We start from the raw sequence: 56,174 nt of genomic DNA on the forward strand, positions 1-56,174 counted from the left end.
CGTGATCGATGCCCTGAACAAGGAACCGCTGGTCAAAAGTCAGGTGACGGCCCTGATCCGCGTGGGCAACCGCCGATGGAACGCCACCCTCAGGGACGGGACGACAGTTCTTCTGCCTGAAGGCGAGGAAGCCGCGGCGTTTACACGTCTGGCCCGCTATCAGCAGAGCATGCGCCTGCTGGAACGACCGGTTCAGTCGATCGACCTGCGCCTTCCCGACCGGATGGTGGTTCACCAGCCGCCGCAGCCCCCGGCACCAACGCCGGACAAGGCAAAAGCCGATCCGTCCTCACCTCCACCACCAGCAGACGGCACGAAGCAGCCATGAATGACCTTACCTCCATGTCAGATCTTCCGGCATTCCGTCGCCGGGGCGGTCTGAGGGGCCGGTCCCTCATTCCCGTCGGTGGCGAACGTGACGTTGGCGTCAACCGGGTTCCACGCGACATCCTGCCCCTCCCCCCGGAGGAAACCCAGCGGAACATCTCCTGGCGTCCGGGGATTTTCGGCGCACTGGATATCGGCACGACCAAAATGACCTGCCTCATCGGAAAGGGTGAGGCCGATGGCTCCATTCAGGTTCTGGGTTATGGATGGCGCCGCTCCCATGGCATCCGTTCCGGGTCCATCGTCGATATCCGGGAAGCCGAAGCCGCAATCCGCGCCACAGTCGGACAGGCGGAGGAAGCCGCCGAGCGCCGTATGGATTCGCTCGTCGTCAACCTGTCCTGCGGCCGCCCTCTGAGCCGTCTGGTAGACGCCCAGATCCCGATCGGGGGCCGGGAGGTCACGGCTGGAGACGTACAGCGCCTGATCGCGGAAGGACAGGCCCGCGCCTGGATGGAAGGCCGCGAAGTCATCCATACGCTCCCTATCGGATATGTCGTTGATTCCATCCCCGGAATCGCCGACCCGATCGGGCATCAGTGCGAAGAACTGGCCACGCGGATGCATGTCGTGGACATGAACTCCAGCGCGCTCCGCACCCTGGACGCCGTCCTGCAACATGCAGAACTGAAGCTGGATGGGCTGGTTGCAAGCCCGTTCGCGTCCGGCGTTTCTGTCCTTGCCGCCGAAGAACGCGAACTCGGGGTGACGGTCGTGGAAATGGGCGGCGGCACGACATCTCTTGCGGTTTTCTGCGAAGGCAAGCTGCTCCACACGGCCCAGATCCGGGTTGGGGGCCTGCATGTGACGCGCGATATCGCGGGCGTACTTTCGACCTCGCTGGAAACAGCCGAACGCCTGAAGACGATGTATGGCGCAGCGCAGATGGGTTCGGACGACCAGCGGGAAATCCTCTCGGTTCCCCTCATCGGCGAAAACAGCGACCGGCTGGTCCGGCTTCAGCGTTCCAAGGTCATTTCCGTCATCCAGCCCCGGATCGAGGAGACGCTCGAACTCGTCCGGCAGTCGCTCGACAACGCAGGGCTGGGCCGACTGGCAAATGGTCGGGTCGTCCTGACAGGCGGCGCGTCGCTGCTCGAAGGAATCGTGCCCGTTGCCACCCGTATTCTGGGCCGGCCTGTCCGGATGGGGAAACCCCAGAACATTTATGGCCTGCCAGAGACGGCCGCGGCTTCGGCAGGCTTTTCAACCGCTGCGGGGCTTCTGGCCTGGGCAGCGGGTGCGGATCGGGATTTCGGAGATATTTCCGCTCCTGAACCAAGACCTCGCGGACTTGTTAAACGTCTCGTAGGCTTCATACGCAACAATGTATAAGCTACTACAGATCATAACGCCCTCACCTGTCGCTTTCATGCAGTTCCGGACCAGATCATGACGCTGAATCTTACTCCTACTCCCAATTCCCACGTTGAACTGGCGCCACGGATTACCGTGATCGGCGTTGGTGGTGGCGGTACGAATGCCGTCGACAACATGATCGCGTCTGAACTCAAGGGCGTGGAGTTCGTCGTTGCCAACACCGATGCCCAGCAGCTTGCCCATTCAAAAGCCGAACGCCGCGTCCAGCTTGGCCCACATCTGACGCGTGGTCTGGGTGCAGGTGCAAAACCGGAAATCGGTCGCGAAGCCGCCGAAGAAGCTGCGCAGGAAATCGACCGGCAGCTTGAAGGTGCAAATCTGGTCTTCATCACGGCTGGCATGGGTGGCGGCACGGGGACGGGCGCCGCTCCGGTCATTGCACGCATGGCCCGTGAGCGGGGCGTTCTGACAGTTGGCGTTGTCTCCAAGCCTTTCAATTTCGAAGGCCGCCGCCGTACGACGGCCGCAGAAAACGGCATTGCCGAACTGCAGAAGCATGTCGATACGCTGATCGTCATCCCGAACCAGAACCTGTTCAATTCGGCGACGCAGAACACGACCTTCCGTGAAGCCTTCCGCATGGCCGACAACGTCCTGAACATGGGCGTGCGCGGCATTACGGATCTCATGGTCTCCCCGGGCCTCATCAATCTCGACTTCGCGGACGTCAAGGCCGTGATGGAAGAGATGGGCAAGGCCATGATGGGGACGGGCGAGGCATCCAGTGAGGAAGACGCGGAAGACCGTGCCGTGCTGGCCGCCGAGCGCGCGATTTCCAACCCGCTGCTGGAAGATGCGTCGATGGCTGGCGCACGTGGCCTCCTCATCAACATCACCGGCGGCGAGGACCTGACACTTTATGAAGTCAATGCCGCCGCAGACCGTATCCGTGAGGAAGTGGCCGACGACGCCAACATCATTTTCGGTGCACTGATCGACGAAAAGCTGAATGGCCGCGTCCGTGTCTCGGTCGTCGCAACCGGCATTGATACACAGCCCCGGCAGGATCCGTCCGCTCCGAGCGAACCCCGGCAGGCAGCGGCACCCCAGACGAACTCTGCCGCCACACCGGCTCCGCGCGACAATCCGGCATCCCGGGCCGCAGCACAGTCTTTCCAGCCCGGTTCCACCTATGCAGGAGGGCCGCCACGCCCGAATTTTGCGATCGACTCCCATCAGGCACCGGCACAGAACACCGCACCCCAGGTCCCGCAGGAAGCTCCGGTTGCCCAGCCTGCCAGCCCTGAAGCACAGCCTTCACGTCAGGAGAACGCACATCAGCCTTCGCCGCGTGCCGGACTGTTCTCTGATCCGTCGCGCCATGCGCCGCAGCCTCAGGCCGAACCACCGCGCAGCCTGTTCGGTCTGGTCACAGGCGCCTTCCGCAGCCGCCCTCCCCAGCAGCCACAGCAGTCCACGCAGCAGCAACCCCAGCAGCGCATGGAACCCGGCACCCGTGACGGGTATCAGCAGCAGCCTCCCCAGCATCCGGAGCAGCCATCCGGTAATGGGGATGATTCCAACCTGGATATTCCCACCTATCTGCGCCGCTGACCTGCTTTCCCCTCACCCTCACGGTGAGGGGGTAATATCCGGCAACAATCGTTGACTGGAACTGAGCCTCGGTATCTGTTTTCTAGTCTTCGGGATCAGATTTTTCGGAGGCTTTATGCAGGTTACGCTCACGCATGGTGGCAACACGGCGAAAGGCGTTGATGCGGGACTGGAGACGCTGTCCGGCATTGACAGTTCGCCCGCCCGCCCGGAGCGCAGCGGTTCGAAAAACCTGCAAACGACCCTTGCCAACCCCATTCACTGTCAGGGGATCGCCCTGCATAGTGGCGTGACCGTCAATCTGGTTCTTTCCCCTGCGCCCGCGAATACGGGTGTCAGGTTCCAGCGTTCCGACATCGAGGGATCTCCCTCCTTCCCTGCCCTCTACGACCATATCGTGGACACCCGTCTTTCGACCGTAGTGGCGTGTAAAACCGATCCCTCCCGGCGCGTTGCAACGATCGAACATCTGATGGCGGCCCTCAACGCCTGTGAAATCGACAATATCCTGATTTCCGTCAGTGGCCCCGAACTGCCGGTTCTGGATGGAGCATCGGACGCCTTTGCCTTCCTGATCCACTGCGCGGGCCGCAGGATGCTGGACACGCCCCGACAGGTCATTGAAATCCTGCGTGACGTCCGGGTCGAAGGCGAGAACGGTGCTTTCGCCGAACTGCGCCCGGCCCAGCGCGGGCTTTCCCTGGCCATTTCGCTGAGCTTCGCGGCTCAGGCCATCGGGAACCAGCGTTACGCCATGCAGCTTGACGAACATCGTTTCATGGAAGAAGTCGCGTTCTGCCGCACCTTCGTCAACCGGCAGGATATCGAGTATCTTCAGAGTATTGGTCTGGCGCGCGGCGGGTCTCTGGACAATGCCGTCGTCGTGGATGGCGAAAATATCCTTAATCCCGCCGGCCTGAAAATCGAGCGCGAATTTGCCCGCCACAAATTACTCGACGCCATTGGAGATCTCTATTGCACCGGCCACAGGATGCAGGCTGGTTTTATTGGTCACAAATCCGGACATGCCCTCAATAACAGACTTCTGCGTGCCGTCTTTGCCGATGCTGCCAACTGGCGTTTCGTACCCACCGGCTCATCCCGAGCCGTTCCCAAGGCCCTGCGCACGCGCGTTGCTGCCTGAGACGCATGGCAGGTCTTTCGTCGGCGCATTCCCGTGATATAAGACGGGCTTCCACGGGAAGAGCAGGTATGACAAGCAGCACTCAGCGTCATTTTGAAGCATCGGTCACGAATGGTGGTTTCATTCTGAGAGCTGCGGCTGTCAGCGGATTTCTGCTGCTTTCCGGCTGTTCAATATTTTCGCATCAGCATGAAAAGCCTGCGATTCCCAAAACCGCTGATGCCGAGACCCTGTACAATTACGGAATCGATGCCCTTCATACGGGGCATTATGAGCTGGCAGGTGGCGAGTTCGAACTGCTTCAGCAGAACTACCCCTATTCCGGCTTCACGGGGAACGCGGAACTCATGGAGGGGTATTCCTACTACCTTCAGGGTGAATACGCGCTTTCGGTCCAGCAGCTCGAACGCTACCTGCAGTTGCACCCGACCAGCCCCGACGCTGCCTATGCATGGTATCTCCGCGCGCTCTGCTATTACGAGCAGATCGCAAATGTCGAGCGTGACCAGCAGGGTACGGTCGAAGCACTGGACGCGCTGGAAGAGGTCATCACCCGCTTCCCGCAGACATCCTATGCCCGTGATGCCCAGTTGAAGATCGATCTGTGCCGCGACCATCTCGCAGGTAAGGAAATGCTGGTCGGGCGCTGGTATCAGCAGCAGCGCAACTATGAAGCGGCCATGACCCGCTACCAGCGCGTCGTTCAGGACTATCAGACGACCAATCACGTCGCCGAAGCCCTGGAACGTCTGGTCGAGGTCTATCTGGCCCTCGGCCTGAAGGATCAGGCGCATCAGACCGCCGCCGTTCTCGGCTACAACTATCCCGACAGCCAGTGGTATCGTTATGCCTATAATGATCTTCGGGAAAACAAGCTGCTCAAGGGCGATCTCAAGAAACCGGTCGTTCACCACACCGAGCAGAGCCATCGCGGATTTTTCTCCCGGATGTGGCACAGCGTCTTCTGATACTGGCCCTTTGAAACAGGCCGTCACACTCCCAACATTGCTGTCATGCTGACACATCTCTCGATCCGCGATGTCGTTCTGATCGAAAAGCTCGATCTTGGTCTCGCCCCTGGTCTGACGGTCCTGACTGGCGAGACCGGCGCCGGCAAGTCCATCCTGCTCGACAGTCTGGGCCTCGCCCTCGGAGAGCGCGCAAGCGGCGGCCTCGTGCGCTCGGGAGCCACGCAGGCCAGCGTATCGGCCATTTTCGAAATCTCCGCCGACCATCCCGTTTTCGCCCTGCTCGATGAACACGGCATCGTTCGCGAAGACCCGACGGACCCGGTTGTCCTGCGGCGCATCGTGACCCCGGACGCCCGCTCGCGCGCCTATATCTGCGATCAGCCGGTCGGCGTCGGCCTGTTGCGACGTGTGGGCGCACATCTCGTGGAAATCCAGGGCCAGCATGAACAGATGGGGCTTGCCGACCAGAGCACCCATCTCGATCTGCTGGATGCCTTCGGGACAGCCCCCGCCCTCAGGGACAAAACAGCCCGCAGCTTCCGGCAATGGGCGGCGGCACGCAGCGCCCTCAAAGCCGCCCGCAATGATATGGAAACCGCGGCCCGCGAAGAAGAATGGTTGCGCCAGACAGTCGATGATCTGGAGCGGCTGGCCCCACAGGAAGGGGAAGAAGATGCCCTGGCCGCAATACGCGTCAGCCTGCAGCGCGATGAGCGCCGCGGGGAGGCCGTTGCCGCAGCGTTATCGGAGCTGACCCCGCGTGATCGCCGCTCCTCCGCGCCCGCCGCCGCCCTGCGCTCGGCAAGCCGTGCCCTGGCCAGACTTCTGCCTGCGCCAACGGAAACCGAAACCCTCTCGGACAGTCATCAGACGCAGGCTCAGGATGCGCTCGATGCACTTGGAAAAGCCGAAGAGGCCCTTGCCGAAGCCGAAATGCTGCTCAGCCGCCTTGCAGCCGATACGGAAGGCGATCCCCGGTTGCTGGAAGAGACGGAAGAGCGTCTTTTTGCCCTCCGTGCCGAAGCCCGCAAACACAACGTGTCGGTCGCGGAACTTCCCGGCTTTCTCGCAGACCTGAAGAAACGGCTGGCGGCCCTCGATTCCGGGAATGCCGAACTGGCACGGCTGGAAACGGCCCTGACCGAAGCCCGTCTCGAATATGAGGACGCCGCACGCACGCTCTCTGCCGCACGCCGGAAAGCCGCCGAAAAACTTGAAAAGGCCGTCAGTGCAGAACTGCGTCCCGTCAAGCTGGAACGCGCCCGCTTCATCGTCTCGCTCCTCCCGCTCGAGCCTGACCACTGGAACAGTCAGGGCATGGAGCAGGCCTCCTTCCTGATCGCCGCCAATCCCGGACAGTCCCCTGGCCCTCTCGCCAAGGTGGCGTCCGGCGGTGAACTCTCGCGCCTCATGCTGGCGCTGAAAGTGGTTCTGGCCGAACGCTCCGACGTGGGCACCCTCGTGTTCGATGAGGTCGATTCCGGCGTCGGGGGGGCAACCGCCTCCTCCATCGGCGACCGGCTGCACAAAGTCGCGCAGGACGTGCAGGTTCTGGTCGTCACCCACAGCCCACAGGTTGCGGCACGCGGCGACCATCACCTGCGGATCGCCAAGCGTGTCCGCAACGAACGCACCGAAACCCTGGCCGAGCCTCTGCCCCATGACGCCCGGCGTGAGGAAATCGCCCGGATGCTCGCGGGCGATACCATTACCGACGCAGCCCGCGGGGCTGCCGACAGCCTTCTGGGACATCAGATTTCATGACCATTGCCCCTGTATCTGCCGCCGAGCGTCACGCTGAACTCGAAGCGGACCTCGCGCGGTGGGACGAGGCTTATCATGGCCATGACGCGCCCGAGGTTTCCGATGCCGTTTATGACGCGGCCCGGCGGGAGCTTCTGGCCCTTGAAGAAGCCCATCCGGAGCTGCGGACCGAAGGCGGCGCCAGCCAGCGCGTTGGTGCCGCACCTGATTCCGCGTTCGGGAAATACCGCCATCTCGTGCCGATGCTGTCACTCGATAACGTGTTCGACCCCGAAGGTTTCGACGGCTTCGTCTCGAAAGTCGGGCGTTTTCTGGGGCTGGACGAGGAGAAGTTGCAGGCCCTCCAGTTCGTGGCCGAACCCAAGATCGACGGCCTGTCCATCAGCCTGACTTACGAGCACGGCCGCTTCGTACGCGGGACCACGCGCGGTGATGGCATCGAAGGCGAGGATGTTACAGCCAACCTGCTGACCCTGAATGATATTCCGCACGAACTTCCCTCAGATGCCCCCGAGCGTCTCGAAATCCGTGGCGAAGTCTTCCTCTCCAAAAGCAGCTTTCTGACGCTCAACGAACAGCAGATTGCCCGCGGTGCCCGGCCTTTCGCCAATCCCCGCAACGCCGCCGCCGGCTCCCTCCGCCAGCTCGATGCGGAAATCACCCGCAGCCGTCCCCTGTCGATGTTTGCCTATGCGCAGGGCTACACCTCCTCGCCCGTCGCCCCGACGCACTGGGACTATCTGGAAAAGCTGCGATGCTGGGGCTTCAGGGTCAATCCGCTCTCGCAGATGATCGCCCATGCCCGGGATATCCCCGCCTATGTCGAGAAGCTTGCCCGCGAACGTTCGGGGCTGGATTACGATATCGACGGCATCGTCTTCAAACTGGACGATATCACTCTTCAGGACCGGCTCGGTTTCGTGGGCCGCGCGCCACGCTGGGCCATCGCATGGAAGTTTCCCGCCGAACAGGCCATCACGCGCCTGCGGGAGATCGAGATCCAGGTCGGCCGGACAGGAGCCCTGACTCCGGTCGCCCATCTGGAGCCTGTCAATGTCGGCGGCGTCATCGTCTCGCGCGCCACCCTGCACAACGAGGACGAAATCGCCCGCAAGGATGTTCGTGTCGGTGATCTGGTCCGTCTTCAGCGCGCAGGCGACGTCATCCCGCAGATCCTTGGACCTGTCCCGAGCGAGGCGCCTCGTTCGGAGCCGTTCGTCTATCCCGACCACTGCCCCGTCTGCGGATCGCTCGCCGAGCGCATACATGGCGAAGCCGTCCGCCGCTGCACAGGCGGCCTGACCTGCGAAGCGCAGGTCGTGGAACGCCTGATCCACATGGTCTCGCGCAACGCCTTCGACATTGACGGTCTCGGCGAACGCAGTATCCGCGAGTTCCATGATGCCGGCTATATCCGCACGCCCGGCGACATTTTCCGCCTGCGCGCCCATGAAGATACCCTCCTCCAGCGTGACGGCTGGGGCCGACTGTCCGTGGACAATCTCCTTCGCGCCATCGACGAACGCCGGACCATACCGCTGTCCCGCCTGATTTTCGGCCTTGGCATCCGGCGGATCGGAGAGCGCAACGCCCAACTCCTTGCCCGCCATTACCAGACCTTCGGGAACTGGCGCGCCGCCATGCTGGCCGCCCGCCCGGACTCCGAGGAGCGTGCCGCCCTTGGTGCAATCATGGGCGTGGGTGACGCAATCGCCGATGAACTCTCCGCCTTCTTCTCAGAAAGCCACAATGTCGAAACGCTCGACGATCTGGCTTCGGAGCTCACGGACATCATCCCCGAAGAAACCCCATCGGAAGGGCATCTTTCCGGAAAGGTCATTGTCTTCACCGGCACGATGACCACCATGAGCCGCCCTGAAGCCAAGGCCATCGCCGAGCGACTGGGGGCACAGGTCACCGACAGCGTCTCGAAAAAGACATCCCTGGTTGTGCTGGGAGAAAAAGCTGGCTCAAAAGCGAAAAAAGCGGCCGAACTCGGGATCAAGACCGTCGATGAGAGTGGCTGGCGCACGCTCGCGGGACTGTAAGAAAGCCGTAGAAACACACCCGCGAGAAAGTTGGTAACAGGGCGCCTTTTCAGGGTATAACGCCTCCCGCATGTCAGTTTCCCCCTCTTCCCAGCACCAGATTGTCCTTCTCCTGCTGGGCCTTGCCGCCACGGTCGCGCTGATTGGCGTCTCCGTGCTGATCTCGCTGTCCGAAATCTCCTTTGCCGCCGCACGTGATGTGCGGCTGCGCTCCAAAGCGGAAGCAGGGGATCCAAGAGCCGTCGCATTCCTCAAACTGCGCCGCAACAGCGGTCAGGTCATCACGGTCCTTCAGATCTGCCTGAACGCGGTCGGGGTTCTGGGCGGCATCATCAGCGAATCCATGCTGAGCGACCCGATTGCGGAAGGCTTCCGTGTTCTCGGGACGGGCCCGGCGCTGGCCAACAAGCTGGGCTCGGCCTGCTCCTTCATCCTGATCACCGGCCTGTTCGTCCTGTTCGCCGATCTTCTGCCCAAGCGGATCGCCATGAACGCCCCGGACCGGATCGCGCTCAAGGTCGGCTGGTTCCCGGCTGTTGCCCTCAAGGTTCTCTATCCGGCCGTTCTGGTTTTCTCGAAGATTTCCGACTGGCTGCTCAGACTTCTCAAGATCCCGGCCGCGGCCACCGTCGAGCCCGTAACGCCGGAAGACCTGCGGGCCATTCTCGCAGCCGGAACAGCCTCGGGTGTGCTTCTGGAAGAAGAACACCAGATGATCCAGAACGTCCTCGGCCTTCAGGACCGCGCCGTCACCTCAGCCATGACCCCGCGCGACGAGATCGTGTTCCTCGACGTGCAGGAAAGCCCGGAAAGCCAGCGCGACAAGGTCCGGGTGCGCCCGTATTCGCGCTATCCGCTGTGCGATGGCGGCCTCGACAAGGTCATAGGCTCCATCCGCGCAGAAGACGTTCTGGTGGCGGTAGTGGACGAACCGCAGCCCAAGAGCACAGGTCTTGCACCCGTCGCCAGCCAGATCTTCAAAATGCGGCGCGACGTGCTTTCCCTCCCCGACACGCTGAACCTGTGGGAGACACTGGCCCAGTTCGAAGCCCATTCCGCTGGATTCGCCCTGATCGTCAACGAGTATGGCCTGGTTGTGGGCCTCATCACCTACAAGGACATCATGGGCGCCCTGATGGACGGTCTGGTCAGCCCGTTCGAAGAACAGGCCATCGTCCGCCGCGACGAAAAATCCTGGCTGATCGATGGCGCAGCACCCATTGGCGATGTCATTCGTGAACTGGACATCCCCATGTTTGACGATGCCCAGAACTTCGACACCGTTGGCGGCTTCGTCATGAACCGCCTCCGTCGCATGGCGCGCAAGGCGGACAGTGTGCAGTCATCCGGATTCCGGTTTGAAGTCGTGGATGTGGAAGGTTTCAGAATCAACCAGTTGCTGGTGACACGTCTGAACTGACTTCCGTCGGCTGACGGAGCCTGCTTAGATCATGGGTATGACCGATCTCAGCCGCTCCGCTCTCATTCTTGTCGATATCCAGAATGATTTCCTGCCCGGTGGCGCTCTTGCCGTCCCGGACGGGGATAGCATTCTCAGGGCCGTCAATGCGCTCGCCAGACTCCCGTTCAGGGCTGTTATCGCAACACAGGACTGGCATCCCCTTCATCATTGCTCATTCCGCACAGAGGGTGGTCCCTGGCCGTCTCACTGCGTCGCCGGAACTCATGGGGCGGATTTTCCAGACACACTCTTCCCCGAGCCTGTGACGCATATCGTGCGCAAGGGTGTCCTTAAGGACAGGGACAGCTATTCGGGATTTCTGGACAACGACCGTGCAACTTCCACCGGTCTGGACGGGTTGTTACAAGGTCTCGGCATCAACCATGTGGTCGTCTGCGGACTGGCTCTTGATTACTGCGTTATGGCCACAGCGCTGGATGCCGTGGGTTGCGGCTATCAGACTGACGTCATTCCCGAGGCCTGTCGGGGGATTGCAGCTGATCCAAAAGCCACTCTGGAAAAACTTGAAAAACAGGGCGTTCTGTTGAAAAGCGTGAATGCCTTCTAAAGGTCACGATAATGCACATAACCAGACTGCTACCCGCCATGCTCGCATGTGCGGCGCTTCAGACCGCCTCGGCAGCCAGCCCTCCGATAACTGCCGATCTGGCCAAGACACAGGGGTTCCGGCAGGCCTATCAGGCTATGGTGACGTTGCCCTCATGGGTCACGACGGCGCATGCGACATCGGGGCCCGTCAGCGATTTCACCCTTGGAGGCAAATCCTATTTTCTGGGATATATGTGTCGACCTCATGACTGTGCAGCAGAACAGCTTGAGGTTGTGTTTGCGAAAGACCATTCAGCCGCATGGGGGCTGTTGAGCATCAAACAGGACGGGCCGTTGAAACAGGATTTTCTCGGAGCGCCCGATGCAGAAATGCAGAAGGTTCTTCTCAAAGCCTATAAGGCTAATAATCCAGCAGACTGAATTTAAAGGACAATGGAGCGCCAGCTGATTTCTCTTGAATGGCTGGTGCGCCCTGATGGATTCGAACCATCGACCCACAGCTTAGAAGGCTGTTGCTCTATCCATCTGAGCTAAGGGCGCATCAATGAGGCCATTAACTGGTCGGGGCGCCCGGACTCGAACCGGGGGCCTCTTGTACCCAAAACAAGCGCGCTACCAGGCTGCGCCACGCCCCGAACCGGCCGGAACCTAGGATGTCTGACCGGTTGAGGCAAGAGGGTTTTTTTATTCGCCTTCGCTTCGTACGAGCGGGGGCACGAAAAGCGGTGCGGTATCCCACGGGAACAGGACCCAGGTGTCCTGGGCGACTTCGGTTACATAATGATCGGTGAAGGGCTTGCCGTCAGGCTTGGCATAAAGGCACGCAAACACGGCCTTGGGCAGCAGTTCACGGACAATGCGGGCAGTTACACCCGAATCCACCAGATCATCCACGATCAGGAAGCCTTCGCCATCACCTGCGGCAACAGGGGGCTTGACCACCTTGGGCTCGTGCTGGGTGCCTTCTTCGCCGGCATAGCTGATGACCGAAACGCTTTCGATCAGGCGGCAACCCATTTCGCGGCCAAGAATGGCGGCCGGGATCAGGCCGCCACGGGTAATGGCAACGATTCCACGGAAAGGACCATGCTTCTGCATGAGAGTTGCGGCCAGAAGGCGGGCGTCACGATGGAGCTGGTCCCAGGTGACGGTCGCATAATGAACGGTTTTGGGAGTTTGATTGGCTGTCATGCTCTTCCTCTGCCTTCCGTCTCGCAATTTTGCAATAAACTTGAGAGACGGAAATGCCTAAAGTGCCGCAATGATTGATCCGGCCCTGCGCTCCCTCCCCGGCCTTCCGTCCCTGATTGTCGGAAGAATTTTCTCACAGCTTTCCGCCACGACCATGACGATCGCCATTGGGTGGCAGATCTATGCCCTCACCCATGACGTGGCGTCCCTGGGGTATCTGGGACTGGCCCAGTTCCTCCCCATGCTCCCCTTGACCTTCGTCGCCGGCCATGTCGCGGACCGTTTCAACCGGCGCACCATCGTCCTGATCTGTCAGGCCTGCGAAATCCTGGCCACGGCGGCACTCGCGATCGCAGCGGCATTTCATGTCCTGACAACAGGTGCCATCTATACGTTCGCGGCATTCTACGGCGTTCTGAGAAGTTTCGAGATGCCCTGTCAGCAGGCATTTCTTCCTGCGATTGCACCGCCCTCCCTTCTTCCCCGCGCACAGGCCCTGCTCTCTTCCCTGTTCATGACAGCATCCATCGTCGGCCCCAGTCTAGGCGGCCTGCTCTACGGGATTGGCCCGGTCGTCTGTTACGGGCTTTCAACTGCCGGGTTCGCAGCAGCTTTCGCAGGAACCCTGTCACTCAGGCTGCTTCATACCGTTCCAGCGAAGGAACCCGTCACCTTCGCATCGGTTTTCGCCGGCCTATCCTTTCTCAATCGGCGACGGGATCTTCTCGGCGCCATTACGCTCGATCTGTTCGCGGTGCTGCTCGGGGGCGCAACAGCGATGCTTCCCGTCTATGCGGACGGGATTCTGCATGTGGGCCCTGTCGGTCTGGGCCTATTGCGCGCTGCTCCGGCCATCGGGGCGCTTCTGATGTCCTGTGGGCTGTCACGATATCCGCTGAAGGGTCGGGCGGGCCTCATCATGTTTGTGGCAGTCGTGGTCTTCGGTGTTGCGACGATTGCCTTTGGTGCCTCCCATACGGTCTGGCTCTCGATCGTTGCCCTGATGGTGCTCGGAGCATCCGACGTCATCAGCGTGGTGATCCGCTCTTCACTGATCCAGCTCGCGACACCGGATTCGATGCGCGGGCGCGTCTCGGCCGTGAACACGCTGTTTATCGGCTCCAGCAACCAGCTTGGTGAATTTGAAAGCGGCATGCTCGGAACCGCAATCGGGCCGGAAGCGGCTGTCATCGCCGGTGGCGTCGGCACCATTCTGGTGGCGGCCGTCTGGGCCCGCCTTTTCCCGCGCCTGTGGGCGCTTGATCGACTGGAAGACGTCTTTCCGGAAGAACAGTAGGGCCAGAAATGCAAAAAGCTCCCGAAAGGGAGCTTTGTTTGCGGCCGGAGCAGCTTTCCGAAGAAAGGCTGGCTCCCGAAGTAGGACTCGAACCTACGACCCAGCGATTAACAGTCGCTTGCTCTACCAACTGAGCTATTCGGGACCGGCGAGGTGGTATGTAGCCAAATGGTCGGGGTCGGTAAAGCCCCTAAATGAACTTTTTTTGTCGATTTTTTCGTTTCTCTTCAAAGACCTGAGAAAAACCGTCATTTTTCAGAGCTCTTCCCGTCCCCGGGTTGCGAGCTGGTCCACCCGCTCATTGTTTTCGTCACCTGAATGACCCTTCACCCAGAGCCAGTCGATCTCATGCGGCTTCGCGGCTTCAAGGATTCGCTGCCACAGATCCATGTTCGCAACGGGATCGCCCGCTGCATTGCGCCATTTCCGCCGGACCCAGCCTGTATGCCAGCGGGTAATGCCGTTGCGCAGATATTCGCTGTCCGTATGCAATGTCACGACACAGGGCCGTTTCAGGGCTTCCAGCGCCTCGGCCGCCGCTGTCAGTTCCATACGGTTATTGGTGGTCTCCGGGTCGCCGCCCAGAAGTTCCTTTTCCTGACCGCGACAGACGAGAAGCGCGCCCCATCCGCCGGGACCGGGGTTGGGTTTGCATCCCCCATCCGTCCAGATTTCAACCTGAGGCCGTTCCGGAGATGCCTCAGACATGGTTTACACTCGCGAAATGACGCAGACGCACCAGATAGGCCAGCGGGTCCTTGCGGGTCACCAGTGCATTCGCAGGCGTGTTGATCCAATCGTACAGCCGCGTCAGCAGGAAGCGGATCGCAGCGCCCTGACACAGGATCGGCAGCGCAGTTTTTTCTGCGTGACTGAGCGGACGGATGCTTTCATAACCCTGCAGAATGGCAGCCGCGAAAGACGGTTCGAACGTTTTTTCGTCGCGAAAACACCAGGCATTCAGGCAGATCGCCAGATCGTAGGCCAGAAAATCCGTGCAGGCAAAATAGAAGTCGATCAGCCCCGAGACCTGCCCGTTCTGGAAAAAGACATTATCTGGAAACAGGTCCGCATGAATCTGCCCGCGCGGGAGAGCGTCCGGTGCAGGCCATGCGGCCTCGACGTTCTGAAGCGCCTTCCGGACTTCAGCCGTCAGACCGGGGGAAAGAGCGTCCCCGCTTTCGCCGCAGCTTTCGAGCAGCGCTCCCCATGCCGCCGGAGACAGGGCATTGGGCCGGACCGCATCATATCCTTCACCGGCAAGATGCAGCCGGGCCAGCGCCTTGCCGAGTTCCAGACACAGGCCCGCATCAAGCTGGGTCGCAGAAATACCGGGAAGAAAGGTCGTGATGGCGGCGGGACGGTCTGCAAGACTTCGAAGAGCCTTGCCGTCCCGATCCGATACGGGAAGCGGGCAGTTCAGCCCCCTGCCCGCCAGATGCTGCATGAGCCCCAGAAACCACGGAAGTTCAGCGGCATTTACACGCCGCTCGAACAGCGTGAGAATGTAATCCCCCTCCGTGGTGCGGAGAAGGAAATTACTGTTTTCGACACCCTCGGCGATGCCATGAAACGAGACCAGCGTCCCGATCTCGTAAGTGCCAAGAAACGCTTCGAGCGTCTCGGCCGCCAGTTCCGTATAGACGGCCATGAGAAATCAGTCGTCCTCGCCAGCCAGGGGGCCAGGCAGACGGAAGTTGATGTTCTCTTCCTTGACGATCCGCTCTTCGATCTTGAGCGTGTACTTCTCGGCCAGAGCCGTCACCATTTCCTGCACGAGGCTCTCGGGAGCGGACGCGCCGGCACTGATACCCAGCGTTTCCACGCCTTCGAGGACGCTCCAGTCAAGGTTTTCGAGCTTCGGCACCAGCAGCGCACGGCGCGCGCCCGAACGCTCGGCCACTTCCCGCAGACGCTGCGAGTTGGACGAGTTGGGCGAGCCGATCACGATCACCAGATCGCTCTCGGGCGCGATGGCCTTCACGGCTTCCTGACGGTTGGTCGTGGCATAGCAGATGTCCTCACGCTTCGGCCCTTCGATGAGCGGGAAACGCGAACGCAGGATGTCCACGATCTCTGCCGTGTCATCGACAGAGAGAGTCGTCTGCGTGATGAAGGCGAGCTTGGTCGGGTCTTCCGGCTGGATCGTGCGGGCTTCTTCCGCATCGTTGATGAGCGTGACGGCGCCCGGCGGGAGCTGGCCCATCGTACCCACCACTTCCGGATGACCGGCATGGCCGATCATCAGGATGTGGCGCTGGTCCGGGCCACCGCCTGCGAAGTGACGCTCGGCTTCGCGATGAACCTTCGACACCAGCGGGCAGGTCGCATCCAGATACAGCAGATTGCGGCGCTGCGCCTCTGCCGGCACGGCCTTGGGAACGCCATGCGCCGAGAAAACGACATGTCCGTCTTCAGGAACCTCATCCAGTTCCTCGACGAAAATGGCGCCCTTGGCTTCCAGTCCTTCAACGACAGTCCGGTTGTGGACGATCTCGTGACGGACATAGACCGGAGCGCCGTAACGGCGCAGGGCCTCTTCCACGACACGGATGGCACGGTCCACACCGGCGCAGAATCCACGCGGACCGGCGAGCAGGACGCGAAGGGTTTTATGGGCTTCCACACCGTCGGTGCGGGAAGGAGCGAAAGTCATCTGTTCTGACATGGTGTTCCCCAAGCGGGCGGAGTTCGATATGTAGGACCAGTATCGACCGGATTGCCTCTCGTCGCAACGTCCGGGCCGCTTTGTTGGGAGTTTCTTCAGCTGATGCCAGCCATCCGGCGCTTCGCCTCGCCCCTGTTTGCTCCGGCTTTTGCCCTTGTGGCACTTTCGAGTCTGGCCGGCTGCGACGAATCCAACCCGAGTTTCTTCGCACCCGCCTGCCCGGCGCTCGACATTCCGGGTTCGGCAGCGGACCAGTTCGTCTATGACGGCAAGAGCGCGGATATCGGCAGTCTCGTCAGCCACGCCCAGATCGCCTCCCTCTCCGGGGACTGCGAACGTGGTCCGGATGGTCCGCATGGCCACCAGACGGTCCGCACGCGTCTGAGCCTTGCGATGAACCTGACCCGTGGTCCGGCTGCAACCAGCAGCACGATCGATGTGCCGTATTTCATCGTCATCATGCGGGACGGCAAGATCGTGGACAAGAAGGTCTTCACCGACAGCTTCCGCTTTCCGGCCAATGTCAGCACGCAGTCGGTCCGCACGAATCTGCGTCTGATCGACCTGCCGGCGACCGAGAACATGACGCAGGAAAACCCGTACACACTGGAAATTGGCTATCAGTTGACGCACGGTGAACTGGGCTACAATCGCGAGCATCTCGCTCCGGTCGCCTTCCATTCCCACACCCAGTAAAAAGCGCCCGGCCCGACAGTTTTCAGACAAAAGCGGCAATCAGCTCCACTAATGGCGATTGTCGCATGAACGGCCCGACGCGCGGACGGAGCGCAACACTTCGTACCCGCTATCATTTCGGAACTGAAACACATGGACAGTCGCGAACTGACCCTCCGCGGAATTATTCTCGGAGCCCTCATCACGGTCGTCTTTACGGCAGCGAACGTCTATCTGGGTCTGAAGATCGGCCTGACTTTCGGCTCGTCCATTCCCGCCACGATCATCTCGATGGCCGTCCTGCGCTTCATGGGCAGGGGGACCATGCTGGAAAACAACATGGTCCAGACGCAGGCTTCGGCCGCCGGAACCCTGTCCTGTGTGTTTGCAGCCCTCCCGGCCCTCATCATGGTCGGATACTGGCATGAATTTCCCTATGTCATCACGCTCCTGCTGACGATGGCGGGCGGCATGACGGGTGTTGTCTTCACCATCCCGCTGCGACGGGCGCTCGTCAGCAACTCCGACCTCCCCTATCCCGAAGGCACAGCGTGCGCGGAAATCCTGCGCGCCTCCTCGCCAGAAGGAGATGCCCGCAGCCTGAGATCGCTGACCCTCGGCACAGTCGTCTCCGGTGTCATCGCTTTTGCCACTTCGGGACTGCGTCTTCTGTCGGACGGGTTTTCCGCCGCCACCGTCATCGGATCATCGGCTTTCCGCCTGAACGGGAGTTTTTCGCTTGCCCTGCTGGGGACCGGTTATCTGGTCGGCATCGGAGGCGGGATTGCCATGCTTCTGGGCGTGTTTCTGGCCTGGGGCGTGATGGTCCCGGTTCTGGGTCACCTCGCCCCCTCCGCCACTCCGCTCGCAGAAGCCTCGGGTCTGTGGCTGCACAAGGTCCGCTTCATCGGCGCCGGAACCATTGCGGTCGCGGCGATCTGGACCCTGCTGGCTCTCGCAAAGCCCGTGGCGCAGGGGCTGAAAGAGGCCCTCTCGGTCAGTCATCAGACGACTGGTGACGAGAGTGACCGCGATCTGGCGCCCCGGACGCTGATCGGACTGTGTGCAGGGCTTGCGGTCCTTCTGGCCGGACTGTTCAGCTATTTCCTGTGGCCTGTCATGCCGCATGGGGGAGCCCTTGGCACACTGGTCGTTCTGGGCCTGATCGCCTGTTTCGGGCTGGGTTTTCTGGTCGCCAGCGCCTGTGGCTATATGGCTGGCATCATCGGTTCGTCGTCCTCGCCCATTTCCGGCGTCGGGATCATCGCCATCATCGCCATTTCTGTCGCTCTCTGGGGACTGGAAAGCAGTGGGCTGCTCACGGTTGAACAGCGCCCGATCGCCATTGCCTTCGGACTGTTCGTGCTCTCTGCCATTACGGCATCAGCCGCTGTATCCAATGACAATCTTCAGGATCTCAAGACCGGTCAGCTTGTCGGTGCGGCTCCCTGGAGACAGGAGGTCGCCCTGCTGATCGGCTGTGCCGTCGGCGCGGTCGTCATCCCATGGGTGCTTCAGGTCCTGTATCAGGCTTACGGCTTTGCAGGGGCGATGCCGAGTGCAGGAATGGACCTGTCACGCGCACTGGCCGCCCCCCAGCCTGCCCTGATGGCCGCGATCGCCACCGGCATTCTGACCCATCAACTCGATTGGCTGATGCTCGAAATCGGGGCTGCCATCGGCGTAGTTCTGGTCTTGCTGGATATCGCGCTGCACCGTCGCAATCTGGCGCTTCCGCCGCTTGCCGTCGGCATGGGCATCTACCTTCCGGCAGATGTCTCGGTCACGATCGGGATCGGTGCGGGGCTCGGGTGGCTGCTGCGGCGCTTCCCGAAGGACCAGGGAACAATGATCGCATCAGGCTTCATCGTGGGAGAGAGCCTGATCGGCGTGGCATTGGCAGCAATGGCCGGTGCCACGGGAAGCGCCGATACACTGGCACTGCCCATACCGGCCCTGCTGAATGCAGGGCTGGGCTGGGCCGTCTTCTGTGGCGTCCTGCTCTGGTTCGGACGGCAGGTCAGACAGTCACGATAAACAAACAGGCCTGTAGTCAGGCCTTCACCCACCACTGCACGGGTTCCTGCTCCGCCACATCCGCCGCTTCTGCCATTTCCACGGCTTCCGGAGCAGCTTCCTTGCGCGGACGCCCGACCGGACGGGGTGTGCGACGAGCGGCTTCCGCGGCCTGCTCACGGGCCTGATGGAGACAGGCCTTCAGTGTCTGGATCGCGTCCTGATTTTCACGGAGCTCGCGGTTCAGTTCGCTGATCTGGATCTTCGCGTGAGCTTCGCGCGTCTCGAACGCCTTAAGCTGCGACCGAACTTCCGTCAGGCTCCGCTCGGCTTCTTCCCAGCGGCGCTGCTCACGCTTGACCGACTGGCGCAGACGCTCGATTTCTTCCTGGTCTTCCTGACTGGGATTGCGCGCAGCAATGCCACGGCCACCCTGATGTTCGACCACGACCTGTCCGTCACGGACAAAGCGACGGCGACGTTCGGTCATTGTCGGGGTGACAGGCCGTGATTTGTTGGGAGATCGGGAAGAGGCTCCTGCCCCCAGACGGGCCAGAGCCTGCCGCAGCTTGTCTTCTTCGTTAACCTGATGCTCGTCCTGCATTCTGTATTCTTCAGCCAATATGATATTTATAGATTTCTCCCCTGTCGGACAGGTCTGCCAAACGACAGAAAAGCTGAACGGGCCCTTGGCCCACCCAGCAACGACATGTCCTGACAAGGATATGAAAAGTCGACTCGTCTGGAGGAACTCCAGCGTTCTGACGCAAGTTTCCTAGCACTTCACGAACATTCTGTCATCAGCCCATTAGGCGGATGCTTATATTTTCTTCTGATGCCAGCGTCCGGGAGACCAGAGAATATCCGTTTCACCGTGATTATTGGCATGACGGGCAAGAACAAAGAAGTAATCGGACAGTCTGTTCAGAAAGCGGAGTGCTTCTGCCGGAGGCTGCTCCAGCACGGCCACCCGACGTTCGGCCCGGCGGGCAACCGTTCTTGCAAGATGCGCCTGCGCGGCAACGGGGCTTCCACCGGGCAGGACAAAACTTCTGAGTTCCTGCTGGTGTTGGCGCAGATCTTCCAGCCGGACTTCAAGCCATGCGCAGGCCTGTGGCGTCAGGCTGGGAGAACGGTCCGGATCCGGCATGCAGAGATCCGCCCCGAGATCAAACAGGCAGGACTGGATCTGCCGGACCTCGTCTCCGAGACCGGCAGTCCTGGTATCCTGTGTCATGTGACAGCACAGGACACCAAGATGGGCATTAAGCTCATCGACAGTGCCCATGGCTTCGATACGATCGGACGCCTTGGAAACACGCGTTCCGTCTCCAAGTGACGTCTGCCCCCCGTCGCCGCCACGGGTTACGATCCTGTCGATACGGATGCTCATGCCCGTTTTCCGTCTTTCCTGAAGATGCTCAGCGGTTTCTTTTGTACTTCGCGTGATGACGGATCGTGTGATCCCCCATCAGATCATGCGCACGGGACGTATGATCCGTGAGCATCTTGTCCGTGTCCGAAGCAAGGGTCTTGATATCGGGCGTACCGCCTGAGGCCTTGGCCGTGGTGATGGCCTTGCCGAGATCCGCCGTCCGGGTGCTCACGACGTCGCGCAGGAACATGCGGTCAAATGCCGCACCATAAAGGTGGGAAAACGAATCGACGTGTTCCTGATCGGCTGCATCGATCTTGGCGGCCACGGTCAGGTTGGCGTCCGATGCGATCTTGGCGACAGCCTTCTGGTTTGTCGTATGGTCACCCTGAACCGTCGTCGCAAACGCCTTGATCACATCGCTGTTGCTGTGTGTGGCCGCAAGGGTGGCAATGGCGATCTGTGTCTGATCCATTTCATCAACCTGCTGGATGAATGCCGCATCCGCCGTGGTCAGCTTGTAGGTGGACGCCACGCTGGGGAGAGCGGGAGCCGGCGGCGCATCGGGAGCATTACAGGCGGCAAGACCGACAAGAAGGCCGGCGGACATGCACAGGCGGAGATATGAAACAGTCATCAAAGCTTCCTTTTTCAAACGCACCTGCCCCTGAAGGACAGGCCGCGACAGACTGACATTCCACTCATGACAGTCTCTCATTCGCTGTTCAGACAACACATGATACATTCATGGCATGTCCGCAAATCCTGTCCGTTCCAGCATGCCCGATCCGATCCGGGGAAGTTTCATTTTCGCTGCCCTGTCCGCTGCGTCGGGCGTCATGCTGGGTGCCTTGTCCGCGCATCTGCCCGACCGGCTTTTCGCGGTTCCGGGTGGGCGGGCCATGCTGCATTCCGCAGTCGAAATACAGATGTGGCATGCGCTGGGCCTCTGCCTGCTTTCGCTCAATGCCAGCCGACTGTCACCCAGGCTGATCCGCATGGCCTGTCTGTGCATGGCTGTTGGCATGGTGCTGTTCTGTGTGCCCGTCATCCTTCTGGCCCTGTTCGACATGAAACTGGGCTCCATCTCGATCGGACGGATCGCCCCCTATGGCGGGACGATGCTCATGATCGCCTGGTGCCTGGCGGCCGCCTCGGCTTTCCGGCGTCCCTTCCAGAACTGAAATGCTGTCAGAGACGGCGTTTTCTGATTCGCTGAAAAATAAGGATGCCAATTGCCTGAACGGCAAGCGCCACAAGGAAACAGACAATGATGATGCCGGTCAGGATCAGTTGTTCGCGTCCAAGACCGGATTCAATATGAAACAGGCTATAGAGTTCCTGCCAGACGGATGTCCCCGCCACATGCTGCGCAAGTCTGATCGCCGGCTGCCAGAAACGGAACACCGAGGCGAAAGCAAGCGTCAGCCCCACAAGAGTCACGGTACGGATCAGGGTTTCCCTGACACTGACTTCCCGGGGTGACCCGCCATCCGTGCGTGCTGCTGGTTTCTTCAAACGCATGACCTTTCATGGAAATTGAGCTTTAATCATCTGGTCCTGTCATTCTGCGTTATGGCATGCAGACGACAACATCAATGAAAGCCTTTTTCATGCGCCGCTCCCTTCTTGCCGCTGCCGGCCTCGGTCTGGCGCTCACCACGACTCTTCCCGCTCATGCCGCATCCACGAACGTGGCGGCAATTCCAGCCCCCCGGTTGAGCGAAACGTCTGCGCCTCCTGTTGCCACCCCGTATCCCGATACGGCTGTGGCCCATGATCAGGTGGCACAGGCTTTCGCTCTGGCACAGAAGACCCATCGCAGGGTTCTGCTCGATTTCGGCGGCAACTGGTGCCCGGACTGCAAGATGCTCAGCGGTATTTTCGCCCTGCCCGATGCCGCACACTGGCTGGACAGCCAGTTCGTCGTGGTGCCGGTCAATGTGGGACGCATCAACACGAATCTTGATCTGGCCGCCCGGTATGGCGTGACCATCAAGGCAGTTCCGACCGTCATCATCGTCACACCTGATGGTCACGCTCTGAACGGCGACGGCTCCACGGCTCTGGGCAATGCCAGAAGCATGTCCCCGCAGGCCGTTCTGGACCTCATTTCCGACTGGAACAAACGCGGATAAGTTCTTGAAGCTCCGGCTTTTTACCGGAGCTTCACCAGACTGTCAGAGGGCGAGAACCTGCTCGGCCTCATGGACGACTTCTGCCAGAACATCTGCTTCGAATGGAGATGTCAGCCCGGCTTCGGACACAAGCTGCGCGAACGGTTTCGAGCCCCCCTCCGCACAGAGTTTGCGATAGGTTTCCAGCGTCCCTTCCCGATCAAGCCGCGAGCCCAGCCAGAGCTGCAACGCACAGCACTGCGCCAGCGCATAGTCGATGTAATAAAAGGGCAGCCGGTAGATATGGAGCTGCGCCTGCCAGCGACCACCCTTTGCCGGATAGTCCAGATCGCCCCAGTCCCGCCACGGCATGTAGAGCTTTTCAAGCCGCTGCCATGTCTCATGCCGTTCTTCCGACGTCATTTCCGGATGTGCGTAAATTTCGTGCTGGAAGTGATCGACGCAGACGCCGTACGGGAAGAATGACAGAGCATCGATCAGATGCATGCGGCGATAACGATCCGCCGCGCCATCCTCGACCAGTTCACCAATCTGGGGCCAGGTCAGGAACTCAAGACCCATGGAATGGATTTCAGCGGCTTCCATGGTGGGCCAGAGCTGGTCGATCCACGGCAGGTCACGACTTTTCCAGTTCTGGAACGCATGACCCATTTCATGCGTGAAAACACCAATATCATTATGGGTGCCATTGAAATTGGCAAAGATATAGGGCGTTCCAACAGTCGGGAAAGACGTGCAGAAACCGCCCCCCGCCTTGCCATCACGGTTTTTAAGATCGAGATAGCCCAGATCGCGCATCTGGACATAGAAATCAGCCATCTCGCCTGACGGATCGAGATCGCGGAACATGGTCTCCGCACGCGAGACCAGAAGATCATGATCTCCTGCGGGTTCCGGATTGCCCTGCAGATCGATCAGCGCCTCATCCCAGGCCATCAGCCTGTCACAGCCCATTTTCAGGCGGCGACGCTCCATGAGCGAACTGATGAGCGGCGTGACATACGCCAGGACTTTTTCCCGGAACGCCGCGACCTGTTCGGGGCCATAATCCGTCCGACGCATCCGGCGATACCCAAGTTCGATATAGTTCTCGAACCCCAGCGTCTTTGCCATGCGATCCCGCAGGGCCACGAGTTTGTCGTAAAGCCCGTCCAGCTCCGCTCCGTTTTCCTCAAAAAAGGTCCAGCGCGCCTTTTCTGCGGCATGACGAACGTCCCGATCCAGTCCCTGCAGGTAAGGCACCAGCCCGGATAAATTGAGCGTTTTTCCATCGAAAGGAATCTTTGCCGATGCCAGAAGCGCCGTGTACTCACCGGTGAGACGCGCCTCTTCCTCAAGATCCGTGCTGATACGCGGATCGAACGTCGTCGTATCAGACTCCCAGAGGCGCACCACATGCGGCGTGACGATAGCGTCAAGGCCTTCGCGATCGGGGTCCGCCAGAAGGCGTTTCTTGACCGTCACTTCATGATCGGTTGCGACCGGAGAGAGCCGGTCGGCATAGTCCCGGTCGGCTTTGGCGGTCTCGTCCTGCGTATTGCGCGAAAACTGCAGGTGAACGTGCGACGCCCAGGATTCATACTCGCGTCGGACCGCATCAAAAGCGTGCAGGGCTTCGACACGGTCCCCTGCGTCAAGCAGGGATGCGATGGCATCATAACGGGCCTTGAGCGACTGCTCGTCAGGCCGGGGGAAAGACAGTTCGGAAAAGGGTGGGATTGTCTTCGTCATGGCATAATTCTGCCATTCCCCCGCTCCCGCGTCCATGCCTGTCAAAGGCGTTGGATATCGCCCACGAACTGCGCGATACGACGGCAGGCCTCCACAAGCTGATCATCCGACGCCGCAAAGGACAGGCGCAGATACGGACTGTATCCGAAAGCCGAACCCGGCACGGTCGCGACATGGGCCTCGTCCAGCAACGCTTCTGCGAATGCCACATCCGTATCGAGCAACCGGCCCTGCCCCGACGTCCCGCCGATCAGCGCCGCAATCCCGGGATAGGCATAGAACGCCCCCTCCGGCATCACACAGGTCAGGCCGGGAACGCCCTGCAATGTTCCGACGACCAGCCCGCGCCGGCGCTCATAGGTTTCCAGCATCCGTGCGATCCCGTCGGAATCTCCATCCAGCGCCGCGACCGATCCCGCCTGCGCCAGCGTGCACACACCGGATGTGGAGTTGCCCTGCACGCCGATCATCGCTTCGATCAGGGGAACCGGACCACAGGCGAACCCGACCCGCCAGCCCGTCATCGCATAGGCCTTGGCCATCCCGTTCACGATCAGGATGCGATCCGCCAGATCGGGCGCGACACTCAGCAGGGACAGGTGTTTTTTCCCGTCGAACGTCAGATGCTCGTAGATCTCGTCGCTCATCACAAGAACATGCGGCGCGTCCCGCAGCACATCCGCAATGGCTTCCAGATCCTGACGCTCAAGGATGGCACCGGTCGGGTTGTTGGGAAAATTCAGCACCAGCCATTTCGTGCGCGGCGTAATGGCCTCGCGGATTGCCGCGGGGTCAGGCCGGAAACCATTTTCTTCCCGACAGCGGATCTCGACCGGAACCCCACCGAGCATGCGGGTAATCAGCGGATAGCTGACCCAGTAAGGCGCAGGCACAATGACCTCGTCGCCAGCTTCCAGAGAAGCCATCAGCGCATTGAAGATCACCTGCTTGCCGCCATTCGCAACCATGATCCGGTCAGGCGTGACGTCCAGACCGTTGTCGCGCCGGAACTTCCGGATAATGGCGTCAATCAGGGGCTTCTGACCCCGGATTGGCGGATAGCCGGTGTCTCCCGCTTTTGCTGCGCCATAGGCGGCTTCGATGGCCTCTGGCGGGGAAGGAAAATCCGGCTGCCCGAGAGCGAGGGAAATGACGTCTGCTCCCTGCGCCCTCAGTTCACGCGCTCTCGCAGCCATCGCGATGGTCGCGGGCTGCGGAAGATTCGCGAGGCGTGAGGCAATGGTAAAACTCATGAAAGCCCCCGGCAGAAATTCTGGATGCGGGTGCAGGCCTCCTTCAGCAGTTCAGTACTGGTGGCATAGGAGATCCGGAAATATCCCGGCGTCAGGAATGCCGTTCCATGCACGGCCGCGACGCCGGTTTCCTCAAGAAGGGCGGTCACGAAAGCCTCGTCGCCATCAATCAGACGCCCCCCTTTGCTGGTCTTGCCCAGCGCTCCGGCAATGGACGGGAAGGCGTAGAAGGCTCCTTCCGGAAGCACACAACTCAGGCCCGGCGCATCGTTCAGCATGCCGATCACCAGATTGCGCCGCTCCTGATAGACCTTCACCATGTCCGAAATAAAGTCCTGCGGACCGGACACGGCTTCCTGTGCGGCAGCCTGAGCGATGGAGCAGGGATTGCTCGTGCTCTGCCCCTGCAACTTGATGAGCTGTTTTGTGAATTCCACGGGTGCCGCAGCAAACCCGATCCGCCAGCCTGTCATGGCATAGGCCTTGGAAACACCGTTCATCGTCACGGTGCGCGACCGCAGGCGCGGCTCGACCTGCACGACGGTCTTTGCAACTGCGCCGTCATACAGGAGCTTGGCGTACATATCGTCTGTCAGGATCCAGATATCCGGATAGTCCAGCAGAACGTCCGTCAATTCCCTCAGGGCCGCCGCATCGTAAGCCGCACCTGTCGGATTACAGGGCGAATTAAGGCACAGCCATTTGGTACGGGGCGTAATCGCAGCGCGAAGCTGCTCGCCCGTGAGGCGGAAACCGTTTTCCGGGGCGGTCTGGACAATGACAGGCGTGCCATCGGCCAGCGTCACGATATCGGGATAGGACACCCAGGCAGGAGCCGGGATAATGACCTCGTCACCTGCGTTCAGCGTCGAGACCATAACATTATAGATGACCTGTTTGCCGCCCGTGGAGACGCAGATTTCCTCAGCCTTGTAATCAAGATCGAAATCAGCGTTCAGACGCGCCGCCACAGCCTTGCGGAGCTCAAGGGTCCCGGCAACATCGGTGTATTTTGTCTTGCCTGCCTCGATAGCCCGGATCGCCGCCCGCTTGATGAAGTCAGGCGTATCGAAATCAGGCTCTCCTGCGGAGAGGCTGATGATATCGCGACCCTCAGCTTTCAGGGCGCGTGCTTTCTGGGTCACGGCAATCGTCTGGCTGGGAAGAATACGGTTCAGACGGTCGGCAATAAAGGACATGACAGGTTTCCGGATCATTTCGACGGCGCGATCCTAGACACGTTCGGGCAGTTTTGACCACAGGCGGCCAGGCTCCAGTCAACAAAAAAGGCGCCTTCCCTGAGGAAGACGCCTTGAAGGGGACGGAGCCAGAAAAGCCGCGCTGAAAAATCAGGCCAGCTTTTCCATTTCGCGAAGAACCGCCTGCCCCATCATTTCGGTGCCGACTCGAGCCATGCCCGGTGACATGATATCGCCAGTCCGCAGACCGGAGGCCAAAACGTTGGAAACAGCCGTTTCGATCAGATCCGCATCGTCACCCCGGTTGAGGGAATAACGCAGCAGCATGGCGAACGAGAGGATCTGGGCCAGAGGATTGGCGATCCCCTTTCCTGCGATGTCCGGAGCACTGCCATGGATCGGTTCATAGAGAGCATTGCGCCTGCCATCGGCACGAACCGGACCAAGCGTGGCCGAAGGCAGCATTCCCAGCGATCCCGTCAGCATCGAGGCCAGATCGGAGAGAATGTCACCAAACAGATTGCCGGTCACGATGACATCGAACTGGTTCGGATCACGGACGAGCTGCATTGCGCAGTTATCGGCCAGCATATGGGACAGTTGCACGTCCGGGTATTCGCGCTTGTGGACGTCGGTTACGACCTCTTTCCACAGAAGGCCGCTTTCCATGACGTTGCACTTCTCGACCGAACACACGCGATTGTCGCGCTTGCGGGCAAGATCGAAAGCAACGCGGGCCACACGCTCGATTTCAGAGGTCGTATAGACTTCCGTGTTGATCCCGCGGCGTGAACCATCCGGCAGGGTCTCGATCCCACGCGGCTCACCGAAATAGATGCCACCAACCGTCTCACGGACGATCATCAGGTCAAGCCCGCGCACCACTTCAGGCTTTAGAGCAGAAGCGTCAATCAGCGCATCAAACAGCTTGGCCGGACGCAGATTGGCGAACAGTTCAAGTTCCTTGCGGAGCTTGAGGATCGCCACTTCCGGACGTTTGTCAAAACTGACATGGCTCCAGGCCGGATCACCCACCGAGCCGAACAGAACGGCATCAGACTGACGCGCCAGTTCGACGACCTCATCCCGGATCGGCACACCATGTACGGCAAGGGAGGCCGCACCGACGAGTTCTTCCGTGATGTCCAGCTTCAGACCGCGATGTGCGCTCATCCAGTGCACGATCCGCGCAACTTCGCGCATGACTTCCGGACCAATGCCGTCTCCGGCCAGAACCAGAAGCTTGTATGCGTCGCTCATTTCGAAGTTCCCATGGTAATTGACGGCACCCAGGCACGGCTCGGACGGTGCTCGAAGCTGGTGATCTCGGCATCATGCGCCATGGTCTGCCCGATATCATCCAGACCTTCGAGCAGCATGTGGCGCCGGAACGGATCAACATCGAACGCGATCGTCTCGCCATTCGGACGCACGATCACCTGACGCTCCAGATCCACCGTCAGACGCGAATTTGAACCCTGACGGGCATCATCCATCAGTTCGTCGCAGATTTCGCGCGGCAACCGGATCGGAAGGATACCGTTCTTGAAGCAGTTATTAAAAAAGATATCGGCAAAGCTGGGCGCAATAACGCAGCGGATTCCGAAATCCAGCAGCGCCCAGGGCGCATGCTCACGCGAAGAACCACACCCCAGATTGTCATAGGTGATCAGGATTTCGGCATGCCGATAAGGCTCCTGATTGAGCACGAAATCCGGGTTCTCGTTGCCTTCGGCGTCATAGCGCTGGGCCGCGAACGCATTCTTGCCCAGCCCCGTGCGCTGGATGGTCTTGAGAAAACGCGCCGGAATGATCTGGTCCGTGTCGATGTTCTCGGTCGGCATCGGTGCCGCAATGGCGGTCAGTTCCGTGAACTTGTCCATCAGACGGTCTCCTTCACCAGTTCACGGACATCGCACAGACGGCCCGTGACAGCCGCCGCCGCCGCCATGGCCGGCGAACACAGATGCGTCCGCCCACCTGGGCCCTGACGACCTTCGAAATTGCGGTTGGATGTCGAAGCGCAGCGCTGACCCGGCGTCAGGCGATCCGGGTTCATCCCCAGACACATCGAGCAGCCGGCTTCGCGCCATTCAAAGCCTGCATCAAGGAAGACCTTGTCCAGACCTTCGGCTTCGGCTGCGTGCTTTACCAACCCTGAACCCGGGACGATCATGGCGCGAACACCCTCGGCCACGTGACGTCCACGAACCACGTCTGCAGCAGCGCGCAGGTCTTCCAGACGACTGTTCGTGCAGGAGCCGATAAACACCACATCCACCGGCGTCCCGGCGATCTTCTGCCCGGCTTCAAGACCCATATAATCCAGGGCGCGCTGGATCTGGGCTGCACGAGCCGGATCGGGCTCATCAGACGGAGACGGCACGGAACCATCAATCGGCAGCACGTCCTGCGGGCTGGTGCCCCACGTGACGGACGGGATGATCTCTTCAGCGGCGAGCGTAACTTCCGTGTCGAAGTAAGCCCCCTCATCAGAAGCCAGGCTGCGCCAGTAATCGCAGGCCTGCTCGAACGCTTCGCCCTTCGGTGCGAACGGACGACCCTTCACATAGGCGAAGGTCGTTTCGTCAGGGGCCACCAGACCAGCGCGTGCACCGGCTTCGATGGACATGTTGCACAGCGTCATACGCCCCGCCATGTCCAGATTACGGATCGCGGATCCTGCGAATTCAATGACATGTCCGGTCCCGCCAGCAGTACCGATCCGGCCGATGATAGCCAGCATGATGTCCTTGGCCGTCACACCCGGGCCGATCTTGCCTTCAACCGAGACGCGCATGTTCTTCGCGGGCTTCTGCAGGATCGTCTGGGTCGCGAGCACATGCTCGACTTCAGACGTCCCGATGCCGAATGCCAGCGAACCAAGGGCGCCATGCGTGGAGGTATGGCTATCGCCGCAGACAATCGTCATACCCGGCAGGGAAATGCCCTGCTCCGGACCGACGACATGCACGATCCCCTGAGAGGCGGAACGCAGCGGAAAATAGGGAACGCCGAACTCGGCGACATTCTTCTCAAGCGTCTCGATCTGGAGGCGGCTTTCCGGCTCCTCGATCGGCTTGGAACGGTCGGACGTGGGGACATTGTGGTCCACCACGGCCACCGTGGCGTCCGGACGGCGTACGCGGCGCCCGGACATCCGCAGACCTTCAAAAGCCTGCGGACTTGTCACCTCATGAACGAGGTGCCGGTCGATGTAGAGGATGCACGTCCCGTCCTCGAGACGTTCGACGACATGATCGTCCCAGATCTTGTCAAAAAGGGTTCTGGGCGAATTGGTAACGGGCATCCTGTCTCTACTCCGAACGGTTTAGGAAGCGGCCTTGCTGTCCGCCTTGGGCAGATCGCGGGGACGCTCGGCAATACGAGCGGACTTGCCCGAACGGCCACGCAGATAATACAGCTTCGCGCGACGGACCTTACCGCGACGCACGACCTCGATGCTGGCGATCGACGGAGCGTACAGCGGGAACACGCGCTCCACGCCTTCACCGTTGGAGATCTTGCGAACCGTGAAGTTGCTGTTCAGACCCTTGTTGGAACGGGCAATGACAACGCCTTCGAAGTTCTGCACACGCTCACGCGTGCCTTCGACAACACGGACGCCAACGCGGACCGTGTCACCTGCGATGAACTCGGGAACAGCGCGGGCGCCGGAAAGACGCTCGATCTCGCGCGCCTCATACTGCTGGATAATGTTCATGACCAAACTCCTGAAAACAAAACTTCAATGGACCTGCTGTCGTGCCAGATACGCATCCCAGAGGTCCGGGCGGCGCGCCTTCGTGACGGCGATTGACTGTTCATGGCGCCAGCGGGCGATGGCACCATGGTTGCCGGAGAGAAGAATGTCGGGCACGTCCCGCCCGTCCCACACTGCCGGCTTGGTGTACTGTGGATATTCAAGAAGCCCGTCGGCAAAGCTCTCGTCCTGACCGCTGACGTCCGACCCCATGACGCCGGGAAGAAGACGGACGCATGCATCCAGAAGAGTCAGAGCAGGAATTTCCCCCCCTGACAGTACGACATCGCCCATGCAGAGCTGTTCGATATCGTGCTTTTCCAGAACGCGTTCGTCCACCCCTTCAAAGCGACCGCAGAGAACCACGACCCCCGGCCCGGACGACAGGCGCTCCGCATCTTCATGCGACATGCGCCTGCCCCGCGGCGTCGGATAGACAACCGGACGGCCATCCAGCGCGGGAAGCGCCGAGAGGGCCGTGTCCAGAACGTCTGCCCGCATCACCATGCCGGCTCCGCCACCGAAAGGCGTGTCATCCACGGCCCGGTGACGTCCCAGTCCGTGCTGGCGCAGGTCATGCGCCTCACAGGACCAGATCCCCCGCTCAAGCGCCCGGCCCGCCAGGGAAAACCCCAGCGGCCCCGGGAACATATCGGGGAAAAGGGTCAGGATGTCCGCGCGCCAGCTCATGCCCGCACCTGGACCTCGCCGGAGAGATCCCCCTCGACCTCGACTTCAACGGGAGGGATAAGAACCACTTCCCGTTTTACCAGATCCACGCGGGGCACGCAGGCCAGCGTAAACGGCACGATCAGTCCACGATCCACTTCAAGGCTGACGCCCGCGCCGTAATCGTGAACCACCGAGACCGTTCCCAGAATATCTCCGGTTTCCGAGACGGCCGTCATGCCGATCAGATCGGCATGATAGAACTCGTCGTCCCCGGTCTTGGGAAGAACCGTACGCGGAACATACAGCTTTGCATTGACCAGACGTTCGGCAGCCGTACGGTCAGGAAGATCCTGTCCGCCAGCATCCGTCAGCGCAGCCACGCCTGCTGAAATCCAGCGCACGGTCCAGCTTCTCCCCTGCTCGTCATGCAGCGCGCCCAGCGTCTCGACCGAAGCCGGATCGTCGGTGGCAGCATGAAGATGCACCAGACCGCGAACACCGTGCGGGCGACCGACGGTGGCAATCAGGACATCACAGTCAGGGTTGAAGCGGGGCACGTCTCAGGCTTCCTGAAAAGCGGCTTGATCAGGCCGCGGCAGCAGCGGCAGCAGCGGCCTTGGCGCGCTCCTGAGCCTTCGCCTTCGGAGCGGACTGCTTCGGCTGCTCGTTGTAGGTCGGCTTCGGAGCGAGACCGGCGTTGCCGAGGAAACGGGCAACACGGTCCGTGGCGAGGGCGCCGTTGGACAGCCAGTGCTTGATGCGCTCGTCAACGAGACGGATACGGTCGGCATGATCGGCCGGCAGCATCGGGTTGTAGGAACCAACCTTCTCGATGAAACGGCCGTCGCGCGGGCTACGGCTGTCGGCCACAACGATGTGGTAGTAGGGACGCTTCTTGGCACCTGCACGTGCAAGGCGGATCTTGAGGCTCATGAAATACTCCTGAGAGACAGACTTGTAAAAACGGGACGGATCAGACGAAAGGCGGGCGTCCACCGGGCTTACCCCCGGGACCGCCAAGGCCCTTCATCATATCCGCCAGACCTCCTGCACCACCCATGCCACGCATCAGGCCACCAAGGCCCATCTTGCTGATGCGTTTCATCATGGTGGACATGTCGTTGAACTGCTTGAGCAGACGGTTGATCTCGGGAACCGTGGTTCCCGAACCTGCCGCGATGCGCTTCTTGCGGGACGCCTTGATGATGTCCGGCGTCTTGCGCTCCTGCTTCGTCATCGAGGAAATGATGGCCTTGTGACGCTTGAAGATCGACGTATCGATCTCCTTGTCACCCAGCATGTCCTTGATCTTTCCCATCCCCGGCATCATGCCGAGAATACCGGAAATCGAGCCCATGCGGTTGATCTGGTCGATCTGGGAGACATAGTCATCCAGATCGAACTTGCCCGCGAGCATCTTCTTGGCGACGCGCTCACCTTCCTCGTGGTCGAGGGTTTCGGCAGCACGCTCCACCAGCCCGGCAACGTCACCCAGGCCGAGAATACGGCCGGCAACACGCTCGGGGTGGAATTCTTCAAGCGCTTCGAGGTTCTCACCCGAACCAGTCAGCTTGATCGGCGCGCCCGTGATCGCCTTCATGGACAGGGCCGCACCACCGCGCGCATCACCGTCCATACGGCTCATGACAACGCCGGTAATGCCAACAGCCTCGTTGAACGCCTTGGCGGTGTTGACGGCGTCCTGACCGGTCATCGCATCGACGACCAGCAGTGTCTCGGCCGGATTGGTAAGAGCGCGGATTTCCCGCACCTCATCCATCAGCGCCTCATCAATCGACAGACGGCCTGCTGTATCGAGAATGACGACGTCGTAGCCTTCAAGACGCCCCGTCTCCAGAGCACGCTTTGCGATCTGGACGGGAGACTGCCCGGCAATGATCGGCAGAGCCTGCACACGGCCGGTCTTGGCGTTGACGCGCTCGGCCAGCTGCTGAAGCTGGAGCTGCGCAGCCGGACGCTGGACGTCCAGGCTGGCCAGAAGGATTTTCTTGTGTTCGCGGCTGGACAGGCGCAGTGCGATCTTGCCGGACGTCGTGGTCTTGCCTGAACCCTGCAGACCCACCATCAGCACCGGAACCGGCGGATTGGCGGACAGGTTCAGCGGCACCGCCCCTGCCCCGCCAAGCGCGTCAATCAGCGCGTCATTGACGATCTTGGCGACGGCCTGACCGGGAGAAACGCTTTCCAGCACTTCCTGCCCGACAGAACGTTCACGGACCTTGTTGACGAAGTCCCGCACCACAGGCAGAGCAACGTCTGCCTCCAGCATGGCGAGACGCACTTCACGCATGGCCTCGGTGACATCAGCCTCCGAAAGCTTCCCGTTCTTGGAAAGCCCTTCGAGGACACCGGACATCTTGCCTGAGAGTTGATCGAACAACGGGTCACCTTAAAGCAAACAGAAACACGCCACTGCGCGAGTCTTCGCGAGGTGGCGTGTCCGGAAACAGGACTGCTCTATCGTCTTGATGCAGAAGCGTCAAGCAATAGACGCAGGATCAGCCGTTTTCAGGGCATATCGTCCGGATCGCCTTCCGGCGGGTGCCCCATCAGAGCCTTCATCTGTTCATGAAGTGCCTTGAGCTTGTCCATCGTATCCTTGGCCTGCTGGCGCTGAGCCGGCGTTAAAAGGTCATGAAGCTCTTCCATGGTCTCAAGGTGAAGTGCGGAGATCTTGGCCTTGACCGCATCCTCCTGCCTACTCAGATCTGCAAGAGCGGAGCGATCCAGATCTCCTGCCGTTTCAAGCGCAGCATGGATCTTTTCGTCGATGGCACGCCCTTCAAGACGCAGGGCATGCTCGTCCTGATGCGCCTTGTCAAAAATGGTCTTGAACTTCGCTTTCTGCGTAGCTGTCAGCGTAACGCCAGGCGGAATGGGAGGCATCATGTGACCCGGACCACCATGCGGACCTCCCGGCGGAGGACGCAGGCCGTCCGGAGAGTGATGCCCTTCAGCCGAAGCCACAAGAGGAGCCATCGCCAGACCGAGGGCAGCAATGACAGGAAGGAAAGCAACGGGACGAAAGATCGTCATGGACGTCATATCCTTGGAGGTTATGGCAGCCGGAGACGCAGACATCGCGCCTCCACATCATTCTAGATGGCATGCTTCAATGTTGCTGACCTCCCCCTCATGCGTTTCAAAAAGTAAGGCGAAAGGGTTCATGTAACACGATGGCTTGACGCCGGATGCTTCCCGTCGCATGAAGCACTCAGATCCGCGCTGCGCTTTTCAGAAATGAGGGCCGCCGGATGGAGAGGTGGCCGAGTGGTTTAAGGCAGCGGTCTTGAAAACCGCCATACGTGAGAGCGTATCGTGGGTTCGAATCCCACCCTCTCCGCCAGAAGATATATTCCATGACATTCCATGATGCGCATCCGGCCTTGAATTCGGCGGGTTTCCGACGATTTTAACGATCCAGAGCGTACTGTGGCAATCCTTGAAGCGCATGCAATGCGGGGGTAGTTATGGGGGTATCAGACTGGTCTTGGGGGTATCGATGCTGACAGATGTCCAGCTCCGGCGCATTGCCCCGAAAGGCAAGGCTTACAAGCTTGCAGACGCAGGTGGTCTTTTTATTCTGGTCCAGCCTAACGGATCGCGCCTCTGGCGTATGAAGTATCGCTTTGGTGGCAAGGAGAAGCTCCTTGCATTTGGTACTTACCCTGAAGTGACGCTGGCAAAAGCGAGAGACGCCCGTGATCAGGCGCGTAGCGAGCTTCGTGCCGGTCGGGATCCTTCATTGACCCGCAAACAGCGTCAGGCAGAAGCCCGCCAGACAGATCACCAACTCAGAAACGTTGGAGAAATCTGGATCGCTTCCCAGGCCTCGCGCTGGACCCCGCGCCACCGGAAAGACGTCGAAACAAGCTTGGAGCGGTTCGTCTGGCCTGATCTGGGCTCTCTCAATCTTGACGATATCACTCCGCCAATGGTGCTCGCGACCATCAGAAAGATCGAAGCCGGAAGAGCCAGGGAAACGGCACGCCGGATACGTCAGAGACTGAGCGCGCTTTTCCTGTTCGGCATTGCCCACGGTCTGGGCACACAGGATCCCGCAGCGGTCATCAAGGGGGCACTCGTCCCGCTGAAAAAAGGTCGTCAGCCCGCCATCACCGATCTGGGGGAGCTGCGCGATCTGTTCCGTCAGGTTGAAGCCATTCCGGCTCACCCTGTGACGTTACTGGCGCTCCGCTTTCTGGCCCTTACCTCTGTACGTCCCGGCGAGGTCCATGCCATGGGCTGGCACGAACTTTCAGAGGATCGATCCGTCTGGCTGATTCCGGCAGAGCGCATGAAAATGCGTCGGGAACATGAAGTCCCCCTCTCCCGACAGGCGCGGGAGATTCTCGAGGCAGTTTTCCTGCTGACAGGCAAAGGGCCGCTCGTTTTCCCAAACAACCGATGGGCGCATCGCCCGATGAGTGAGAACGCGCTCAGTTATCTTCTTCAGCGGGCAGGATATTCCGGGCGCCACGTTCCGCACGGCTTCCGGGCGTCATTCTCGTCAATCATGAACGAACGCTACCCGTCCGACAGGGCCATCATCGACCTCATGCTGGCGCATCAGAACAAGGATCGGGTGGAAGCAGCCTATAATCGTGCTCTTCATCGTGAGCGACGAAAAGAACTTGCCCAGGTCTGGGCCGATCTTCTTATGGACAACGCTTCACCCCCAACTGATTTGCTCGGTCACCAAAAGCGATAGACAGTCACCCCCATCTTTCGGCAGAAGCCAAACCAGAAACAGATCGAAAATCAATATCGTTCTTTGGTTAACGGCATGTCAGGGCTTCACTTGAGTGGAATGTCTGCCTGGCAGGGAATGAATTATGAAAGTCGTTTTTTGTTGGGCAGGTACGGACGGCGTTCCACGCAGCTTACACAGAAGACGCCACTTTCTGCACAAAATGATAAATTTTGACTTTCTAATGAGGAAACCTGCTGAATCAATCGAAAGGGCTGTCTGTGCGCTTGGGGTCTGATGCCGGAACAGATTACGTACCTGATGACAAAGGGAATGAAGAATGAAGCGCTGGATGATTATTGCCGAGGATGGCCGTCACGCAACGCTTGGTCAGTACCGCTGTCCTACTGAAGAAGAAATCAGTCGGGTAGCCGCGTCTTTATCTGCCAATAGGCTGGGTGCATGGCTCGTTTTGGGAGACGGAGACTATTATCAGATTCGAAGGCCGTTCGAACTGGAGAAGGTCCGACAGGTTTCCGAGAGCGAGGTTTCCTGGGAGGTGGCTGAAACACGGTTCATGGATCTCAGGAGCCGGAACAGTTCTCCGACCGGGTAATTTTTTCCTGAAGAGAGTACAGTTTCCGGTCAGAGCGGATCCAGGAAATCGTTTCGGCTACCAGCGTTTCCCACGGAAGACGTCCGGGTCCCCTCATGGCGCATTCCCAGACCTCAAGAACTCGCCAACCCTGATCAAGCAGGGCCAGACGATTTCTGTCGTCCCGCTCCCGGTTTCCGGAAATTTTAGCACGCCAGAACTCCGTGCGGGTTCCGGGTAAGCGGAACAGATGACAGTGATGACCATGCCAGAAACATCCGTGAACCAGAATGACAGCTTTCCAGCGGGGCAGAACGATATCGGGTCGTCCTGGTAGTTTCCGATCATGGAGACGATAACGGAACCCTTCTGTATGCAGGGCCTTGCGGAGGAGGATCTCAGGTTTCGTATCCTTGCCACGGATCCCGGACATCATGCGGCTACGAACATCCGGAGAAACAATGTCAGCCAATGGAAATGTCCACGCAGACTAATGAAAGTTCCCTTTTGCGCTTCGGATATTCAACGAACTGCATGGTCGTCCGGATGCTGGATATACAGAGCCAAAACTTCTGAAAGGTAGTCCGCACCGTTCGGATCATAGCGTCACAAAACGGCTCCAGCAGAGGCAAAATGCTCTGCGGCAAGGTAGCGGGGCTGGTGTTATCATTTACAGGCACAACCCGCATACAACTCATCTCCACGAAATCTTATGATGCACCGTATGTGGATCGCATGCCGCCATGCGGTCTGGTAAGTCGTGAAGACATATAATGATCAGGCTCAAAATGCCATGAAACATCAACCTGATCTTCCTGCTCTCTCGTACATCAAAACTGAACCCCGTTCAGAACATCTGGCAATTTCCGAAGATCAACCGGTTGTCAAAACGCCGTTCTTGATAGCTTTCTGGACATCAATAATACTGCCCATTTCACTCGGAAGCATTCTCTCTCCATATACAGATAATATCCGCCGAACAGATCTCTGAAAATAATTACCTGAATATGATCAATAGATCATGTATAAATTCTGGAATTCCGAATGCGGGTCAACACAAAATATATCCAATAAAAAATAATATTTTATAAATTATTGTGATTTAATATTTTTATTTGTGCGGCAGATCTTATCAAATAAAAATCTACCGCACAATAAGAGGTTTTAATTTAAATATTATTCTTTATTCCTTTCATCGTCTTTAGGATCTCTACGTTTAGATGCATTTTTTTTGAGCCAAGCCTCAAGGTCACTGTCCAGCCAGCGAACGGCCCGTGGCCCAAATCTATGTGATGGCGCAGGAAATTTCTGCGCAATCACGAGCTTGCGAAGGTAGCCCGATGAGAGGCCGACACGACTGGCGACCTCCCGGATTGATAGTAATGAAACAGGAGACATGATTTAGCTCCGTGAAACCGACGGGAAGAGCCCGCTCTCACAGCGAATCGTATAGTGATACCCTGTGATTCATTATTGACTCCGATACGGAGACGACGCCACAATTCTTTTCTGTTTACAAACGCTCTAAAATCTGAATAGTGATTCGCATATTATCACTATGACTGATTTTTGGAAAATATTCCATGGTAAGAACAATTCCAGACGATTTAAGGAAAGTGCCTTTAACCGCAGACGATTGCCGAAGTGCTCGTGCTCTTCTGGGCTGGGGACAAGAGGAACTCGCGGCGAGATCTTCTGTGCCACGTGTGACGATTTCGCGCTTCGAAGGGGGATCTTCCACGCCCGTCATTAAAACTCTTGAAGCCCTGCGGGCAGCTTTTGAGTCGACGGGACTATACTTGCGGGATATCGATGGACGTCATCGCCTTTTTATCAAGACATCATGCTGGCTTGTTGCCTTCCTTAAGACATCTCAACAGATCGAAATCGGTGATCGCATCGAGGTTGACGAGGGGCCTGACGAGCTGCTGATTCTGAGGAATGTGTCCCGCGATGATGACATCCGGGCAGCAGGCGCACCTTTGGGAGGGCAGTGGCGCTACAATTATGCCCGGGCAGGCGACAAGGGTATCGTTTACGAGGTGAGCCCGCCGCGACAGGATCCCGATTATGGCGAAGTCTGTCAGGTTTCTTACCGGCTTGATCCGTTTGATATCGAAACTGCGATCAGGAGCGCCTGAAAACAGGCCGCCTACCAATGATTTGGCAAGGCGACCTGAAAGCTTTTGCCGAGTATCCGGTTACTCAGCACGCTGTCCCTGAGACCGTCTTAAACGAACGGTACACGAGGTCTCACCATGGGTGGCAGTCTGGGTCGTTTCCCCACATTGCCGCAAAATCGCAGCCATGTGCCCGCGATTTTCTTCCAGAATCTCGCCCCAAACGTCGACATCGCCCTGATCATTGGTGATGTCCCGGGCAACGTCCGTGATATCGCGCAAAAGCAGGGGAAAGCCCCACTCCGTCTGAAGCCATCCCCGATTTCGCTCGATGACTGTTCCGACAGAGATCAGGAAAAAACAGGCAACACCGGCCAGAAAAGCCCTCAACAGCCAGTCGCTCAGTCCTCCGCCGAAAGGACCAGTCCCGACAAAACTGTTCATCCGACGCGTGACGATGCGATCGATTTCCGTTTGTGCGCTCCGGATCCGGCTTTCGTCCTGTTTGCGAAGCCGTTCCAGGGTCGTGTTCAACTGCTGGGTCGTATGGAGGTTTCCTTCCCGGAGTTGAAGGACGAGGAGTGTCAGATGCTGGACCTGCTCACGCAGGTCATGCACCACCACGTAGACAGGGTCATCCTTATTTAGCAGCGCTGCGTCGCAGGCCTCCTGGAAGGCCTGCTCGCTCATGATCCTGTCGTTCCCGGGAGGAATGGCACGTGAAAACCGGGGCATCAGGAAGCCGGTCATGGAAGTTTCTCCTCGAAGTCTTCAAGTTGTGCCTCAAGGGACTTCAGCCATTTCCGAACATGATTGGCCCGGATCAGCCGCAGCACGGCGCCATTGGGTGCCGGACGTCCAGCGGCGGCGTCCCGGAACAAAAACCGGTTCTCTGCCAGAATCCGGGCGCCCCGCAGGGTTTCCATGAGCACGATTTCGGCGCCCGCTTCGAGAGCCTGCAGGATATCGGGATGCTCAAGAAGACCTTTAAAACCCGCCCGTCCTTTGGTGCTTTCGTCGGCGAGTGCCTCGTTCAGCACAAAAATGACGTTGACATCATCCAGTGCGCCCATGGCCTGCAAACGGCGATAGGGCGCGAGATAGTCGGCGTCAGAGCCAAGCATAAACAGAACTGTCACGTCAAAGCCGTGCGTACCCAGAAATGTCACAATATCCAGATCGTGCAGGATCCGCGGCCCGATCAGATCGCCGCCACCCAGATCGATAACGCCGCTGATCCGGTTTTGCACCAGGTCGTCCACGAACTCCTCAGCCGTTGTCAGGAGAGTGTTGTCTGAAGCGTCATCCGCAGTAACGGCATCCGCAAAATAATGACTGGTTGACTGGTTCGTACGATCCAGGTCCGCAACCCTGACGTCTCGTCCGGCCCGTCTGGCGCGTTCGATCAGATTGACCAGCATCATTGTCTTGCCACTGCCGCCGCGTCCCTGCGCAAGAAGCAGGATACGCCTTCTGTCCTGGTTGTTGTCGGTGTTTTCGCTGGACATTTCTGTCTCCTCCCATTGCCACTGAATGAAAGAGAGAAAGTGGTGTTTTATTCAATAAAAACAGATCTTTACGCGCGGACCTCTGGCGGTGTCAGGAATGCTGTGAAGCGCTCCATGACGATCCAGGTGATGAATGAGCGTTCACCTCACTTTTAGGTGATGAGTGTCCTACTTAGGTCGTGGGGGCATGGGAATCGCACTTTTGCCCAGTCGCTCCTGAATGTCCTGCAGACGCTGCCTGCCAGCCCCGGCTGAGGAGCGCCCGACCGGTTCAGGAGACTTTTCAGGAAGCCTGACCGAAGGTTGGTTTTTCACTCTGACGGGCGTCTCGACGTGTACGGGATCGGATTGCACCTGTTCCTGCTTTCGGCTCCGACTGGCCCGAGGACGTCGCAATGGAGGTCGGGTGTGCTGGAGGCGTTTCCAGGCTTTCTGAACGGATTCCAGCGTCGGAACGCGTCCTGCCCGGTCCCGAAGGTCCAGACGGGCCACCACACTCATGAAGAGTTTCCAGTCCATCCGGCCATTGACGCACTGGGCTTCAAGCTCGGCAACATTGTCCCGCATCCAGCGCGTCAGCGATCCGGCAGTGACCTCTGAGCGGGCCTGTTCGAAGAGTTCGGCAACGCCGGGTTTCCGGGTCGTCCTGTCTGCCATGGTCTGAAGTTTCTGGAAGTTACCTGCCAGCCTTTCGGATGTTCTGCCTCATCTGCATGTGGCGTTTTTTTTTCGAGCAAAACAAGACATTTTCGGGATCTGTTTGATCCCTTTTGTTCTCTTTCTTCCTAATAGAGAGACAATACAGGGACATTACAGGCACTTTTTTTGCCACCATTTTCCCTGTCCTGAAGAGCACGCTACCGCAATTTCATACGCACACTTCGTATGCGCATGAAATCGCTGGTTTTTTTCTCCTCTTCTGCTGTCTCTATCGCATTTGAAAATGCTCCCTTTAAGTCTTTGATTTTATGGATATTCCCTGAAATCCGCTATGAAGTGCGCGATGTGAAGAAAGGCATTTTTTCCCTGTGTTTCCGACTGCACGGTTTTTCCGTCATTTCCCCAAGGGACTTCGACTGGAGACGCTGGTGCATTTGTCTTCAATTTTGAAACATATGGTGAATATCCATGTCCCACTTTTCCTTATCCGGCTTCCTGCCACCTCCCGATGACGTGCTGCATGCCACTGTCGAATTGAAGGCCCTGATGGCCGTTCAGGGCCTGATGCTCCTTGAACTTCTTGGTGGGAGTTCGGCCGCGCATCATGCGCTCGAAGGCATCGTCATCCTGCATCGCGATCTTGAATATCGCTTTGAGCAACTGGAACGCCTTCTTCTGGATCAGCCCGGCTGAAGCGCTCAGGCCAAGACATTCATTTCAACATCATCATTTCTGTCACGGCTCCGGCGCACTCACTGTGTCTGGAGCCATTTTTGTGAGGGCCATGTTCTTATGACTCAGGACTTCCGTTTTGATCCTGTCCGTTTTGCCCTGCCTGAAGGGCATAGTCTGTTCCCCATACGGGATCTGGATTGTTACGCGACACTTGCCGCTCGTGTAGGCGTCTGTCCGCACGGATTCATGCTCGCGGACCTTGGGCCGGATGCCTGGGCGCTTCGAAAGACATACTGGGCTCCCAGGAACGACACGTGGCGGGCTTTTCGATCTGCTGTTCAGCAACGGCATCCTCATCTTCCCGCATGGGAAGACTTGACCCAGAACGGAATAAAATTCGCCTCGCTTTATGAACTGGCCGTTTATCGTCGGTTGCTGGCTCTTTTGCCAGGCGACGTCATCCTGAAAGTTCATCCCAGACTGAAAGACTGTTTCTGCGACCCAAAGGCCGAAGGGGATTTTTGCCTGACGTCACAGCACACCGGAAAGAAAAGTTTTATCGAAGTCGTCGGCGCTTTTGATCAGAGTTTCTCAGCCCATTCGGCCTTGCAGCAGGAACGCCGTCCTGAAACACTCCGGCGTCTCCACCGGTATCCGGCTGACGAACGACCCATCCTGATTTTCAAGGACATGGTGTGCGATCCGGAGCTTCGGGACGCAGCGCTCCGACAGGCTTTGGCCATCGTCAGGACATGATGAGGGATCCAGACTGTCTCACGTCTGTATGAGACAGCCTGGAGCGCAACGGATTGTTCAGCGACAGCTTTAGAATCTGGACAGAAGAATATTTCCCCGACTGCGCCCACGGCGTGCATATCCAGCCCGACGAAGCACAGGCAAAATATCCTGGGCCCATCGGGCACTTTCAGTGTCTTCCATAATAATATGGTCAGGCAGAAGCGTCATCGGAGCAGCTCGAAAGAAAGGAAGAAGCGCACGGTCCTCATAGCCTTCAATATCAATTTTCAGAACGTGAATGGCTGTTGCATCGCACTGGTACAGGATATCCAGAAGTGGCCGGACACGGACCCTGTCTCCCGGTCCATCCTCACCCATTCGACCACTTCCGAAATCCCTGTTTGTCTGAACTAGCATACCCATTCCGTCATGATCGCCGACAGCTACCTGAAACAGATCCGCTTTCAGGCCATTGAGCGCCATATTTTTTTTGAAGCGGTCAAACAGCGTCCTGTTCGGCTCGATGGCGATAACGCGGGCTTCTCGTTGAGCGGCGTACAGAGAAAAGAATCCCATATTCGCGCCAATATCGACAAATGTCCCACCTCTGGGCAGGTGACGGGAAATCCATCGGGTCTCCCGGTGATTGTAGCAGGAACCACAGACTGCTGATTTTGCATCTGTCTGATTGTCCCGTGGATAAAAACGGACCTTGAGACCGAATAATGTCGCATCGACAGGGTCCGGGCGGTCCTTTTTGAAGTGTTCGATGAACGGGCGACGAAGGCGGCTGTATCCCAGCGGGGTATTGAAGAAGATTTTTCGGATCCACTGCTGCTTCTGCGTGAGGGGATACGATCCGAATGGAATGATGCTTCTAGAATATCCGTCTTCGGGCGCGCTCTGCGCCAAAGCCTGATTGGATTTCACGGACATGAGTTGTCACCATATTTCAGCGCCCTACGACAGGCGTGTTTAGGCATCGGCGCCGTCCTGGCGTCGGGTGGGTCGTAGCGTGTGAAACAAGGTGAACTCACGCCCTGCCTATTTCCAGAACGCTGAACAGCCGAAGCCATTCACCGTTGGACATAGTCCAAGGTGTTGTATTTGGCAGGCCACCCGACATAGGGGCCCCCCTGTTTCAAAAGCGCTACGACACGCCACTTGCAGGATAGCAGGAACACGCCATCATCGCCATGCGGCGGTTTCCTGCTTCGGTGTTTTTCGTGATAATCAGGATTGTGAGCGTTGCGCGGCGATGGCTACTTATTGTCACGTGAGCCTTGTAGGGCTTCACATGAGGCTTCAGTTATAATTCAAACCCTTGGATGGAACGCTTTGTGCTGAGGGATGCCCAATGGGCGCCGGTTGAGCCCCACGGCCTTGGCAAATCGACAGATCTGGGCCGAAGTGGTGAATACAGTCAGCTTTTTATGGAAGCGGTACTTTGGATTGTCCGAACGGGAAGTCCATGACGTTTAAAGCACCGCTTTTCGTCGCTTGGACGACTGGCGCAATGCCGATGTCTTCGAGTGGGTTTTCGATGCCATGATCGATGCGACGATCGTGAAGGTTCATCGGTACGGTCAGAGCGCAAAAGAGGGACGCAGAGACAAGCCCTTGGCCGCGCGAAAGGCGGCGTGACGACGAAGATCCTTGCGCTGGGGGATGCCTTGGGAAATCTCGCGCATTTCGGTCTAATGCTAGGGCAGCGCTTCGACAGCGTGGATGTGCCGCTGTTGATTGAAGGCCTCGAATTCGAGGCCTTCATCGTCGATGAAGGCATTAGACAATAATACCATTATCGCTGAGCTCAACAAAGGGGCGCTATAGTGGACATTTCCCAACAGCCAAGGCGCTCAAAGCCGCTACCCCTTGCAGGGGAAAATGTATAAGTGGCGGCACTTGATCGAGAACTTTTTCTGCAAGCTCAAGGAGTTCAAACGCATCGCGATGCGGGCCGACAAAATAGATGAAAGCTTTAGCGCCATAGTCTACCTCGCCGCACCCATCATCCATTCACGGTACAGCCTCACAAGCCTTTCCCATCGAGAATACCATTTCCCATTTCTGGCCGACAGAGTGTATGCTGGTAACAGGATATCCGAGAGGTGCATGGCTGGTGATTTGCTGTCGCATGGTCGACTGTGTAGACTTTGGAAAACGGCCTGTCATTTCGCATCGATAGTGGTAGACACCCCCTATTACCCGACTTTCGGAAAGCACGCGAGTTTTGTCAAAATATTCGGTCGTCGACATTTTTGCAGGTCCAGGCGGCCTGGCTGAGGGATTTTCGAGCGTTTTAGGTGTCGATGGCCAACACGTTTTCAATATCGCCCTTTCAATAGAGAAAGAAACTTCCGCCCACGAGACGCTGCGCCTTCGCAGCTTCCTGCGCCAATTTGAGGGTGCAGTTCCTGCTGTGTACTACGATTTCATCAACGGCAAGGTGTCCGAGCCCGACTGGGCTTCCCTGTATCCAGATCAGTGGACGTCCGCTACGGACGAGGCTTGGCAATTCGAGCTTGGAAAGGAAGACCCGTCGGAGCGGCTTAACAAACGACTTGATGCTATTCGCGACGCGACCCAAGGCGACGCCATCCTTATCGGGGGGCCGCCGTGCCAAGCCTATTCGCTCGCCGGCCGTTCGCGTAATGCGGGCAAGGAGGGTTATGTCGCTCTCCAAGACAACAGGCACTTCCTGTATCAAGAATATATCCGGATACTTGACCGCCTAAAGCCAGCGGCTTTTGTCATGGAAAATGTGAAAGGCATGCTATCCGCCTCAGTCGACGGCGCAAACCGTATCTTCGATCAGGTACTTCGTGACTTGCGAGGAGAACGAGAAGGTGGTCAGCCTTATCGGCTGATCGCATTGGATCCACGAAGCCGCCAGCAGCCTGATCTTGGGCAGTTCGAACCACGCGCGGCTGACTTCATCTTGCGTGCCGAGGAATTCGGTGTGCCTCAGGCACGCCATCGCGTCATCGTGGTTGGCCTTCGAGCGGACGTCGCGGAAGGTCTGCCAGACAGGGCGCTGGCCGACCTCATGGTCCGGCACAACCTGAAGACGACAGTCGGGCACGCCTTGAATGGCATGCCAATACTACGCAGTGGCCTTAGCCAAGAGCCGGATAGCTCTGATGCTTGGCACAGAACGGTACTAAAGGCGATGACCTTTGTTGCCGAGCTGGAAACCGGTCTGACCGATGATCAGCATGCAGCCTTTACCGAACGTGCGAGCGAATATTATCATCGCTTTGAAGCATTGAACGATCTTCCCGGTCGCGATGGATTTGGCATTGGGATTTCTGAGGACTGCCCAGACGATCTACGGAACTGGCTAACCGACATAAAGCTAGAAACGCTTCCTAACCATGCGACGCGAAGCCACATGAGCAGCGATCTTGCGCGCTACTTCTTCGCTGCGGTATTTGCCGAGGTTACCGGCAAATCACCCAAGGCGTCGGATTTCCCGGAAGAGCTCGCGCCAGCACACGAAAACTGGACCTCCGGCAAGTTTGCTGACCGTTTCAGGGTCCAAGTGGCAACAGGACCATCTACTACAGTCACAAGCCATATTTCCAAGGATGGGCACTACTTCATCCACCCTGATCCGCTACAGTGTCGCAGCCTGACAGTCAGAGAAGCTGCTCGGTTGCAGACGTTTCCCGACAACTATTTATTCAAGGGGAACCGTACGCAGCAATATACTCAAGTTGGTAACGCCGTGCCGCCTCTGCTTGCACGCTGGATCGGCGAAGCTCTCTACGAAATACTTACCTCTGACTGCGACGAAATTGCATTTAGATCCAGAGAATCTCTTTCCTCCGAGGCAGACGAGATGGAGTGATCATTTTAGCCGTCACTGTTGTAAAATTGAATTATTTCAATTTTTCTAGAATTCCACTTGTTATTTATGTCCTATTCATTGCACAAAAAGGGAGTTGGGACTCGAACTTTACGAGCTAAGGAAAGCTTGATGGCATCAGTAACACAGACAGAGTCGTTTGCCAGACAGCTACGCGCTCGCCTCGCGACGGCAGTCGATGTTAATGACGCCGCGCGCCTTGTTCGTGTTGATCTTGAGGCATTCCTTGGTGTCTTCTCGTCGGAGCAGGAGGAGGACTTTTCCGCTGCGATAGAAAGCGTCAGCAGCATGATACGGCCGGTGGAAATCCTTCGTGTAAATTCCATGTTTCGCGTGCGCCGGCAGTGGTATCGCGGTCCTGCAGAGGGCGACCGGCACTGGCCTGCACTACGCTCCTACCTCGTTGATTCCAAGGGTTGGCCGGCCGAGACGGTCGACCAACGGATCGGTGTCGCTTCCAACGAAATCGTCTCACTTCTTGAAAATCCTGCGATCGACAGCTTTGCGTGTCGTGGCCTTGTGATCGGTCATGTGCAATCGGGCAAGACGGCCAACATGACGGCAGTCATCGCAAAGGCGGTCGACGCCGGCTACAATTTGGTCATCATCCTCGCCGGTCTGACAAACAAGCTGCGCAGGCAGACCCAGAGTCGGATGCGCAAAGATCTGGTCGATCGGTTGCGCGACCGATGGGAACTCCGGACCACAGAGGACGATCAAGGCGATTTCAGAATGCCTCCGAACGGCGGCTTCTCCGCGCCAGCGGCGGGTGTCGTGCAGTTCGCGGTCGTCAAGAAGAACGTGGCTCCGCTTGGTCAGCTTCTCGCGACACTCGATCGTACTCTGCCGGCCGTACTTCGCAGGCTCCGCGTGCTCATTATCGACGACGAATGCGATCAGGCGAGCGTCAATACCGCTTCGGGCGAGTATGACATGACCCGGATCAACGAGAACATCCGGCTGATCCTGAAGAAGCTGCCGGCAAACTCCTATGTCGGCTATACGGCCACACCCTTCGCAAACGTGCTCATCAATCCCTTCCCGGCCGGCGGACGCGAGCTCGACGATCTCTATCCGAAGGACTTCATCACCGCACTGCCGACCCCCGACGGCTATTTCGGTACCGAACGGCTGTTCGGCCGGTCCCCGGTCGACGCAGAGGCACCGCTCCCGGAGGAGGAAGGCCTCGACATGATCCGGGAGATTCCGGAAAACGACACGCTGCTGCTTCAGCCTCCGAGCCGTGCTGAAAAGGACGCCTTCCAGCCTCGGATGCCGTCTTCGCTCGAGGATGCAGTGCTCTATTTCCTGGCGTCCTGCGCAGCGCGTCGTTTCCGGGGCCAAGCCGACAGCCACATGTCGATGCTGATCCACACCTCCGCCTATGTGATCATGCATGATCGACTGGCAACGCTGGTCAAGGCATGGCTCGAGGTCGTCGGTAGTCAGCTTGTGAACGTCTCATCCCCGTTGTGCCAGCGCATGCTAACTCTCTGGGATGCAGAGCAGCTCAGAATTCCGGATGGAATCTGCACGCAGCCGCATGTCAGATCGGAACAGCTGACGCCGTTTATTCAGGCAGTGCTCGACGCACTCGAGGTGCCTGTCGAAAACGGGGTGAGCGAGGACCGGATCGACTATGATGGTCCGCCGAAGACCTATATCGTAGTAGGCGGGTCGATCCTCGCCCGCGGCCTCACGATCGAGGGCCTGTGCGTCAGCTATTTTCTACGTACGTCCAGCCAGTACGATACCCTGCTGCAGATGGGCCGCTGGTTCGGCTATCGTCCGGATTACGAGGACATGCCTCGTATCTGGATGACCGAAGCTCTGTCGACGGCATTTCGATCACTCGCCCTAATCGAAGCCGAGATACGCTCGGACGTCGGCGAATATGCCATCCGGCGCAGCACGCCGATGGAATTTGCGGTCCGAGTTCGATCGATCCCGGGCATGGCAATCACTGCCGCAAGCAAGATGCGCGCCGCAATTCTGACCGACGTCAGCTACGCCGGGAAGCATGTCCAGACGATCCGTTTCGATCATCATGATCCGCGGATCGTCCAGGCCAACTGGACCGCGGCTGCGCATCTGATGACACAGGCTACCGACCTCGGTCTGCGGTCGCCCGATGACTCGACGATCCTGTTCAAAGGTGTTCCGGGTAGACTGATCGTCCAGTTCTTGCGCGCCTTTTCCGTTCAGACGTCGCACCGGGAGCTCTCTGCCGAATTCCTGCTCGGCTATCTTGATGCGTCGGGCGACAGTCAGAAGGCATGGAACGTCGGTGTCGTGGAGCCCCGTGCAGGAACCACGTCCAGCGAGCCACTTGGCGGCCTCGGAATGGTCCGGCTGTCGACAAGAAGCCGGCTCAATCGGCCCGAGGATTTTGCCGACATCAAGGCGCTGATGTCGATACGGGACGTCCTGTTCGACTGCGGCGAGGCCGGAGACGCTGTTCCGAAGTCCGACTGGAGCACTCTCAAAGCGGCACGTGTTGCAATCCTTGGTCCCGTACCGCTTCTGCTTCTCTACCCGATCGACAAGGCATCGCAGCCACGTCCCGGCTCGACCGAACGCTCTTCGCTCGATGCGGTCGGCAATCTCGTCGGTTTCGGTATTGTCTTCCCCGGCGCAGCGGAAGGCGCCGGCGGCTACTACAGCGTTCGACTGGAGCCGCCGTCTGCGGACGATCTTGAGGAGATAGAGGACGAAATTGCCGAGCAGATTGAGGCCGGGCGTGCCCGCTGAAGCGTCCGTGGGTCAATGGGAGATGCTCCGTCGCGGCGGGCAGGTGTCCACTGCGCTTGAGATCCCGAGCGTCGATACAGGCATAGACACCGGCTCCGGCTCGGTGCGGCTGGCACTCGGCAACGCAGGCGAGCTCAGGCTTCTGCTGCCAGTCCGACAGAGCGAACGCATCGGCGAGACTCCATCCAGCCAAGCGCTCGGTATCGGTGTTGCCACGTACACGCTGGGCGGCATGCCAATCCGCTTTCTCGACATAGTCTGCCTCAGTGCGACCCTCGACGGTGTGTTCGCCGATGTTGCCGACGAGATCATGGAGAGGATTGTCGGAGGCGCATTCCCTGTCGAAGCGTGTCGAACAACTATCGAGGACTTCCGCTCTCTGCTGACCATGACAGCGGCAGAAGTGAGCATTCAGGAAATCCGCGGCCTGATCGGCGAGTTGCTGATGCTGCGTACGCTGCTCGGCCTCAATCCAGCCGCTTGGAAGCTCTGGCGTGGGCCGCTTCGTGAACGCCACGACTTCCGCGGCGGAGCCCTCGCGACAGAAGTGAAGACGACCAGCAGGTCGGCGATGCCACATGTGACGATCTCTGCTGTGGATCAGCTTCTGCCGCCCGCGGGCGGAACCCTGGCGCTTGCAGTGTATCAGCTCGCGGAAACGTCTGGTGGAGACATCTCGGTGGCGGGAGTTGCAGCCGAAGTCCTTCGAGTGGCCTCCGACAGACAGGGAGTTCTCCGCCTCCTCGCGGGCTACGGCTGCACCGATCCCGAATCCTGGGAGTGGAACCGGTGCTACTTTCGGCTGGAGAATGAAGACCACTATCTTGTCGATGCCGAATTTCCGCGGATCATCCCCGAGAGCTTTTCGGGCGGCTGCGTTCCGGCCGGCGTCGAAGAGATCTCGTATGTCGTGAACCTCGGAATGGCTGAGCAGTGCCGCCTGAGTGACGCTGCCGTCGGGGCTCGACACGGGGAGCTGGTCGCGTGCCTTGCTCACCTCTGACTCTTCACTCAGAAGCGTACTCGGCGTCTGGCAACCTGGCGGCCGACGGCTACCGCAAGCTCCTCGGCGCGCCCTCCATCGACCTTGTGCAGACGGTCGTGAGAGAGGCGGTCCAGAACAGTTGCGACGCGGCGCTCTCGGATGGCGGCGCGGAGGTCCATTTCCGTGTAAGAGCCCTGCAGTCGGCTGAGCTCGAGGCACTTCGCGATACCGTTCTGGCAGAGCGACCGCTCGACGAAAGTGCGGCAGACCCGCTCGAAGCCTTTCTGTCGAGTGCAACTCCACATGTTCTAGAAATATGCGATTTCGGGACGGCCGGACTGGCAGGTCCAACGCGCGCGGATGTGGCAGCGACGGAAGACGAGCCGACCGACTTCGTCGACTTCCTCAGGAATGTCGGTTCCCGGCGGAACACGACGCATGGCGGCGGAACGTACGGCTACGGGAAGACATCGCTGTATCTCGCCAGCCGGTGCTCGACGATCGTCATCGACAGCCAGACTACTCATGCAGGAGAACCTCGGCGCCGTGTCATCGCGGCTCAGCTAGGCTCTGCGTTCAGCGCGAATGATGCCGACGGCATTCGACGCCGTTTCACCGGTCGACACTGGTGGGGACACGCGTCAGGTGATGATGAATATGTCGACCCGGTCGAAGGGGAGGATGCAGCCGACCTCGCCGGGGCTCTGGGCTTCCCTAAGAGATCACCGGAACATAGCGGCACATCGATCATGATCCTCGATCCGCTGTTCGTGGAAGAGGACCACGAGCGCGCGATCGATCTAATCGAGGAGGCGCTTCTATGGTTCTTCTGGCCTCGATTGCTGGAGGGCACGCCCGAAAGCAGGAAGATGCACTTTCGCATCTTCGTGGACGGCGAGGAACGCGCGCTGCCTCGACCAGAGGATTTCCCTCCGCTCGATCTCTTTGCTCGCGCGATGAAGGGGCTGCGCTCCGATCCTCCGGGCGGTAACATTGTGAAATCCCTGCGACCAAAGCGCGATCTGGGGCGTCTGAGTTTTGCTCGTGGCCTCCGTGCTGATCGCGTTGCGCCTGCCCGTCGCGAGGACAGCCTTTTTCCCGAGCGCTGCGCGGCAATTGCCGTTATGCGTCCGGTAGAGCTGGTCGTCCGATACTTCGCGGGGACCCATATCGCAGATGACCGCTTCGAATGGGCTGGTGTCTTTGTCGCTTCGGACGATGATACCGTCGAAAAAGCTTTCGCTATGGCGGAGCCTCCGGCTCATGATGACTGGCAGTACGAGGCGCTCTCCGACAAGGCAGCTCGCAGCATCGTCAAGATTGCAGTGGATCGTATCCGAGCAGCTGCGCTGGAATATGCAAACCCGGTTTCAACGCCTGCTCCGGACGGAGACAAGGGGCCGTCGCTCGCGGGTGTTGCCGGACTCTTCGGCAGAGCGCTGGAGGGCGATGGCGAAGGAGCCGGCCCGCGTCGACCCGGGCCAGGCGGCAGCTGCGGTCGGACGGGGCCGTCAGTTACTAGGCCCACGTTCGTCCGGCTTGAACTGGGCGAGTCCGGACCTGTCGGTGTCTTCGAACTCGCGGTCCGAGGCGAGGGTCTCGCGCTCTCGCTCCATCTTGATCCACTTCTCGTCATGGATGGCGGGACGGCATCGGAATATTCGACTGCCGAGCGCCCGACGGTGACGCGCATTGTCGACGAGGGCGGAGAAGAGCTCGCGATCGACGGACCTGTGGTCATCGGCGACCGTCGAGGGAAGTTCGAGGTCTCGGTTGCCATGCCGGCAGACTGTGCAGTGACGATGACCGCCCGCATAAGCTCTGACGAGACCGACTGATGGGACGGATTGCCTTTCCGTTCCTGACCCTTGATCAGACCGCGATCAGTCCGGAACCATGGATGCTTCTCGAGGACGGCCTAGAGACACCGATAGGGGATGCGTGGCTGCCCGACTGGGACGCTGCGAGAGATCTTCGTCTTCGACGTCTCGTGACAACCGATCTCGATCGCGCTGCTGATAGGCTCTCGATGCCGATCGATGATGGTGCGCTCGAGCTCGTCATCCGGATCGGAACTGGCATCGGCAACATGCCGCGTCGAATCATTGCGACTTCGAAGCTGCCGTTGACGCGGATGGAGCCGACAGTTGTCATCGACGAACTGGTGCCCGGCCGCAGCCTTTCACAGCGATTGCTCGTCGATACCCTCGTCATTCTGCGCCAGCCGCGCGACGGCTCGCTCTTGTCGCCCGGTCGTGCCGGATCGAAGCTGTGGTCGGATCAGCTCGATCTCCGCCTAGAAGGCGAGGAGCCGCGTTTTCCCATGGAGGCCGTCAGCTTTCTGGAGCGCTTTGCCGGCCGGCCCGAGGCCTATGCCCCATGGTTGCTGCACTGGACGCCGGGCAACTTGCATCGCGACTTTGGCGGAAGCGTACGCCTCTATCTCAACAGTGACCGCGCCGATGTGACTGATCGACTGCTCGCAGGCGATCGCGCCACCACCCAAGTGATTCTCGCCGATGTCATGACCCAGATCATTACTGCCTCGCTGCGCCAGAATGAATTTGAGCGGCTCGTCATGGAAGCCGATCCATGCTCGATCGCCGGACGAGCAGCCCACTGGATTGGCCTGGCCTTTCCGGAGCAAGACATCGCGGCAGTGCGCAGTATGATTGATCTTCGCCCGTCCACATTTTATGCCGGCATTCTGGCTGCCGCGGACATCGTCAGTCTGGAAAACAGCGCGTGATCGTGCAGCTGTTCCCTAGGCTGGATCGACTGGCTGTCGATGCGCTTCTGTCCGCACGCGCCGACGACGCGGTCCGTCCGGAACCCGTTGTCGATGCAGACAGCTTTCCCGTCGAGACCCGCTACGCTGCAAGTGGCGGCAGTCCGATCAGGCCTGATGTCCTCATCGACATTCGCGCTGGCCTTGAAGAGATCGCCGCTGGCTGTGGGTTTCCTGACCGGGGAAGCGCAGCTGATCGCGCGCAATTCGACGAGCGCGCGTCCGCCTTTCTTGCCCAGAGGAACGAGCTTAAGGGCGGCGAGGCCCTGCGCGACGACGTATGGGCATTTCTTGCCTGTGTAGTTCTTCCCGATTTGGTCGCTTGGCGATTTGTGGATCGGCCTGCCGAACGTTTCCACGGTGGCGTGCGCAACACATTCCAGCGATTGTGGATGCGCGGCCATATCTTGGATCGCGGTCCCGCGTCAGATGCGCGCTGGGAGTTGCTTGGCGCACTCACTGAAGACGCGCTGGTTCAAATCACGGAGCGCCCTTCGATAGGCAATGACGCTCGATTATCACAAGCTCTAGCCGAAGGCTGGCTGCGTGCTTCCAAAATACTGGGGCGATCGGCGATGGAAGACGCCATGCGTGAGGCAGTGATCCGACTGCGGCTTCGCAATCAGGTCCAGCTTCTTTCCGAACTTGACGATCAGGAGCTTGAAGATGCGGTCAACGCATTTTTTGCACAATCGTCAGTAGCGATAGACCCCGAGTCTCGCTCAGGAACTGAGCTTCTACAAAGTAGAAGCCTATACAGGGCTGGGGTTGAGGTGACCACTTAGGCTGCGCTGCTTGTTGGGATATTCCACTCGCATAACTAACGCGTAGCATAGTGAAAATTATGCCATCCGATTAAAGGGAGCGGGGAGAATTCTTCTCATTCATCTCGGTATCCTGCACCTAGTGGAGGATACGCGCGGTGGGGGTATAAGTGAGGGTATTTTCGATAAAGCCGCTCGGAAAGAAAAAACGAAAACAATATTATAATAGATAAATTCGATTGACACCCTCTCCGCCAGATTTCCAGAACAGAATCCTGAATCTGCCCATACCGCGGCTGCACGCAATTTTTTCTACATGCGCCGTCCGGGTGGAATACGAAAAAGGCCGCCCCTGCATTTGCAGAGACGGCCTTTTTTAATCTTCGTCTGGATAAAAAAAATCAACGCGGGCCTGAGCGTGGGCCGCCGCGACCGGGTGCCCCACCACGACCACCACCCGGACGTCCACCCGACGGCGGCCCCGAGCGACGACGTCCGCCCCCTCCGCCGCCACGACCACCACCCAGAACCGGCGGACGCTGCGTGGACAGGCGTGCCTCTTCGGAATGGAACGGGTGATCAGTCACGACGGGAATGGGCTTGCCGATCTTCTTCTCGATATCCTTGAGCCAGGCGCGCTGTTCCGCGTCACACAGGGATACTGCGCAGCCTTCACGCCCCGCACGGGCCGTCCGGCCGATGCGATGGACGTAAGATTCCGGCACATTCGGCAGATCGTAATTAAAGACATGACTGACCTCGTCCACGTCGATACCGCGGGCCGCGATGTCCGTAGCAACCAGCGCCTTGATGGCGCCGCTCCGGAACCCAGCCATGGCACGTTCGCGGGCGCCCTGCGACTTGTTGCCATGGATAGCTTCCGCCCGGATTCCGTTCTTGTTCAGGAACTCCGCGACCTTGTTGGCTTCATGCTTCATCAGCGTGAAGACCACAGCCCGGGCCACGCTTGGACTTTCCAGCAGCATGAGAGCCGCATCTTTCTTGCTGCCAGAATCAACAAACATGACAGCCTGATTGATACGCTCAACAGTGCTCGACTCAGGGGTTACCTGAACCGTAGCCGGGTCCCTGAGCAGCGAATGGGCGAGATCACTGATGGAGGACGGCATTGTTGCCGAGAACAGCAGGGTCTGACGCTGCTTGGGCAGCAGGGCCATGATACGCTGGATGTCGCGCACGAAACCCATGTCCAGCATCCGGTCGGCCTCATCAAGGACAAGGATTTCCAGGCTGGAAAGATCGATATGCTTCTGCCCGATCAGATCGAGCAGGCGCCCGGGGGCTGCGACGAGAACGTCTACACCACGGCGGGTGGCTTCGATCTGACGTCCCTGCCCCACACCGCCGAACACGACCGCATAAGAGAACTTCATGTGCCGCGCGTAAGCGGCAAAGCTCTCACCAATCTGGGAGGCCAGTTCACGCGTCGGCGCGAGAACAAGGGCACGAACACCCTTCGGAGGCGCGGGCCGGCGATTCGAAAAGATATGGTTCAGAATGGGCAGGGCAAAGGCTGCGGTCTTGCCTGTCCCGGTCTGGGCGAGACCCAGAAGATCACGCCCTTCCAGCAGATAGGGAATGGCCCCAGCCTGGATCGGCGTCGGTGTGGTGTAACCCTCTTCTGCGAGAGCCTTCTGAATGGGCTCGGCAAGCTTGAGTTCGGCAAAACTGGTCATGGACCTCTCCTTTGAGACGGCAAGGTCATGCTCAGGCAACCACACCGTTTATACGCTGCCAGAGCACTGGCTGCAGGCTTTCATGGCAAATGACGACCTTCTGTGCCTCACCTGTGAAAGCGGACCAGAACAGACCCGGACAAATCGAAACCGGAAAGATCATGATGTCGTCATCACACTTCAGAAAACTGCCCTGAAGTGCTCGTGGGATGTAGGACAGCATTTGTCCCATTGCAAGGAGACAGCAACCACGCCCTGAAAAAAGCTATTGTTATTTCTTGAAATTTTGCAATCAAGAGAAGTAGTCACACTGAACCACTGCATCAAGAGGCAAAAATCCACCGCGCGGTCTGAAATATGATGCCTCACATCCAGACGCGATGAACATCACAATGTGATGAGGCAGTGAAAGCATGGCGGCACGTCCCATCTGGCTGAAGCCGCAATTCTCCCTGAAGCGCTTCTGCCACTCCTGCGCCGCCGCCACTGTCAAAGGTCACTTCGCCGCAGCCCAAACGCTTCAGTGGCCTGCACGCCTGAGCAGAAACATGGCCTGTTCGCCAAAAAGATTGGCCAGCCGGATGGAGCGGCGCCAGGGAGCGCGGGCACCGTCCTCGTCAATCGCCAGCCATTGCTGCACGACATATCCTTCCTCTTCACAGAGCAGGAGAAAATCCCGGATCGTGCAGGGGTGGATATTCGGGGTGGAATACCAAGGCGTGCTCCATACAGGCGTCATCGGCATCCGCCCGGTTGTCAGAAGCTGAAGTCTCAGACGCCAGTGTCCGAAATTAGGAAAGGATACAATGGCATGCCGGCCGATCCTGAGCATTTGGCGCAGGACTTCCCGCGGACGCTCAACCGCCTGCAGGGTTCTCTGCAGGACCACATAATCGAAGGTATCATCCGGATAGTCCGCCAGATCATGATCCGCATCGCCATGCATGACTGGCAGACCATGCGCGACGGACTGCGTCACATTCTGCATGTCGATCTCAATCCCCCGCGCATCACAGGCCCGCGTGCGATACAGATAATCGATCAGGGTTCCAT

53 protein-coding genes, 4 tRNA genes and 1 pseudogene (2 of these 58 running past the window's edge) are annotated in these 56,174 nt (G+C 59.0%); 27 read left to right on the top strand and 31 right to left on the bottom strand.

The window, feature by feature from the left end; genetic code table 11:
- The 10 genes from ABF859_RS01640 to ABF859_RS01685 form a co-directional block, all read left to right on the top strand.
- Positions 1-328, top strand: the end of a protein-coding gene (locus ABF859_RS01640) for a cell division protein FtsQ/DivIB (RefSeq protein ID WP_415525485.1). 611 nt of this gene lie to the left of the window's left edge; only the last 328 of its 939 coding nucleotides appear in the window; its start codon lies beyond the left edge, outside the window; the stop codon is at positions 326-328.
- Positions 325-1,722 (top strand): cell division protein FtsA, encoded by a 1,398-nt coding sequence (gene ftsA / locus ABF859_RS01645; RefSeq protein WP_415525487.1) that lies wholly within the window; start codon positions 325-327, stop codon positions 1,720-1,722. The genes ABF859_RS01640 and ftsA overlap by 4 nt, the downstream gene beginning before the upstream one ends.
- Positions 1,723-1,779: 57 nt before the next feature.
- Positions 1,780-3,321: a cell division protein FtsZ gene (gene ftsZ / locus ABF859_RS01650; protein WP_415525489.1), complete on the top strand. Its 1,542-nt coding sequence runs from the start codon at positions 1,780-1,782 to the stop codon at positions 3,319-3,321.
- A 115-nt stretch (positions 3,322-3,436) separates the two neighbouring features.
- Complete coding sequence (lpxC, locus tag ABF859_RS01655; RefSeq protein WP_415525491.1) at positions 3,437-4,465, top strand: UDP-3-O-acyl-N-acetylglucosamine deacetylase; 1,029 nt, start codon at positions 3,437-3,439, stop codon at positions 4,463-4,465.
- Between the two features lie 68 nt (positions 4,466-4,533).
- Positions 4,534-5,433: an outer membrane protein assembly factor BamD gene (locus tag ABF859_RS01660; RefSeq protein ID WP_415525493.1), complete on the top strand. Its 900-nt coding sequence runs from the start codon at positions 4,534-4,536 to the stop codon at positions 5,431-5,433.
- A gap of 45 nt (positions 5,434-5,478) precedes the next feature.
- Entirely contained in the window at positions 5,479-7,200 is a 1,722-nt protein-coding gene (gene recN / locus ABF859_RS01665) for a DNA repair protein RecN (RefSeq protein ID WP_415525495.1), read from the top strand.
- Positions 7,197-9,248 carry an NAD-dependent DNA ligase LigA gene (gene ligA / locus ABF859_RS01670; RefSeq protein WP_415525497.1) on the top strand — a complete coding sequence of 684 codons (2,052 nt, stop codon included), beginning with the start codon at positions 7,197-7,199 and terminating at the stop codon, positions 9,246-9,248. Before recN ends, ligA begins: the two co-directional genes overlap by 4 nt.
- A 70-nt stretch (positions 9,249-9,318) precedes the next feature.
- Entirely contained in the window at positions 9,319-10,668 is a 1,350-nt protein-coding gene (locus ABF859_RS01675) for a hemolysin family protein (protein ID WP_415525499.1), read from the top strand.
- A gap of 37 nt (positions 10,669-10,705) precedes the next feature.
- Entirely contained in the window at positions 10,706-11,278 is a 573-nt protein-coding gene (locus ABF859_RS01680) for an isochorismatase family protein (RefSeq protein ID WP_415525680.1), read from the top strand.
- An 11-nt stretch (positions 11,279-11,289) separates the two neighbouring features.
- Complete coding sequence (locus ABF859_RS01685; protein ID WP_415525502.1) at positions 11,290-11,700, top strand: Ivy family c-type lysozyme inhibitor; 411 nt, start codon at positions 11,290-11,292, stop codon at positions 11,698-11,700.
- A gap of 43 nt (positions 11,701-11,743) precedes the next feature.
- Here the strand turns inward: ABF859_RS01685 and ABF859_RS01690 are convergent.
- From ABF859_RS01690 to gpt, 3 genes are all read right to left on the bottom strand, one after another.
- Positions 11,744-11,820 (bottom strand) — tRNA-Arg (locus tag ABF859_RS01690).
- 18 nt (positions 11,821-11,838) lie between these two features.
- Positions 11,839-11,915, bottom strand: a tRNA-Pro gene (locus tag ABF859_RS01695).
- Between the two features lie 49 nt (positions 11,916-11,964).
- The gene (gpt, locus tag ABF859_RS01700; RefSeq protein WP_415525504.1) at positions 11,965-12,471 is read right to left on the bottom strand and encodes a xanthine phosphoribosyltransferase; all 507 of its coding nucleotides are present in this window, start codon (positions 12,469-12,471) and stop codon (positions 11,965-11,967) included.
- Positions 12,472-12,541: 70 nt separating this feature from the next.
- Here gpt and ABF859_RS01705 point away from each other — a divergent pair, with 70 nt between their 5' ends.
- Complete coding sequence (locus ABF859_RS01705) at positions 12,542-13,768, top strand: MFS transporter (RefSeq protein WP_415525506.1); 1,227 nt, start codon at positions 12,542-12,544, stop codon at positions 13,766-13,768.
- A 69-nt stretch (positions 13,769-13,837) separates the two neighbouring features.
- On the opposite strand, the gene ABF859_RS01710 is transcribed toward ABF859_RS01705, so the two are convergent.
- From ABF859_RS01710 to ispH, 4 genes are all read right to left on the bottom strand, one after another.
- Positions 13,838-13,913 (bottom strand) — tRNA-Asn (locus tag ABF859_RS01710).
- Between the two features lie 110 nt (positions 13,914-14,023).
- Positions 14,024-14,476 (bottom strand): ribonuclease HI, encoded by a 453-nt coding sequence (gene rnhA / locus ABF859_RS01715; RefSeq protein ID WP_415525508.1) that lies wholly within the window; start codon positions 14,474-14,476, stop codon positions 14,024-14,026.
- Positions 14,469-15,419 (bottom strand): homoserine kinase, encoded by a 951-nt coding sequence (locus ABF859_RS01720; protein ID WP_415525510.1) that lies wholly within the window; start codon positions 15,417-15,419, stop codon positions 14,469-14,471. The genes rnhA and ABF859_RS01720 overlap by 8 nt, the downstream gene beginning before the upstream one ends.
- A 6-nt stretch (positions 15,420-15,425) precedes the next feature.
- On the bottom strand, positions 15,426-16,436 hold the full coding sequence (ispH, locus tag ABF859_RS01725) for a 4-hydroxy-3-methylbut-2-enyl diphosphate reductase (RefSeq protein WP_415525512.1): 1,011 nt from the start codon (positions 16,434-16,436) through the stop codon (positions 15,426-15,428).
- A 102-nt stretch (positions 16,437-16,538) separates the two neighbouring features.
- Here ispH and ABF859_RS01730 point away from each other — a divergent pair, with 102 nt between their 5' ends.
- Both ABF859_RS01730 and ABF859_RS01735 read left to right on the top strand, forming a co-directional pair.
- On the top strand, positions 16,539-17,132 hold the full coding sequence (locus ABF859_RS01730; RefSeq protein ID WP_415525514.1) for a hypothetical protein: 594 nt from the start codon (positions 16,539-16,541) through the stop codon (positions 17,130-17,132).
- Between the two features lie 132 nt (positions 17,133-17,264).
- Positions 17,265-19,148, top strand: a complete 1,884-nt coding sequence (locus tag ABF859_RS01735) for an OPT family oligopeptide transporter (protein ID WP_415525516.1) — start codon at positions 17,265-17,267, stop codon at positions 19,146-19,148.
- Between the two features lie 16 nt (positions 19,149-19,164).
- On the opposite strand, the gene ABF859_RS01740 is transcribed toward ABF859_RS01735, so the two are convergent.
- The 3 genes from ABF859_RS01740 to ABF859_RS01750 form a co-directional block, all read right to left on the bottom strand.
- Positions 19,165-19,731 (bottom strand): hypothetical protein, encoded by a 567-nt coding sequence (locus tag ABF859_RS01740; RefSeq protein ID WP_415525518.1) that lies wholly within the window; start codon positions 19,729-19,731, stop codon positions 19,165-19,167.
- Positions 19,732-19,947: 216 nt separating this feature from the next.
- Positions 19,948-20,520 carry a cob(I)yrinic acid a,c-diamide adenosyltransferase gene (locus ABF859_RS01745; protein WP_415525520.1) on the bottom strand — a complete coding sequence of 191 codons (573 nt, stop codon included), beginning with the start codon at positions 20,518-20,520 and terminating at the stop codon, positions 19,948-19,950.
- Between the two features lie 28 nt (positions 20,521-20,548).
- The gene (locus tag ABF859_RS01750) at positions 20,549-21,139 is read right to left on the bottom strand and encodes a DUF4142 domain-containing protein (RefSeq protein ID WP_415525522.1); all 591 of its coding nucleotides are present in this window, start codon (positions 21,137-21,139) and stop codon (positions 20,549-20,551) included.
- 115 nt (positions 21,140-21,254) lie between these two features.
- Between ABF859_RS01750 and ABF859_RS01755 the strand changes: the two genes are divergently transcribed.
- The gene (locus ABF859_RS01755; protein ID WP_415525524.1) at positions 21,255-21,686 is read left to right on the top strand and encodes a DUF423 domain-containing protein; all 432 of its coding nucleotides are present in this window, start codon (positions 21,255-21,257) and stop codon (positions 21,684-21,686) included.
- A 7-nt stretch (positions 21,687-21,693) separates the two neighbouring features.
- On the opposite strand, the gene ABF859_RS01760 is transcribed toward ABF859_RS01755, so the two are convergent.
- Positions 21,694-22,026 (bottom strand): hypothetical protein, encoded by a 333-nt coding sequence (locus tag ABF859_RS01760; RefSeq protein WP_415525526.1) that lies wholly within the window; start codon positions 22,024-22,026, stop codon positions 21,694-21,696.
- An 89-nt stretch (positions 22,027-22,115) separates the two neighbouring features.
- Here ABF859_RS01760 and ABF859_RS01765 point away from each other — a divergent pair, with 89 nt between their 5' ends.
- Positions 22,116-22,640 (top strand): thioredoxin family protein, encoded by a 525-nt coding sequence (locus ABF859_RS01765; protein ID WP_415525528.1) that lies wholly within the window; start codon positions 22,116-22,118, stop codon positions 22,638-22,640.
- A gap of 42 nt (positions 22,641-22,682) precedes the next feature.
- Here ABF859_RS01765 and ABF859_RS01770 read toward each other — a convergent pair whose 3' ends face one another.
- The 12 genes from ABF859_RS01770 to ABF859_RS01825 form a co-directional block, all read right to left on the bottom strand.
- Positions 22,683-24,371 (bottom strand): M3 family oligoendopeptidase, encoded by a 1,689-nt coding sequence (locus tag ABF859_RS01770; protein WP_415525530.1) that lies wholly within the window; start codon positions 24,369-24,371, stop codon positions 22,683-22,685.
- 41 nt (positions 24,372-24,412) lie between these two features.
- Positions 24,413-25,624 carry a pyridoxal phosphate-dependent aminotransferase gene (locus ABF859_RS01775; RefSeq protein ID WP_415525532.1) on the bottom strand — a complete coding sequence of 404 codons (1,212 nt, stop codon included), beginning with the start codon at positions 25,622-25,624 and terminating at the stop codon, positions 24,413-24,415.
- Entirely contained in the window at positions 25,621-26,823 is a 1,203-nt protein-coding gene (locus ABF859_RS01780; RefSeq protein ID WP_415525534.1) for a pyridoxal phosphate-dependent aminotransferase, read from the bottom strand. The genes ABF859_RS01775 and ABF859_RS01780 overlap by 4 nt, the downstream gene beginning before the upstream one ends.
- Positions 26,824-26,973: 150 nt before the next feature.
- The gene (leuB, locus tag ABF859_RS01785) at positions 26,974-28,083 is read right to left on the bottom strand and encodes a 3-isopropylmalate dehydrogenase (RefSeq protein ID WP_415525536.1); all 1,110 of its coding nucleotides are present in this window, start codon (positions 28,081-28,083) and stop codon (positions 26,974-26,976) included.
- Positions 28,080-28,706 (bottom strand): 3-isopropylmalate dehydratase small subunit, encoded by a 627-nt coding sequence (gene leuD, locus ABF859_RS01790; RefSeq protein WP_415525538.1) that lies wholly within the window; start codon positions 28,704-28,706, stop codon positions 28,080-28,082. Before leuD ends, leuB begins: the two co-directional genes overlap by 4 nt.
- Complete coding sequence (gene leuC / locus ABF859_RS01795; protein ID WP_415525540.1) at positions 28,706-30,133, bottom strand: 3-isopropylmalate dehydratase large subunit; 1,428 nt, start codon at positions 30,131-30,133, stop codon at positions 28,706-28,708. Before leuC ends, leuD begins: the two co-directional genes overlap by 1 nt.
- A gap of 21 nt (positions 30,134-30,154) precedes the next feature.
- Positions 30,155-30,547, bottom strand: a complete 393-nt coding sequence (gene rplS, locus ABF859_RS01800) for a 50S ribosomal protein L19 (protein ID WP_415525542.1) — start codon at positions 30,545-30,547, stop codon at positions 30,155-30,157.
- A gap of 24 nt (positions 30,548-30,571) precedes the next feature.
- Complete coding sequence (gene trmD / locus ABF859_RS01805; RefSeq protein ID WP_041110660.1) at positions 30,572-31,276, bottom strand: tRNA (guanosine(37)-N1)-methyltransferase TrmD; 705 nt, start codon at positions 31,274-31,276, stop codon at positions 30,572-30,574.
- Positions 31,273-31,815: a ribosome maturation factor RimM gene (gene rimM, locus ABF859_RS01810; protein ID WP_415525544.1), complete on the bottom strand. Its 543-nt coding sequence runs from the start codon at positions 31,813-31,815 to the stop codon at positions 31,273-31,275. The genes trmD and rimM overlap by 4 nt, the downstream gene beginning before the upstream one ends.
- A gap of 28 nt (positions 31,816-31,843) precedes the next feature.
- The gene (rpsP, locus tag ABF859_RS01815; protein WP_211557497.1) at positions 31,844-32,191 is read right to left on the bottom strand and encodes a 30S ribosomal protein S16; all 348 of its coding nucleotides are present in this window, start codon (positions 32,189-32,191) and stop codon (positions 31,844-31,846) included.
- Positions 32,192-32,231: 40 nt separating this feature from the next.
- Positions 32,232-33,659: a signal recognition particle protein gene (gene ffh, locus ABF859_RS01820; RefSeq protein ID WP_415525547.1), complete on the bottom strand. Its 1,428-nt coding sequence runs from the start codon at positions 33,657-33,659 to the stop codon at positions 32,232-32,234.
- A 128-nt stretch (positions 33,660-33,787) separates the two neighbouring features.
- Positions 33,788-34,315 (bottom strand): Spy/CpxP family protein refolding chaperone, encoded by a 528-nt coding sequence (locus ABF859_RS01825; RefSeq protein ID WP_415525549.1) that lies wholly within the window; start codon positions 34,313-34,315, stop codon positions 33,788-33,790.
- 220 nt (positions 34,316-34,535) lie between these two features.
- On the opposite strand from ABF859_RS01825, the gene ABF859_RS01830 reads away from it, so the two are divergent.
- Positions 34,536-34,625 (top strand) — tRNA-Ser (locus ABF859_RS01830).
- A gap of 156 nt (positions 34,626-34,781) precedes the next feature.
- Positions 34,782-35,990 (top strand): tyrosine-type recombinase/integrase, encoded by a 1,209-nt coding sequence (locus tag ABF859_RS01835; protein ID WP_415525551.1) that lies wholly within the window; start codon positions 34,782-34,784, stop codon positions 35,988-35,990.
- Between the two features lie 563 nt (positions 35,991-36,553).
- On the opposite strand, the gene ABF859_RS01840 is transcribed toward ABF859_RS01835, so the two are convergent.
- On the bottom strand, positions 36,554-37,036 hold the full coding sequence (locus tag ABF859_RS01840; RefSeq protein ID WP_172493697.1) for a very short patch repair endonuclease: 483 nt from the start codon (positions 37,034-37,036) through the stop codon (positions 36,554-36,556).
- 704 nt (positions 37,037-37,740) lie between these two features.
- Complete coding sequence (locus ABF859_RS01845; protein ID WP_415525553.1) at positions 37,741-37,962, bottom strand: helix-turn-helix transcriptional regulator; 222 nt, start codon at positions 37,960-37,962, stop codon at positions 37,741-37,743.
- 185 nt (positions 37,963-38,147) lie between these two features.
- Here ABF859_RS01845 and ABF859_RS01850 point away from each other — a divergent pair, with 185 nt between their 5' ends.
- Complete coding sequence (locus ABF859_RS01850) at positions 38,148-38,705, top strand: helix-turn-helix domain-containing protein (protein ID WP_172493695.1); 558 nt, start codon at positions 38,148-38,150, stop codon at positions 38,703-38,705.
- A gap of 60 nt (positions 38,706-38,765) precedes the next feature.
- Here ABF859_RS01850 and ABF859_RS01855 read toward each other — a convergent pair whose 3' ends face one another.
- The 3 genes from ABF859_RS01855 to ABF859_RS01865 all read right to left on the bottom strand — a co-directional run bounded on the left by ABF859_RS01855 (position 38,766) and on the right by ABF859_RS01865 (position 40,849).
- Positions 38,766-39,374, bottom strand: coding sequence for a hypothetical protein (locus ABF859_RS01855; protein WP_415525556.1), 609 nt, complete (start codon positions 39,372-39,374; stop codon positions 38,766-38,768).
- Positions 39,375-39,430: 56 nt separating this feature from the next.
- On the bottom strand, positions 39,431-40,192 hold the full coding sequence (locus tag ABF859_RS01860; RefSeq protein WP_172493693.1) for a hypothetical protein: 762 nt from the start codon (positions 40,190-40,192) through the stop codon (positions 39,431-39,433).
- Between the two features lie 168 nt (positions 40,193-40,360).
- A complete protein-coding gene (locus ABF859_RS01865; RefSeq protein ID WP_172493692.1) occupies positions 40,361-40,849 on the bottom strand; it encodes a hypothetical protein in 489 nt (162 codons plus the stop codon).
- A 471-nt stretch (positions 40,850-41,320) separates the two neighbouring features.
- Between ABF859_RS01865 and ABF859_RS01870 the strand changes: the two genes are divergently transcribed.
- Together ABF859_RS01870 and ABF859_RS01875 are read left to right on the top strand one after the other, a co-directional pair.
- A complete protein-coding gene (locus ABF859_RS01870) occupies positions 41,321-41,545 on the top strand; it encodes a hypothetical protein (RefSeq protein ID WP_415525558.1) in 225 nt (74 codons plus the stop codon).
- Positions 41,546-41,902: 357 nt separating this feature from the next.
- Positions 41,903-42,283: a hypothetical protein gene (locus tag ABF859_RS01875; protein ID WP_415525560.1), complete on the top strand. Its 381-nt coding sequence runs from the start codon at positions 41,903-41,905 to the stop codon at positions 42,281-42,283.
- A 69-nt stretch (positions 42,284-42,352) separates the two neighbouring features.
- Here the strand turns inward: ABF859_RS01875 and ABF859_RS01880 are convergent, their stop codons facing one another.
- A complete protein-coding gene (locus tag ABF859_RS01880; RefSeq protein ID WP_415525562.1) occupies positions 42,353-43,201 on the bottom strand; it encodes an FkbM family methyltransferase in 849 nt (282 codons plus the stop codon).
- 392 nt (positions 43,202-43,593) lie between these two features.
- Between ABF859_RS01880 and ABF859_RS01885 the strand changes: the two are divergent.
- The 7 genes and pseudogenes from ABF859_RS01885 to ABF859_RS01915 all read left to right on the top strand — a co-directional run.
- Positions 43,594-44,290: pseudogene (locus ABF859_RS01885) on the top strand (IS5 family transposase); the annotation flags it as partial.
- A gap of 208 nt (positions 44,291-44,498) precedes the next feature.
- Positions 44,499-46,118: a DNA cytosine methyltransferase gene (locus ABF859_RS01890; protein WP_172493689.1), complete on the top strand. Its 1,620-nt coding sequence runs from the start codon at positions 44,499-44,501 to the stop codon at positions 46,116-46,118.
- A gap of 129 nt (positions 46,119-46,247) precedes the next feature.
- Positions 46,248-48,887 carry a Z1 domain-containing protein gene (locus tag ABF859_RS01895; RefSeq protein ID WP_172493688.1) on the top strand — a complete coding sequence of 880 codons (2,640 nt, stop codon included), beginning with the start codon at positions 46,248-46,250 and terminating at the stop codon, positions 48,885-48,887.
- 22 nt (positions 48,888-48,909) lie between these two features.
- Positions 48,910-49,890, top strand: coding sequence for a PD-(D/E)XK motif protein (locus ABF859_RS01900; RefSeq protein ID WP_415525565.1), 981 nt, complete (start codon positions 48,910-48,912; stop codon positions 49,888-49,890).
- Positions 49,872-51,710, top strand: a complete 1,839-nt coding sequence (locus tag ABF859_RS01905; RefSeq protein WP_415525566.1) for a hypothetical protein — start codon at positions 49,872-49,874, stop codon at positions 51,708-51,710. Before ABF859_RS01900 ends, ABF859_RS01905 begins: the two co-directional genes overlap by 19 nt.
- Positions 51,710-52,621: a hypothetical protein gene (locus ABF859_RS01910; protein ID WP_172493685.1), complete on the top strand. Its 912-nt coding sequence runs from the start codon at positions 51,710-51,712 to the stop codon at positions 52,619-52,621. Before ABF859_RS01905 ends, ABF859_RS01910 begins: the two co-directional genes overlap by 1 nt.
- Positions 52,618-53,445 carry a DUF6339 family protein gene (locus ABF859_RS01915; protein ID WP_415525569.1) on the top strand — a complete coding sequence of 276 codons (828 nt, stop codon included), beginning with the start codon at positions 52,618-52,620 and terminating at the stop codon, positions 53,443-53,445. The genes ABF859_RS01910 and ABF859_RS01915 overlap by 4 nt, the downstream gene beginning before the upstream one ends.
- Before the next feature lie 380 nt (positions 53,446-53,825).
- Here ABF859_RS01915 and ABF859_RS01920 read toward each other — a convergent pair whose 3' ends face one another.
- The gene (locus ABF859_RS01920) at positions 53,826-55,121 is read right to left on the bottom strand and encodes a DEAD/DEAH box helicase (RefSeq protein ID WP_415525571.1); all 1,296 of its coding nucleotides are present in this window, start codon (positions 55,119-55,121) and stop codon (positions 53,826-53,828) included.
- 520 nt (positions 55,122-55,641) lie between these two features.
- A protein-coding gene (gene metW, locus ABF859_RS01925; protein WP_415525573.1) for a methionine biosynthesis protein MetW crosses the window boundary here: on the bottom strand, positions 55,642-56,174 show its 3' portion. The gene runs 73 nt beyond the window's last position; the window shows 533 of its 606 coding nt (coding positions 74-606); the start codon falls outside the window, past its right edge; its stop codon occupies positions 55,642-55,644.

Origin of the sequence: Gluconobacter sp. (assembly GCF_047722525.1) — a bacterium.
GTDB lineage: Bacteria > Pseudomonadota > Alphaproteobacteria > Acetobacterales > Acetobacteraceae > Gluconobacter.

What these genes read in the sequence shown, in the direction of transcription:
- ABF859_RS01730 (WP_415525514.1), top strand. Translation starts at nt 16,539, where the DNA reads ATGCCAGCCATCCGGCGCTTCGCCTCGCCCCTGTTTGCTCCGGCTTTT.
- ABF859_RS01760 (WP_415525526.1), bottom strand. Translation starts at nt 22,026, where the DNA reads ATGCGTTTGAAGAAACCAGCAGCACGCACGGATGGCGGGTCACCCCGG.
- ABF859_RS01780 (WP_415525534.1), bottom strand. Translation starts at nt 26,823, where the DNA reads ATGTCCTTTATTGCCGACCGTCTGAACCGTATTCTTCCCAGCCAGACG.
- ABF859_RS01770 (WP_415525530.1), bottom strand. Translation starts at nt 24,371, where the DNA reads ATGACGAAGACAATCCCACCCTTTTCCGAACTGTCTTTCCCCCGGCCT.
- ABF859_RS01855 (WP_415525556.1), bottom strand. Translation starts at nt 39,374, where the DNA reads ATGAGCGAGCAGGCCTTCCAGGAGGCCTGCGACGCAGCGCTGCTAAAT.
- leuC (WP_415525540.1), bottom strand. Translation starts at nt 30,133, where the DNA reads ATGCCCGTTACCAATTCGCCCAGAACCCTTTTTGACAAGATCTGGGAC.
- rpsP (WP_211557497.1), bottom strand. Translation starts at nt 32,191, where the DNA reads ATGAGCCTCAAGATCCGCCTTGCACGTGCAGGTGCCAAGAAGCGTCCC.
- ABF859_RS01775 (WP_415525532.1), bottom strand. Translation starts at nt 25,624, where the DNA reads ATGAGTTTTACCATTGCCTCACGCCTCGCGAATCTTCCGCAGCCCGCG.
- ABF859_RS01850 (WP_172493695.1), top strand. Translation starts at nt 38,148, where the DNA reads ATGGTAAGAACAATTCCAGACGATTTAAGGAAAGTGCCTTTAACCGCA.
- ABF859_RS01870 (WP_415525558.1), top strand. Translation starts at nt 41,321, where the DNA reads ATGTCCCACTTTTCCTTATCCGGCTTCCTGCCACCTCCCGATGACGTG.
- ispH (WP_415525512.1), bottom strand. Translation starts at nt 16,436, where the DNA reads ATGTCAGAACAGATGACTTTCGCTCCTTCCCGCACCGACGGTGTGGAA.
- lpxC (WP_415525491.1), top strand. Translation starts at nt 3,437, where the DNA reads ATGCAGGTTACGCTCACGCATGGTGGCAACACGGCGAAAGGCGTTGAT.
- ligA (WP_415525497.1), top strand. Translation starts at nt 7,197, where the DNA reads ATGACCATTGCCCCTGTATCTGCCGCCGAGCGTCACGCTGAACTCGAA.
- ABF859_RS01835 (WP_415525551.1), top strand. Translation starts at nt 34,782, where the DNA reads ATGCTGACAGATGTCCAGCTCCGGCGCATTGCCCCGAAAGGCAAGGCT.
- rplS (WP_415525542.1), bottom strand. Translation starts at nt 30,547, where the DNA reads ATGAACATTATCCAGCAGTATGAGGCGCGCGAGATCGAGCGTCTTTCC.
- ABF859_RS01895 (WP_172493688.1), top strand. Translation starts at nt 46,248, where the DNA reads ATGGCATCAGTAACACAGACAGAGTCGTTTGCCAGACAGCTACGCGCT.
- gpt (WP_415525504.1), bottom strand. Translation starts at nt 12,471, where the DNA reads ATGACAGCCAATCAAACTCCCAAAACCGTTCATTATGCGACCGTCACC.
- rnhA (WP_415525508.1), bottom strand. Translation starts at nt 14,476, where the DNA reads ATGTCTGAGGCATCTCCGGAACGGCCTCAGGTTGAAATCTGGACGGAT.
- ABF859_RS01680 (WP_415525680.1), top strand. Translation starts at nt 10,706, where the DNA reads ATGACCGATCTCAGCCGCTCCGCTCTCATTCTTGTCGATATCCAGAAT.
- ABF859_RS01845 (WP_415525553.1), bottom strand. Translation starts at nt 37,962, where the DNA reads ATGTCTCCTGTTTCATTACTATCAATCCGGGAGGTCGCCAGTCGTGTC.
- ABF859_RS01660 (WP_415525493.1), top strand. Translation starts at nt 4,534, where the DNA reads ATGACAAGCAGCACTCAGCGTCATTTTGAAGCATCGGTCACGAATGGT.
- ABF859_RS01880 (WP_415525562.1), bottom strand. Translation starts at nt 43,201, where the DNA reads ATGTCCGTGAAATCCAATCAGGCTTTGGCGCAGAGCGCGCCCGAAGAC.
- ftsZ (WP_415525489.1), top strand. Translation starts at nt 1,780, where the DNA reads ATGACGCTGAATCTTACTCCTACTCCCAATTCCCACGTTGAACTGGCG.
- ABF859_RS01720 (WP_415525510.1), bottom strand. Translation starts at nt 15,419, where the DNA reads ATGGCCGTCTATACGGAACTGGCGGCCGAGACGCTCGAAGCGTTTCTT.
- leuB (WP_415525536.1), bottom strand. Translation starts at nt 28,083, where the DNA reads ATGAGCGACGCATACAAGCTTCTGGTTCTGGCCGGAGACGGCATTGGT.
- ftsA (WP_415525487.1), top strand. Translation starts at nt 325, where the DNA reads ATGAATGACCTTACCTCCATGTCAGATCTTCCGGCATTCCGTCGCCGG.
- ABF859_RS01705 (WP_415525506.1), top strand. Translation starts at nt 12,542, where the DNA reads ATGATTGATCCGGCCCTGCGCTCCCTCCCCGGCCTTCCGTCCCTGATT.
- ABF859_RS01685 (WP_415525502.1), top strand. Translation starts at nt 11,290, where the DNA reads ATGCACATAACCAGACTGCTACCCGCCATGCTCGCATGTGCGGCGCTT.
- leuD (WP_415525538.1), bottom strand. Translation starts at nt 28,706, where the DNA reads ATGGACAAGTTCACGGAACTGACCGCCATTGCGGCACCGATGCCGACC.
- ABF859_RS01740 (WP_415525518.1), bottom strand. Translation starts at nt 19,731, where the DNA reads ATGCAGGACGAGCATCAGGTTAACGAAGAAGACAAGCTGCGGCAGGCT.
- ABF859_RS01750 (WP_415525522.1), bottom strand. Translation starts at nt 21,139, where the DNA reads ATGACTGTTTCATATCTCCGCCTGTGCATGTCCGCCGGCCTTCTTGTC.
- ABF859_RS01860 (WP_172493693.1), bottom strand. Translation starts at nt 40,192, where the DNA reads ATGTCCAGCGAAAACACCGACAACAACCAGGACAGAAGGCGTATCCTG.
- ABF859_RS01910 (WP_172493685.1), top strand. Translation starts at nt 51,710, where the DNA reads ATGGGACGGATTGCCTTTCCGTTCCTGACCCTTGATCAGACCGCGATC.
- ABF859_RS01735 (WP_415525516.1), top strand. Translation starts at nt 17,265, where the DNA reads ATGGACAGTCGCGAACTGACCCTCCGCGGAATTATTCTCGGAGCCCTC.
- ABF859_RS01920 (WP_415525571.1), bottom strand. Translation starts at nt 55,121, where the DNA reads ATGACCAGTTTTGCCGAACTCAAGCTTGCCGAGCCCATTCAGAAGGCT.
- ABF859_RS01675 (WP_415525499.1), top strand. Translation starts at nt 9,319, where the DNA reads ATGTCAGTTTCCCCCTCTTCCCAGCACCAGATTGTCCTTCTCCTGCTG.
- ABF859_RS01865 (WP_172493692.1), bottom strand. Translation starts at nt 40,849, where the DNA reads ATGGCAGACAGGACGACCCGGAAACCCGGCGTTGCCGAACTCTTCGAA.
- trmD (WP_041110660.1), bottom strand. Translation starts at nt 31,276, where the DNA reads ATGAGCTGGCGCGCGGACATCCTGACCCTTTTCCCCGATATGTTCCCG.
- ABF859_RS01825 (WP_415525549.1), bottom strand. Translation starts at nt 34,315, where the DNA reads ATGACGATCTTTCGTCCCGTTGCTTTCCTTCCTGTCATTGCTGCCCTC.
- ABF859_RS01900 (WP_415525565.1), top strand. Translation starts at nt 48,910, where the DNA reads ATGCTCCGTCGCGGCGGGCAGGTGTCCACTGCGCTTGAGATCCCGAGC.
- ABF859_RS01755 (WP_415525524.1), top strand. Translation starts at nt 21,255, where the DNA reads ATGTCCGCAAATCCTGTCCGTTCCAGCATGCCCGATCCGATCCGGGGA.
- recN (WP_415525495.1), top strand. Translation starts at nt 5,479, where the DNA reads ATGCTGACACATCTCTCGATCCGCGATGTCGTTCTGATCGAAAAGCTC.
- ABF859_RS01745 (WP_415525520.1), bottom strand. Translation starts at nt 20,520, where the DNA reads ATGAGCATCCGTATCGACAGGATCGTAACCCGTGGCGGCGACGGGGGG.
- ABF859_RS01765 (WP_415525528.1), top strand. Translation starts at nt 22,116, where the DNA reads ATGCGCCGCTCCCTTCTTGCCGCTGCCGGCCTCGGTCTGGCGCTCACC.